General features: G+C 60.0%; 54 protein-coding genes and 1 pseudogene (1 of these 55 running past the window's edge). 20 read left to right on the plus strand and 35 right to left on the minus strand.

The window, feature by feature from the left end; translation table 11 throughout:
• Window positions 1-590: the 3' portion of a hypothetical protein gene (locus AC4IHP_RS07515; protein WP_460121175.1), read on the plus strand. Its footprint begins 319 nt before the window's first position; 590 of the gene's 909 nt are visible here — the last part of the coding sequence; its start codon lies off the left edge, out of view; the stop codon is at window positions 588-590.
• Between the two features lie 18 nt (window positions 591-608).
• Here the strand turns inward: AC4IHP_RS07515 and AC4IHP_RS07520 are convergent, their stop codons facing one another.
• The 11 genes from AC4IHP_RS07520 to AC4IHP_RS07570 form a co-directional block, all read right to left on the minus strand.
• The gene (locus AC4IHP_RS07520; RefSeq protein WP_172834034.1) at window positions 609-938 is read right to left on the minus strand and encodes a GlpM family protein; all 330 of its coding nucleotides are present in this window, start codon (window positions 936-938) and stop codon (window positions 609-611) included.
• Between the two features lie 8 nt (window positions 939-946).
• Entirely contained in the window at window positions 947-2,272 is a 1,326-nt protein-coding gene (gene aauR / locus AC4IHP_RS07525) for a two-component response regulator AauR (protein ID WP_460121173.1), read from the minus strand.
• Window positions 2,269-4,170, minus strand: a complete 1,902-nt coding sequence (gene aauS / locus AC4IHP_RS07530; protein WP_490831344.1) for a two-component sensor histidine kinase AauS — start codon at window positions 4,168-4,170, stop codon at window positions 2,269-2,271. The genes aauR and aauS overlap by 4 nt, the downstream gene beginning before the upstream one ends.
• Window positions 4,171-4,329: 159 nt before the next feature.
• Window positions 4,330-5,064 (minus strand): amino acid ABC transporter ATP-binding protein, encoded by a 735-nt coding sequence (locus AC4IHP_RS07535; protein ID WP_016773390.1) that lies wholly within the window; start codon window positions 5,062-5,064, stop codon window positions 4,330-4,332.
• Window positions 5,061-5,732, minus strand: a complete 672-nt coding sequence (locus tag AC4IHP_RS07540; protein ID WP_016773391.1) for an amino acid ABC transporter permease — start codon at window positions 5,730-5,732, stop codon at window positions 5,061-5,063. The genes AC4IHP_RS07535 and AC4IHP_RS07540 overlap by 4 nt, the downstream gene beginning before the upstream one ends.
• The gene (locus AC4IHP_RS07545; RefSeq protein ID WP_056790046.1) at window positions 5,732-6,478 is read right to left on the minus strand and encodes an amino acid ABC transporter permease; all 747 of its coding nucleotides are present in this window, start codon (window positions 6,476-6,478) and stop codon (window positions 5,732-5,734) included. The genes AC4IHP_RS07540 and AC4IHP_RS07545 overlap by 1 nt, the downstream gene beginning before the upstream one ends.
• A 200-nt stretch (window positions 6,479-6,678) precedes the next feature.
• Window positions 6,679-7,593 carry a glutamate/aspartate ABC transporter substrate-binding protein gene (locus tag AC4IHP_RS07550; protein ID WP_101162128.1) on the minus strand — a complete coding sequence of 305 codons (915 nt, stop codon included), beginning with the start codon at window positions 7,591-7,593 and terminating at the stop codon, window positions 6,679-6,681.
• Between the two features lie 357 nt (window positions 7,594-7,950).
• Window positions 7,951-9,486 (minus strand): glycerol-3-phosphate dehydrogenase, encoded by a 1,536-nt coding sequence (gene glpD / locus AC4IHP_RS07555; protein WP_073473179.1) that lies wholly within the window; start codon window positions 9,484-9,486, stop codon window positions 7,951-7,953.
• 243 nt (window positions 9,487-9,729) lie between these two features.
• Window positions 9,730-10,485, minus strand: a complete 756-nt coding sequence (locus AC4IHP_RS07560) for a DeoR/GlpR family transcriptional regulator (protein WP_007953179.1) — start codon at window positions 10,483-10,485, stop codon at window positions 9,730-9,732.
• Window positions 10,486-10,580: 95 nt separating this feature from the next.
• On the minus strand, window positions 10,581-12,083 hold the full coding sequence (gene glpK / locus AC4IHP_RS07565) for a glycerol kinase GlpK (protein ID WP_024014162.1): 1,503 nt from the start codon (window positions 12,081-12,083) through the stop codon (window positions 10,581-10,583).
• Between the two features lie 77 nt (window positions 12,084-12,160).
• The gene (locus AC4IHP_RS07570) at window positions 12,161-13,012 is read right to left on the minus strand and encodes an MIP/aquaporin family protein (RefSeq protein WP_490831345.1); all 852 of its coding nucleotides are present in this window, start codon (window positions 13,010-13,012) and stop codon (window positions 12,161-12,163) included.
• Window positions 13,013-13,362: 350 nt separating this feature from the next.
• On the opposite strand from AC4IHP_RS07570, the gene ybaK reads away from it, so the two are divergent.
• Window positions 13,363-13,833: a Cys-tRNA(Pro) deacylase gene (gene ybaK / locus AC4IHP_RS07575; RefSeq protein ID WP_460121166.1), complete on the plus strand. Its 471-nt coding sequence runs from the start codon at window positions 13,363-13,365 to the stop codon at window positions 13,831-13,833.
• Window positions 13,834-13,932: 99 nt separating this feature from the next.
• Entirely contained in the window at window positions 13,933-14,715 is a 783-nt protein-coding gene (locus AC4IHP_RS07580; protein ID WP_460121164.1) for a PhzF family phenazine biosynthesis protein, read from the plus strand.
• A 120-nt stretch (window positions 14,716-14,835) separates the two neighbouring features.
• Here AC4IHP_RS07580 and AC4IHP_RS07585 read toward each other — a convergent pair whose 3' ends face one another.
• Window positions 14,836-15,945 (minus strand): ABC transporter ATP-binding protein, encoded by a 1,110-nt coding sequence (locus AC4IHP_RS07585; RefSeq protein ID WP_490831346.1) that lies wholly within the window; start codon window positions 15,943-15,945, stop codon window positions 14,836-14,838.
• Complete coding sequence (argF, locus tag AC4IHP_RS07590) at window positions 15,942-16,862, minus strand: ornithine carbamoyltransferase (RefSeq protein ID WP_490831347.1); 921 nt, start codon at window positions 16,860-16,862, stop codon at window positions 15,942-15,944. The genes AC4IHP_RS07585 and argF overlap by 4 nt, the downstream gene beginning before the upstream one ends.
• A gap of 405 nt (window positions 16,863-17,267) precedes the next feature.
• Between argF and plzR the strand changes: the two genes are divergently transcribed.
• The 3 genes from plzR (at window position 17,268) to grxD (ending at window position 20,238) form a co-directional block, all read left to right on the plus strand.
• Window positions 17,268-17,558 carry a PlzR type 4 pili assembly inhibitor gene (gene plzR / locus AC4IHP_RS07595; RefSeq protein ID WP_041479870.1) on the plus strand — a complete coding sequence of 97 codons (291 nt, stop codon included), beginning with the start codon at window positions 17,268-17,270 and terminating at the stop codon, window positions 17,556-17,558.
• Between the two features lie 135 nt (window positions 17,559-17,693).
• On the plus strand, window positions 17,694-19,799 hold the full coding sequence (locus AC4IHP_RS07600; RefSeq protein WP_490831348.1) for a molybdopterin oxidoreductase family protein: 2,106 nt from the start codon (window positions 17,694-17,696) through the stop codon (window positions 19,797-19,799).
• Window positions 19,800-19,896: 97 nt separating this feature from the next.
• A complete protein-coding gene (gene grxD, locus AC4IHP_RS07605; protein WP_016773402.1) occupies window positions 19,897-20,238 on the plus strand; it encodes a Grx4 family monothiol glutaredoxin in 342 nt (113 codons plus the stop codon).
• A gap of 201 nt (window positions 20,239-20,439) precedes the next feature.
• On the opposite strand, the gene bfr is transcribed toward grxD, so the two are convergent.
• Both bfr and AC4IHP_RS07615 read right to left on the minus strand, forming a co-directional pair.
• Window positions 20,440-20,913: a bacterioferritin gene (gene bfr, locus AC4IHP_RS07610; RefSeq protein ID WP_042607368.1), complete on the minus strand. Its 474-nt coding sequence runs from the start codon at window positions 20,911-20,913 to the stop codon at window positions 20,440-20,442.
• A 200-nt stretch (window positions 20,914-21,113) separates the two neighbouring features.
• Window positions 21,114-21,332, minus strand: a complete 219-nt coding sequence (locus AC4IHP_RS07615; protein ID WP_003227725.1) for a bacterioferritin-associated ferredoxin — start codon at window positions 21,330-21,332, stop codon at window positions 21,114-21,116.
• Window positions 21,333-21,644: 312 nt separating this feature from the next.
• Between AC4IHP_RS07615 and AC4IHP_RS07620 the strand changes: the two genes are divergently transcribed.
• On the plus strand, window positions 21,645-22,247 hold the full coding sequence (locus AC4IHP_RS07620) for a peroxiredoxin (RefSeq protein WP_003227723.1): 603 nt from the start codon (window positions 21,645-21,647) through the stop codon (window positions 22,245-22,247).
• Window positions 22,248-22,321: 74 nt separating this feature from the next.
• On the opposite strand, the gene rnt is transcribed toward AC4IHP_RS07620, so the two are convergent.
• Together rnt and pyrC are read right to left on the minus strand one after the other, a co-directional pair.
• Window positions 22,322-22,999, minus strand: a complete 678-nt coding sequence (gene rnt / locus AC4IHP_RS07625; RefSeq protein WP_252868210.1) for a ribonuclease T — start codon at window positions 22,997-22,999, stop codon at window positions 22,322-22,324.
• Window positions 22,996-24,042: a dihydroorotase gene (gene pyrC / locus AC4IHP_RS07630; RefSeq protein WP_016773405.1), complete on the minus strand. Its 1,047-nt coding sequence runs from the start codon at window positions 24,040-24,042 to the stop codon at window positions 22,996-22,998. Before pyrC ends, rnt begins: the two co-directional genes overlap by 4 nt.
• A 160-nt stretch (window positions 24,043-24,202) precedes the next feature.
• Here pyrC and AC4IHP_RS07635 point away from each other — a divergent pair, with 160 nt between their 5' ends.
• Together AC4IHP_RS07635 and AC4IHP_RS07640 are read left to right on the plus strand one after the other, a co-directional pair.
• A complete protein-coding gene (locus AC4IHP_RS07635) occupies window positions 24,203-25,117 on the plus strand; it encodes a flagellar protein MotY (RefSeq protein WP_460121155.1) in 915 nt (304 codons plus the stop codon).
• A 129-nt stretch (window positions 25,118-25,246) separates the two neighbouring features.
• Window positions 25,247-26,464, plus strand: coding sequence for an argininosuccinate synthase (locus AC4IHP_RS07640; protein WP_007953201.1), 1,218 nt, complete (start codon window positions 25,247-25,249; stop codon window positions 26,462-26,464).
• Between the two features lie 118 nt (window positions 26,465-26,582).
• On the opposite strand, the gene AC4IHP_RS07645 is transcribed toward AC4IHP_RS07640, so the two are convergent.
• Window positions 26,583-27,296, minus strand: a complete 714-nt coding sequence (locus AC4IHP_RS07645; RefSeq protein WP_490831349.1) for a hypothetical protein — start codon at window positions 27,294-27,296, stop codon at window positions 26,583-26,585.
• Between the two features lie 429 nt (window positions 27,297-27,725).
• Between AC4IHP_RS07645 and AC4IHP_RS07650 the strand changes: the two genes are divergently transcribed.
• Window positions 27,726-28,352, plus strand: a complete 627-nt coding sequence (locus tag AC4IHP_RS07650) for a response regulator transcription factor (RefSeq protein ID WP_129997567.1) — start codon at window positions 27,726-27,728, stop codon at window positions 28,350-28,352.
• 88 nt (window positions 28,353-28,440) lie between these two features.
• On the opposite strand, the gene AC4IHP_RS07655 is transcribed toward AC4IHP_RS07650, so the two are convergent.
• The 8 genes from AC4IHP_RS07655 to metG form a co-directional block, all read right to left on the minus strand.
• Window positions 28,441-28,620: a PA3496 family putative envelope integrity protein gene (locus AC4IHP_RS07655; protein ID WP_460121150.1), complete on the minus strand. Its 180-nt coding sequence runs from the start codon at window positions 28,618-28,620 to the stop codon at window positions 28,441-28,443.
• 107 nt (window positions 28,621-28,727) lie between these two features.
• The gene (gene nth, locus AC4IHP_RS07660) at window positions 28,728-29,366 is read right to left on the minus strand and encodes an endonuclease III (RefSeq protein WP_016773410.1); all 639 of its coding nucleotides are present in this window, start codon (window positions 29,364-29,366) and stop codon (window positions 28,728-28,730) included.
• Window positions 29,363-29,935, minus strand: a complete 573-nt coding sequence (locus tag AC4IHP_RS07665) for an Rnf-Nqr domain containing protein (protein WP_460121148.1) — start codon at window positions 29,933-29,935, stop codon at window positions 29,363-29,365. The genes nth and AC4IHP_RS07665 overlap by 4 nt, the downstream gene beginning before the upstream one ends.
• The gene (locus AC4IHP_RS07670; RefSeq protein WP_490831350.1) at window positions 29,932-30,540 is read right to left on the minus strand and encodes an RnfABCDGE type electron transport complex subunit G; all 609 of its coding nucleotides are present in this window, start codon (window positions 30,538-30,540) and stop codon (window positions 29,932-29,934) included. The genes AC4IHP_RS07665 and AC4IHP_RS07670 overlap by 4 nt, the downstream gene beginning before the upstream one ends.
• Complete coding sequence (locus AC4IHP_RS07675) at window positions 30,537-31,520, minus strand: RnfABCDGE type electron transport complex subunit D (RefSeq protein WP_490831351.1); 984 nt, start codon at window positions 31,518-31,520, stop codon at window positions 30,537-30,539. The genes AC4IHP_RS07670 and AC4IHP_RS07675 overlap by 4 nt, the downstream gene beginning before the upstream one ends.
• Window positions 31,507-32,511, minus strand: a complete 1,005-nt coding sequence (gene rsxB / locus AC4IHP_RS07680; protein ID WP_490831352.1) for an electron transport complex subunit RsxB — start codon at window positions 32,509-32,511, stop codon at window positions 31,507-31,509. The genes AC4IHP_RS07675 and rsxB overlap by 14 nt, the downstream gene beginning before the upstream one ends.
• Window positions 32,508-33,077: an Rnf-Nqr domain containing protein gene (locus AC4IHP_RS07685; protein WP_490831353.1), complete on the minus strand. Its 570-nt coding sequence runs from the start codon at window positions 33,075-33,077 to the stop codon at window positions 32,508-32,510. Before AC4IHP_RS07685 ends, rsxB begins: the two co-directional genes overlap by 4 nt.
• 114 nt (window positions 33,078-33,191) lie before the next feature.
• Entirely contained in the window at window positions 33,192-35,243 is a 2,052-nt protein-coding gene (gene metG, locus AC4IHP_RS07690; RefSeq protein WP_460121137.1) for a methionine--tRNA ligase, read from the minus strand.
• Between the two features lie 238 nt (window positions 35,244-35,481).
• Between metG and apbC the strand changes: the two genes are divergently transcribed.
• Entirely contained in the window at window positions 35,482-36,576 is a 1,095-nt protein-coding gene (apbC, locus tag AC4IHP_RS07695; RefSeq protein ID WP_460121135.1) for an iron-sulfur cluster carrier protein ApbC, read from the plus strand.
• A gap of 19 nt (window positions 36,577-36,595) precedes the next feature.
• Here the strand turns inward: apbC and AC4IHP_RS07700 are convergent.
• Window positions 36,596-36,703, minus strand: a pseudogene (locus tag AC4IHP_RS07700) (metal ABC transporter ATP-binding protein); the annotation flags it as partial.
• A 5-nt stretch (window positions 36,704-36,708) separates the two neighbouring features.
• The gene (locus tag AC4IHP_RS07705) at window positions 36,709-37,467 is read right to left on the minus strand and encodes an SDR family oxidoreductase (protein WP_490831354.1); all 759 of its coding nucleotides are present in this window, start codon (window positions 37,465-37,467) and stop codon (window positions 36,709-36,711) included.
• A gap of 163 nt (window positions 37,468-37,630) precedes the next feature.
• Between AC4IHP_RS07705 and AC4IHP_RS07710 the strand changes: the two genes are divergently transcribed.
• From AC4IHP_RS07710 to groL, 4 genes are all read left to right on the plus strand, one after another.
• A complete protein-coding gene (locus tag AC4IHP_RS07710; protein WP_490831355.1) occupies window positions 37,631-38,353 on the plus strand; it encodes a HugZ family pyridoxamine 5'-phosphate oxidase in 723 nt (240 codons plus the stop codon).
• Between the two features lie 71 nt (window positions 38,354-38,424).
• Window positions 38,425-38,901 carry an FxsA family protein gene (locus AC4IHP_RS07715; protein WP_016773418.1) on the plus strand — a complete coding sequence of 159 codons (477 nt, stop codon included), beginning with the start codon at window positions 38,425-38,427 and terminating at the stop codon, window positions 38,899-38,901.
• A 247-nt stretch (window positions 38,902-39,148) separates the two neighbouring features.
• Window positions 39,149-39,442 (plus strand): co-chaperone GroES, encoded by a 294-nt coding sequence (locus AC4IHP_RS07720; protein ID WP_007916610.1) that lies wholly within the window; start codon window positions 39,149-39,151, stop codon window positions 39,440-39,442.
• Window positions 39,443-39,492: 50 nt separating this feature from the next.
• Complete coding sequence (gene groL, locus AC4IHP_RS07725; protein ID WP_064365078.1) at window positions 39,493-41,139, plus strand: chaperonin GroEL; 1,647 nt, start codon at window positions 39,493-39,495, stop codon at window positions 41,137-41,139.
• A 189-nt stretch (window positions 41,140-41,328) separates the two neighbouring features.
• Here the strand turns inward: groL and AC4IHP_RS07730 are convergent, their stop codons facing one another.
• On the minus strand, window positions 41,329-42,072 hold the full coding sequence (locus AC4IHP_RS07730) for a phosphatase PAP2 family protein (protein ID WP_490808358.1): 744 nt from the start codon (window positions 42,070-42,072) through the stop codon (window positions 41,329-41,331).
• A 207-nt stretch (window positions 42,073-42,279) separates the two neighbouring features.
• On the opposite strand from AC4IHP_RS07730, the gene colR reads away from it, so the two are divergent.
• The 5 genes from colR to AC4IHP_RS07755 all read left to right on the plus strand — a co-directional run bounded on the left by colR (window position 42,280) and on the right by AC4IHP_RS07755 (window position 46,004).
• Window positions 42,280-42,963 (plus strand): two-component system response regulator ColR, encoded by a 684-nt coding sequence (gene colR, locus AC4IHP_RS07735; protein WP_016773421.1) that lies wholly within the window; start codon window positions 42,280-42,282, stop codon window positions 42,961-42,963.
• Window positions 42,953-44,236 carry a sensor histidine kinase gene (locus AC4IHP_RS07740; protein WP_460121123.1) on the plus strand — a complete coding sequence of 428 codons (1,284 nt, stop codon included), beginning with the start codon at window positions 42,953-42,955 and terminating at the stop codon, window positions 44,234-44,236. Before colR ends, AC4IHP_RS07740 begins: the two co-directional genes overlap by 11 nt.
• A gap of 149 nt (window positions 44,237-44,385) precedes the next feature.
• The gene (locus tag AC4IHP_RS07745) at window positions 44,386-45,054 is read left to right on the plus strand and encodes a class I SAM-dependent methyltransferase (RefSeq protein ID WP_460121121.1); all 669 of its coding nucleotides are present in this window, start codon (window positions 44,386-44,388) and stop codon (window positions 45,052-45,054) included.
• A gap of 3 nt (window positions 45,055-45,057) precedes the next feature.
• Window positions 45,058-45,774, plus strand: a complete 717-nt coding sequence (locus tag AC4IHP_RS07750) for a lipopolysaccharide kinase InaA family protein (RefSeq protein WP_460121119.1) — start codon at window positions 45,058-45,060, stop codon at window positions 45,772-45,774.
• Window positions 45,775-45,776: 2 nt separating this feature from the next.
• Window positions 45,777-46,004 carry a hypothetical protein gene (locus AC4IHP_RS07755; RefSeq protein ID WP_041479852.1) on the plus strand — a complete coding sequence of 76 codons (228 nt, stop codon included), beginning with the start codon at window positions 45,777-45,779 and terminating at the stop codon, window positions 46,002-46,004.
• 260 nt (window positions 46,005-46,264) lie between these two features.
• Here the strand turns inward: AC4IHP_RS07755 and AC4IHP_RS07760 are convergent, their stop codons facing one another.
• The 6 genes from AC4IHP_RS07760 to AC4IHP_RS07785 all read right to left on the minus strand — a co-directional run bounded on the left by AC4IHP_RS07760 (window position 46,265) and on the right by AC4IHP_RS07785 (window position 55,884).
• Window positions 46,265-49,291, minus strand: a complete 3,027-nt coding sequence (locus AC4IHP_RS07760; RefSeq protein ID WP_490831356.1) for a multidrug efflux RND transporter permease subunit — start codon at window positions 49,289-49,291, stop codon at window positions 46,265-46,267.
• A 13-nt stretch (window positions 49,292-49,304) separates the two neighbouring features.
• Window positions 49,305-50,453: an efflux RND transporter periplasmic adaptor subunit gene (locus tag AC4IHP_RS07765; RefSeq protein WP_460121114.1), complete on the minus strand. Its 1,149-nt coding sequence runs from the start codon at window positions 50,451-50,453 to the stop codon at window positions 49,305-49,307.
• 166 nt (window positions 50,454-50,619) lie between these two features.
• Window positions 50,620-51,720: a DUF1513 domain-containing protein gene (locus AC4IHP_RS07770; RefSeq protein WP_490831357.1), complete on the minus strand. Its 1,101-nt coding sequence runs from the start codon at window positions 51,718-51,720 to the stop codon at window positions 50,620-50,622.
• Between the two features lie 14 nt (window positions 51,721-51,734).
• Window positions 51,735-52,799, minus strand: a complete 1,065-nt coding sequence (locus tag AC4IHP_RS07775) for an imelysin family protein (RefSeq protein WP_024014143.1) — start codon at window positions 52,797-52,799, stop codon at window positions 51,735-51,737.
• Between the two features lie 27 nt (window positions 52,800-52,826).
• Entirely contained in the window at window positions 52,827-54,254 is a 1,428-nt protein-coding gene (locus AC4IHP_RS07780) for a di-heme oxidoreductase family protein (protein WP_490831358.1), read from the minus strand.
• 277 nt (window positions 54,255-54,531) lie between these two features.
• Complete coding sequence (locus AC4IHP_RS07785; protein WP_217865393.1) at window positions 54,532-55,884, minus strand: imelysin family protein; 1,353 nt, start codon at window positions 55,882-55,884, stop codon at window positions 54,532-54,534.
• Between the last annotated feature and the right edge of the window lie 34 nt (window positions 55,885-55,918).

A 55,918-nucleotide genomic window follows, 5' to 3' on the forward strand; every position in this document is an offset into this window, starting at 1 on the left:
CCGAAAAAGCCGCGCTGAACGAATCGCGGCCGCTGGCCGACCTGCTCGCCGGCGTGCCCTTGCAGGAGCGCTTGCAGCAGCGTTTTCAGGCGGCGTCGCAGGTGTCCGGATTCAAGCAGGGGGCAGGTGCGGTGACGGCACGGTTGCTGATCGAACCGAAGCTGATGCTGACGCCTGATCGCGGCAGTTTCGTGCTGGTCAATCAGGTGCAGTTGCAGGATATCGCCGGCTCGCCGCTGTATCGCATGCGCATCGAAGTGGCCAGTCAGCCGATCCGTCGTTGCGGCAAGCAATGCATCGATGACGGCGCCCTTGACCTGGCCAAGGTCACCGCCGTGCTGGATGAATGCATTGATGAATCCATGCGCGTATTGAGCGCCGACCTGATGCAACCGACGCCACCGCCCGCCGCGCAGGAAACCCTGCGTTACGTGCTCGACGGCCAGCGCGTGGTCGAGCGCGGTTATCAACTGGCGCAGAACGGCAGCTACTGGCGCTACCGCAATCTCTATGGTGCGGTGAAGTCAGTGCCGGTGCCGTTCGAGGATGCCTTGTCGTCCGCGCAACTGGCCCGAGTCTACGGTCGCTAGAGGCTGATGCACGTGGGTTCAGGCATGCAGCCGGACCCACACGCTGACCAGCACCGTCGCCGCTATCAACCACGCCACAGCCGCCACCGCCAGCGACGCTTCCAGGCGCATGCGGTCGACCATCACATACAACGTCGCCAGATACACAAAGTAGGGAATGATCGACCACATGCCGAAGACGATCGTGGTCTTCAGATCGTCGACCGAACGGCCCTTGCCGACGATGTAGTGCGCGATCAGGGCAAAGGTCGGGAACAGCGGCACCAGGCCGGCGATGTAATAGTTCCTGGTCTTGGACAGTGCCGCGAGGATCAGCACCACTGCGGCGCCGATGGCGGCTTTCAGAATCAGATCCATCAGTGGCTCAGCCCGTACTTTTTGACTTTGTCGAACAACGTGGTCTTGGCCATGCCCAATTCCTGGCTGGCCTGGGTCAGGTTGCCGCCGCTGCGTTGCAAGGCGTCGACCAGCAGGTTGCGCTCGAAGGCTTCCACCGCTTCGGCAAACGCCAGACCCTGGCCGGCGCTGGCCCCGGATTTCTTGAACGCCGGCAGACCGAGGGCGAAGCGTTCGGCGACGTTGCGCAGTTCGCGCACGTTGCCCGGCCAATCGTGGCTCATCAGGTTCGACAGAGTCTGGTTGTCCAGCTCCGGCAGTGCGCGATCAAAGCGTAGCGCCGACTGCTGGGTGAAGTGTTCGAACAGTTGCAGGATGTCTTCGCGGCGTTCGCGCAGCGGTGGCAATTCCAGGGTCACGACGTTGAGGCGGTAGTACAAGTCGCTGCGAAACTCGCCGGCCTTGCTCGACTCATCAAGGTCGGATTTGGTCGCCGCGATCACCCGGCAATCCACGGCCACACTCTGGTTCGAGCCGAGGCGTTCAAGGGTGCGTTCCTGCAATACGCGCAGCAACTTGATCTGCAACGGCAGCGGCATGCTTTCCACTTCGTCGAGGAACAGCGTGCCGCCGTCGGCGTGCTCGATCTTGCCGATGCGGCGTTTGCCGGCGCCGGTGAAGGCATTGGCTTCGTGGCCGAAGATCTCGCTTTCGAAAAGGTTTTCGGGCAGGCCGCCGCAGTTCAGCGCGACGAACTGTTTGCTGTGGCGCCGACTGAAATCGTGCAGGCAACGGGCAACCAGTTCCTTGCCGGTGCCGGTCTCGCCTTCGATCAAGACGTTGGCCGAAGTGTCGGCGACGTTGGCAATCAGTTCGCGCAGGTTCTGCATCGCCGGCGAGCGGCCGATGATCCGGCCTTCAAGGGAGTCGCGTTCAGCCAGTTGCCGACGCAGCGATGACACTTCACGGGCGAGGCTGCGTTGCTCCAGCGCCCGTCGCGCGACATCGACCAAGCGTTCCGGGGAGAACGGTTTCTCCATGAAATCGTAGGCGCCTTTCTGCATCGCGCCGACGGCCATGGAAATGTCGCCGTGGCCGGTGATCAGCACTACCGGCAGGCTGCGATCACGCTGCTTGAGGCGGGTGAGCAATTCCAGGCCATCGATGCCCGGCAGGCGGATGTCGCTGATGACGATGCCGGCAAAGTTGTCGCCGACCTGCGCCAGTGCTTCTTCGGCACTGCCGACGCCGATGCACGGAATGTCCTCGAGGGTCAGCGCCTGTTGGCAGCCGAGCAGCACATGGGGGTCGTCTTCGACAATCAGCACAATGAGTTCGGGGTTCATATTGGCTCGGCAGAAAGAGGGCTTACCAACGGTAAACTGAGGACGAAAGTGGTGCCACCGCCGGCCGGGTGTTCGACACCCAAGTGCCCGCCGGTGGCGGCGGCGAGGCTGGCGGACAGGGTCAGGCCCAGGCCCAGGCCTTGCTCGCCGGGTTTGGTGGTGAAGAACGGTTCGAACAGATGCTTGCGCGCTTCGGCGTCGATGCCGTGGCCGTTGTCACGCACCCGCAAGCGATATTTGCCGTTGAATTCTTCCCCCTCCAGCCACAGCTGCGGCTGCGGTTGCGCGTGCATGGCGTCGAGGGCGTTGCCGATCAGGTTGACGAGAATCTGTTCGAGACGGGTCTGATCGATCAGCAACTGCACATCGGCAAACTGCCGGTGAATCTGCAGCGCGGTGTTTTCCACACGCGCGCCGAGCACTTGCAACGCGGCGTCGACGGCTTTGCCGAGACTGGCCTGACCCTTGTTATCGCCACGCCGGGCAAACGAACGCAGGCTGGCGGTGATCCGGCCCATGCGGTCGATCAGGTCGTTGATGGTCTTGAGGTTGGTGCTGGCGACGTCGAGCTGGCCGCGCTCGAGAAAGCGCACGGTGTTGCCCGACAGCGTGCGCATCGCCGCCAGCGGCTGGTTCAATTCATGGGCGATGCTGGTCGACATCTGGCCGATGGCCGCGAGTTTTCCCGCCTGTACCAGTTCATCCTGGGCGCGGCGCAAAGTCTCCTCGGCCTGACGGCGCTCGCGGATCTGACTCTTCAGCCGTTCGTTGCTGGCGCGCAGATCGGCGGTGCGTTCGGTAATCCGACGCTCCAGTTGGCTGTTGGCTTCCTGCAACGCTTCGCGGGCGGCGAGGCGGGTGGCGAGGACTTTGCGCCGCTCGTTCCAGGCAATCAGCAGGAAGGCGAACAGGGCAAACGCAACGGCCACCAGAATGCCTTGGTTGATCGCTTCGCGGCGCAGGTCCTGCAATGGCGTGAGCAGGGTGAAATTCCACGGCGTGTCGCTCAGCAGTCGGGTTTGCGCCAGATAACTGATGTCGTCTTCGTCGGGCTGCAATTCGCTGTTGGCCGGGAAGGTCAGTTTCTCCACGCCTTCGGCCAGTGTCTCGCGAGCCAGCGGTTGCAGTTCGTTGAGCGGGAACCAGTAGTACTGCAGGCTGCGGGCAAGTTTTTCCTTGACCTCGTCGCTCAGTGGGATCACCGATTTCAGCCGCCTGGCCGGATCGCTGGAGAGAATGATGATGCCGTTCTCGTCGCTGACAAACGCTTCCAGACGCGCCCGCTGCCAGCGCTCTTCCATGGCTTCCAGACGCACTTTGACCACCGCGACACCGATGATCTTGCCGTGCTCTTCGAGGCCGTGGGCGAGGTAGTAACCGGGTTCGCCATTGGTGCTGCCGATGCCATAAAAGCGCCCGGGCTGGCCGCGCACGGCGTCTTTGAAATAGGCGCGGAAAGACAGGTCTTCACCCAGATAACTGTCGACATCACGCCAGTTGCTGGTGGCCATGACCCGGCCGGTGGTGTCCATCACGTAAATGGCGCGGCTGCGGCTGCGGCGGTTCAGGCCTTCGAGGTAATCGTTGACCGTCTGCCGGTGCTCCGGGGTCGGGTCGGCCAGCAACTGCGGCACATTCGTTTCGAGTTCCAGCAGGCTGGGCAGGTAGGTGTATTTGCTGATCTCGCTTTCGACCGCGCGGGCGTGCAGTTCCAGCTGACGCTGGCCGTTCTCGCCGAGGCTGCGGATGCCAAAGTGTTCACTGGTCCAGAAGCCGATGAAACCCAGTCCGACCATCAGGGCGATGATCAGTGGCGGCAGGAACAGATGACGGATCAGACGGGGCTTCACGGCAAGTGATGGCTCTGCAGCGCGATAAAGAGTGGGGTCGCATTTCATCACAGATGCCTTGGGTCAACCACAACACTTGTTTCAAGGGCGCTGACGGCCCTTTGTGGGAGCGAGCCTGCTCGCGAAAGCGCTGTGTCATTCACATCGTTGTCGACTGAAAGATTGCATTCGCGAGCGGGCTCGCTCCCACAGTTGGGGAGCGGTTTTTTAGTGCTGCAGGATTTTCTCGAGGAAGTGCTGCGCGCGTTCGGAGCGGGCGCTGATGTCGCCGAAGAATTCCTCTTTCGGGCAGTCCTCGATGATCTTGCCCTGATCCATGAAGATCACCCGGTCCGCCACTTTACGGGCGAAGCCCATTTCGTGGGTCACGCACATCATGGTCATGCCTTCGTGGGCCAGTTGCACCATGACGTCGAGCACTTCGTTGACCATTTCCGGGTCGAGCGCCGAGGTCGGTTCGTCGAACAGCATGACGATCGGGTCCATCGCCAGCGCACGGGCAATCGCCACACGCTGTTGCTGACCACCGGACAATTGCCCCGGATGCTTGTGGGCGTGCGCCGACAGGCCGACGCGCTCGAGCAGTTGCAGACCCTTCTTGGTCGCCTCTTCCTTGCTGCGGCCTAGCACCTTGATCTGCGCGATGGTCAGGTTCTCGGTGATGGTCAGGTGCGGGAACAGCTCGAAATGCTGGAACACCATGCCCACGCGCGAACGCAGTTTCGGCAGGTTGGTTTTCGGGTCGGCGATCGACGTGCCGTCAACCACAACGTCACCTTTCTGGAACGGTTCCAGGGCGTTGACGCACTTGATCAGCGTCGACTTGCCGGAACCCGACGGGCCGCAGACCACGATCACTTCGCCTTTCTTGACCTCGGTGCTGCAATCAGTCAGCACCTGGAAGTCCCCATACCACTTGTTGATGTTTTTGATAGAGATCATACGGCGAACCTTTTTTGCAGACGCTTGACCAACCGCGAGGCGGCGAAGCTGATGATGAAGTACACGAGACCGGCGAAAATCAGGAACTCATTGGAGCGGCCGATGATGTCGCCGCTGGCGCGCGAGGCGTTGAGGAAATCTACCAGACCCACGGTGTAGACCAGCGAGGTGTCCTGGAACAGGATGATGCTCTGCTGCAGCAGCAGCGGGGTCATCTTGCGGAACGCCTGCGGCAGGATGATCAGGCGCATCATTTGCCCGTAGTTCATGCCCAGTGCTTGTGCGGCACCCATCTGGCCCTTGGAAATCGACTGCACACCGGCCCGGACGATTTCGCAGAAGTACGCCGCTTCGAACATCATGAAAGCCACGACGCACGAGGTGAACGCGCCGATCGGCGTGTCTTCACCGGTGATCCAGCGCAGCACGAACGGTACCGCCAGGTAGAACCAGGTGATCACCAGCAGCAGCGGAATCGAACGGAAATAGTTGACGTAGGCGCCGGCAATGCTCGACAGCAGCTTGTTGTGCGACAGACGGCACAGCGCGAGGATCGTGCCGAGAATCATCCCGCCGATCACGCCCATGGCCATCAGTTTGAGGGTCATCACCATGCCATTCCACAAGCCGGGAATGGCCGGGACGATGCCACTGAAATCGAATTCCATTATTTACCCCCCACGGAGATCAGGCCGGGCACCGCGACTTTCTTCTCGACCAGGCGCATCAGCAGCATCAGGCTCATGTTGAGGGTGAAATAGATCAGGGTTGCCAGGGTGAAGGCTTCGAACAGGTTGGCCGAGAACTCGGCGGTCTGTTTGGTCTGGGCCAGCAATTCCATCAAACCGATCAGGGACGCCACGGAGGAGTTCTTGAACACGTTGAGGAATTCCGAGGTGAGCGGCGGAATGATGATCCGGTAGGCCTGGGGCAGCAGCACGTTCCAGTAGATCTGCGGCAGTTTGAAACCCATCGCGCGGGCGGCGGATTCCTGGCCACGCGGCAGCGCCTGGATACCGGTGCGCACTTGCTCGCAGACACGGGCGGCGGTGAACAGACCGAGGCAGACGACAACGCTCAGGTACGCCGAGGTGGTCGGGTTGAGGTCCTGCTTGTACCACTCCTGCAGATCCGGCGGCAGCAGATCGGGCACCAGGAAGTACCAGATGAACAGCTGCACCAGCAACGGCACGTTGCGGAACAGCTCGACGTAGCAGGTCGCAATGCCCGATACGATGCGGTTCGGCACGGTACGCATGATGCCCAGCAGCGAGCCGAGCAGCAGGGCGATGATCCACGCCACGACGGCGATGGCGATGGTCCAGCCCAGGCCGGAGATGAACCAGTCGAGATAGGTCTCGCTGCCCACACCGGTGGACTTGAAGAACACGCCCCAGTCCCAGTTGTAATTCATTAGGGTCTCCCCTCGATTCGATCGATGTACAAGTGCCCGCCTGGGGAACTCCGTTCCCTCCCCAGTCTTTTTTCAAAGACCGGGCACACGCGATCGGCTCGACAGCCACCGGTTCGAGTGTTTCCAGAAAAATGCCAGCAGGGAGTGACCATCCCCTGAAAAGGCAGGCGCCTCCTCAGGGGATAAGGTTAGTCAGAAAATCAGGACTTCTTGTCGTCAGCCGCTTTGTCGGTCGGATTGGCGATCAGATTCTTGAGCTCGTCGCTCATCGGGAAGTTCAGGTTCAGGCCTTTTGGCGGAATCGGCTGCATGAACCACTTCTCGTAGATCTTGTTGATCGCGCCCGAAGCGTAGGTGGCCTTGATCGCGTCATCCACAGCCTTTTTGAACGGCTCGTCGCCTTTGCGCATCATGCAGCCGTAGATTTCGTACGACTGTGGCGTGCCGGTCACTTCCCAATCGGCAGCTTTCTTGGCCTTGGCGGCTTCGCCGGCCAGCAGCGCGTCGTCCATCATGAAGGCAACGGCGCGGCCCGATTCCAGCATCTGGAAGGATTCGCCGTGGTCTTTGGCGGAGATGACGTTCATGCCCATCTGCTTGTCGGCATTCATCGCCTTGAGGATGCGCTCGGAGGTGGTACCGGCGGTGGTTACGACGTTCTTGCCTTTCAGATCGTCGAAATCCTTGTACTTGGAGTCTTTCTTGGACAGCAGACGGGTACCGATTTCGAAAATACCAACGGAGAAGTCGACCTGCTGCTGACGCTCGACGTTGTTGGTGGTCGAACCGCACTCGACGTCCACGGTGCCGTTCTGCACCAGCGGGATGCGGGTCTGCGAGGTAACGAGGTTGTATTTGACTTGCAGGTTCGGCAGGTCGAGGTCTTTCTTGATCGCTTCGACGATGGCCAGCTGGATATCGTGCGAGTAGCCGACCGGCTTGCCGGACGCATCAGCGATGTAGGAGAACGGAATGGAGGCGTCACGGTGGCCCAGGGTGATGACACCGGACTCTTTGATCTTCTTCAGGGTGCCGGTGAGCTCGGCGGCGAAAACTGGCGTGCTGATCAGAGCGGCAGCAATGGCTGCGCCCAGGATATGGGGAACGATGCGCATCAAATTTTCCTCGACATTGTTTTTTTTATGGAGCCAGTTTGTCGGCCCTTTTTGTGCTTCGAATGCCTGACGGCTCCTGAAGTGTCGGCACAGCAGGCATTCGTCGAGAGAGTGTAGAGCATGAGTCGTGCCAGACCAGTGGCAGTAAGTTAACTGGTTGTTTTATAACGTTATTAAAGTTTTTTGGCGGTAATTCGTCGAGGATGTGATCCGGTTAACCGAATCGACCGTGGAGTCGCGTTCGGAAAACCGAATGAATTCCTTGCTGGTTCACTCTCACAATGGACAGGCTATTGCCGGAGGTACAAAAAAGCCCCTGAATCTCTCGATTCAGGGGCTTTCATTTGCACGGTGAGATCAAGCGGCCTCGATCTTCCGGTTTTGTTCAACCTTGCCCAAGTACGTCGCGAGCTTCTGTTGCTCCTCCGCCGTGGTGAACAAACCAAGCTTGGTGCGGCGCCACAGGATGTCGTGCGCCGTAGTGGCCCACTCTTCGCTGCACAGGTAATCGACTTCGCGGGTGTAGAGCCCGCCGCCGATGTGCTCTCCCATGTCGGCCAGGGATTCCACACCTTCGAGCATGCGCCAGGTGCGGCTGCCGTAGGTGACGGCCCAGCGCCGGGCGATTTCAGTCGGCACGAAGTCGAATTTGTCGCGGATTCGCGCGCTTAGCGCCTCTGGCGTGGTCATGTCTTCACCGCCGGGCAGGGTGGCGGTCGCGGTCCAGCTCGGGCGCATCTGGGTGAAGAACGGCATCAGCTGCGCCATCGCTGACTCGGCGAGTTTGCGGTAAGTGGTCAGCTTGCCACCGAACACCGACAGCAACGGCGCTTCTTCAGCACTGCCCGACAGCGCCAGGGTGTAATCGCGGGTGACCGCAGACGGGTTGTCGGATTCGTCGTTGCACAGCGGGCGAACGCCGGAGTAGCTGTGCAGGATGTCTTCGCGGCTAAGCTGCTTCTTGAAGTGGGCGTTGACCACTTTCAGCACGTAATCGGTTTCGCCTTCGGTGATCGCTACTTTCGCCGGGTCGCCGGTGTACTCGCGGTCGGTGGTGCCGATCAGGGTGAAGTGGTTCAGGTACGGAATGGTGAAGACGATGCGCTGATCTTCGTTTTGCAGAATGTGCGCGTGCTCGCCTTCGTACAGTTTCGGCACGATGATGTGGCTGCCCTGAATCAGGCGAATGCCGTAAGGCGATTCCATCTTCAGGTCGTCACGGATGAACTTGGCGACCCACGGGCCGGCGGCGTTGACCAGGGCTTTGGCGGTGATCGAAAACAGGCTGCCGTCGGCGCGCTCCAGGTGCAGATGCCACAAGCCTTTGGTGCGGCGGGCACTGACACAGCGGGTCTGGGTGTGCACATGCGCGCCTTTTTCGCGGGCGGCCATGGCGTTCAAGACCACGAGGCGCGCGTCATCGACCCAGCAGTCGGAGTATTCGAAGCCTTTCTTGATTTCGCTTTTCAGCGCGCTGTCGGCACCGAACTTCAGGCTTTTCGAACCCGGCAGTTTTTCGCGCTTGCCGAGGTTGTCGTAAAGGAACAGGCCGGCACGAATCATCCACGCCGGACGCAGATGCGGGCGGTGCGGCAGGACGAAACGCATCGGTTTGACAATGTGCGGCGCCTTGGCCAGCAGCACTTCGCGCTCGGCCAGCGCTTCACGCACCAGACGGAATTCGTAATGTTCCAGGTAGCGCAGGCCACCGTGGATCAGCTTGCTGCTGGCCGACGAGGTGTGGCTGGCGAGGTCGTCTTTTTCGCAAAGGAACACCGAAAGACCGCGACCGGCGGCATCCGCTGCGATCCCGACGCCGTTGATCCCGCCGCCAATCACGGCAACGTCATAGATCTCGGAGAGAGGGGGCGTACGCAAGGTAGAGGTGGACATCGGCTGGCCTCGGTTCTTTTGATTTTATGTCTTGGAAATCGAACATTAATGTTCATTTGCGAAAATGGTAGCCCATAAACACGCGCGCAGCCAGTCGCGTTCGATTGAAAAAACTCATCGAAGGGCGATTAAAAGAAAATTTTCGAACATTAAAAACAAAGATCGCAGCCTTCGGCAGCTCCCACAGGTTGAGTGAACCCATTGTAGGAGCTGCCGAAGGCTGCGATCTTTTGATCTTGCGGGTTAAACGACTTCCAGACGAATCTTGTGCTGACTCAACAACTGCGCCAGCGCCGGTACCGGCTGCTGATCGGTGACCAGGCAATCGATCAGGCTGATCGGCCCCAGTCGAATCATCGCGTTACGCCCGAACTTGCTCGAGTCCGCCGCGAGAATCACCTGCCGTGCGTTGGCAATGATCGCCTGGCTCACTCGTACTTCCTGATAATCGAAGTCGAGCAGGCTGCCGTCCTCATCGATCCCGCTGATCCCGACCAAGGCGAAATCGACCTTGAACTGGTTGATGAAGTCCACACTCGCCTGACCGACCACACCGCCGTCGCGGCGCACGTTGCCGCCGGTCAGCAGCACATCGAAATCATCCTTGGCACTGAGCATCGAGGCGACGTGCAGGTTGTTGGTGATGATTTTCAGGTGACTGTGATTGAGCAGGGCGCGGGCGATCGATTCGGTGGTGGTACCGATATTGATGAACAGCGAGGCGTGATCGGGGATCTGTGCGGCAATGGCTTCACCGATGCGTTGCTTTTCGTCGCGCATTTGATCGGCGCGCATCGCATACGCGGTATTTTCGACACTGGAATCGTACGCGGCGCCGCCATGGTAGCGACGCAGCAGATTGGCTTCCGCGAGCTGATTGATGTCGCGGCGAATGGTTTGCGGGGTGACAACGAACAGCGTGGCCATTTCCTCGATGCTCACATAGCCGCGTTCGCGAACCAGCTCGAGGATTTGCTGCTGACGGGGAGGCAGATTCATGGGGCTTCCTTTGGGCTGCCGTGCAAAATTTGCCCATGATGCCGCAGGAATCTGCTCCCGACCAGTTTCCAGCTTTAGTCAGTCCTCAGCCTGGCTCATTCAGCGTCCTCACGCGCCCAGTCACGGGTGCGGCTGACGGCTTTTTTCCAGCCTTTGTACAGTTTCTCTTTCTCGGTTTCGTCAAGGCTCGGTTCGAATTCGCGCTCGATCACAGCTTTGCCGCGCAGTTCTTCCAGGCTGCCCCAGAAACCGCAGGCCAGACCGGCCAGATAAGCCGCGCCCAGTGCAGTGGTTTCGCGCATTTGCGGACGTTCGACCTGGGTGCCGAGAATGTCGGCCTGGAACTGCATGAGGAAGTTGTTCGCCACTGCGCCGCCGTCCACACGCAGAGCTTTGAGGCGTTCGCCGGAGTCCTGCTGCATGGCGTCAAGCACGTCGCGGGTCTGGTAGGCGATCGACTCCAGCGCGGCGCGGATGATGTGATCGACGCGCACGCCGCGCGTCAGGCCGAACAGCGCACCACGGGCGTACGGATCCCAGTACGGTGCGCCGAGACCGGTGAACGCCGGCACCAGGTACACGCCGTTGCTGTCCTTGACCTTGTTGGCAAAGTATTCGGTGTCGTGGGCGTCGTTGACGATTTTCAGTTCATCGCGCAGCCATTGCACGGTCGAGCCGCCGTTGAACACTGCACCTTCGAGTGCATAGGCAACTTCGCCGCGTGGGCCGCAAGCGATGGTGGTAAGCATGCCGTGCTGGGATTTCACCGCTTTGTCGCCGGTGTTCATCAGCAGGAAGCAACCGGTGCCGTAAGTGTTTTTCGCCTGGCCCGGCTCGACGCACATCTGGCCGAACAGCGCCGCTTGCTGGTCACCGGCGATACCGCCGATGGCGATGCCGCTCTTGGTGCGACCGTAGATCTCCGAGGAGGCTTTGACTTCCGGGAGCATCTCGCGCGGGATATCGAGGATCTCCAGCATCTTCGAATCCCACTCCAGCGAATGGATATTGAAGAGCATGGTGCGCGAGGCGTTGGTGTAGTCGGTGACATGCACCTTGCCGCCGGTGAATTTCCAGATCAGCCAGCTATCGACGGTGCCGAACAGCAGCTCGCCGTTGCGCGCACGCTCGCGGCTGCCTTCGACGTTGTCGAGGATCCACTTGAGTTTGGTGCCGGAGAAGTACGGGTCGGTGACCAGGCCGGTGGTGTCGCGGATGTAGTCTTCGTGGCCATCGCGCTTGAGCTGCTGGCAGATCTCGGTGCTGCGGCGGCACTGCCAGACGATCGCGTTATACACCGGGCGGCCAGTGGTCTTGTCCCAGACCACGGTAGTCTCACGTTGGTTGGTGATACCGATGGCGGCGACCTGGTCATGATGCAGGCCGGCCTGTGCCAGCGCTTCAACCATCACCGCGCTCTGGGTGGCGAAAATTTCCATCGGGTCATGCTCGACCCAACCGGCCTGCGGATAGTGCTGAACGAATTCGCGCTGCGCGGTGCAGACCACGTTCGCATCGCGGTCGAAGATGATCGCGCGCGAGCTGGTCGTACCCTGATCAAGGGCAATGATGTAGTTCTTGTTCTGAATGTCGGTCATGTCGATTGCCTTGGACGAAATAAGGGAGAGTGGGCCGTGGCGCAGGCTCGGATGGGCAGGAGCCGGCGCCGACTGTTTCAAGAAGTTCTTGGTTTGCCGTCAATGGCCGGTTCTGCATCCTTTGTAGCAGGTGTGACGCCGGTCAGGTGACGGGCAATCAGCCCGCGATACCCGGCGGCGCCGAGGCAGGCACCGACAATCGGTGCAAAAATCGGAATCAGGAAATACGGAATATCACGACCACCGGTGAAGGAAATTTCACCCCAACCGGTAAAGAAAGTCATCAGTTTCGGACCGAAGTCACGCGCCGGGTTCATCGCGAATCCGGTCAGCGGACCCATCGCGCTGCCGATCACGGCAATCAGCAGACCGATCAGCAGCGGCGCCATCGGGCCGCGTGGCAGGCCGTTGTTGTCATCGGTCAGGGCCATGATCACGCCCATCAGGATTGCGGTGATGATCATCTCGACGAGGAAAGCCTGGGCCGTCGACAGCACTGGGTTCGGGTAGGTGGAGAACACCGAGGCCAATTCCAGGCTGGCGGCCGAGCCACGAACCATCTGGTGGGTTTGTTCGTAATCGAAGAACAGATTGCTGTAGAGCGTGTAGACCAGCAACGCGCCGCAGAAGGCGCCGGCGATCTGCGAAAGGATGTAGAACGGCAGTTTGCGCTTTTCGAAGTCAGCGAAGATTGCCAGAGCGATGCTCACGGCCGGGTTCAGGTGCGCGCCGGAAACCCCGGCGGTGAGGTAGATCGCCATGCTCACGCCGACGCCCCAGATGATGCTGATTTCCCACAGGCCGAAGCTGGCGCCCGCGACTTTGAGCGCGGCGACACAACCGGTGCCGAAGAAAATCAGAAGGGCAGTGCCCAGGAATTCGGCCATGCATTGGCCGGAAAGCGATGGTTGCGGTAGAGCAGCTGTCATTGAAAACCTCGGTTCTTTTTCTTGTGTAGCGCCTTGCCAACGGAGCAGGGCGCGATCTTCACCGGGTCGGAATCCCCATTCGGTTCCCGGGTTACTGCTGGGTACTGCGCGGAGCATGATTCTTACATTATTCAGATTCGAAAAAATATAGACAAGAAACAAACCTGTCAAAGGTCGAAAGTGAACCGTCGGTCACAATAAAACTATTCGCCGTGTGAATGATCAGCGCGGCGATCAGCTTGAATGCAGCGCGAACCCCCGGGATTCGCGGCTTGGAATAGAGCCTTTTGCCCAGCGATGACCTAGAATCGGCCGCAGGTTTTTCAAAGATTGCCGAACCCGGAGCTGCCATGACCCCAGCGTTGGACTTGTTGAAAAAAGTTCGTGCCGAACATCGCGTGCACAGTTACGAACATGATCCGAAGGCCGCGTCCTACGGGTTGGAGGCAGCGGAGAAGCTCGCGCTCGAACCGGCGCAGGTGTTCAAAACCTTGCTGGCCGCCAGTGAAAAAGGCGAACTGCTGGTGGCCGTCGTGCCGGTCGTCGGAACGCTCGATCTCAAGGGACTGGCACACGCCGCCGGAGTGAAGAAAGCCGAAATGGCTGACCCGGCTGCCGCGCAACGTTCTACCGGCTACCTGTTGGGCGGCATCAGCCCGCTCGGGCAGAAGAAACGCCTGCGCACCTTCATCGACAATTCCGCTCAGGGGTTCGCCACTATTTATGTGAGTGCCGGGCGGCGAGGACTTGAAGTGGAATTGGCGCCGGCGGTGCTGGCCGAGCACACTCAGGCGAAGTTTGCCGATATCGGCCGCGCGTAGTTTCACCATCGGCTGTATGAAGAAAAAAATGCACTTCTGTCACTGGTAGAGATCGGGGCCGCCACTGCATGCTCGGCCGACCAACTCAGGGAGAAAATCATGCAACTTGCGTTTCATCAGGTTGACGCGTTCAGTGATCGGCCATTCAGTGGCAACCCGGCGATGGTCTATCGGCTCGACAGTTGGCTGGCCGATGACTTGATGCAGAAAATCGCCGCCGAGCACAATCTGGCGGAAACCGCGTTTCTGGTGCGCGAAGGCCAGGCCTGGCATATCCGCTGGTTCACCCCGACCACTGAAGTGCCGCTGTGCGGGCATGCGACCCTGGCCAGCGCGTTCGTACTGTTCGAAATCTATAAGGAAAGTGCTGAGCGCATCGACTTCATCTGCAAATCCGGCCCGCTGAGTGTCAGCCGTGAAGGCGACCGCTTGTGGCTGGATTTTCCGACCATCGTGCCGTCGGAAATCGGCGTGACGCTGGATGTCGAGCGGGCGCTCGGCGTTGAAGCTGTCGACGTGCTCGGCTCCAACGAACTGTTCGTCGTGCTGGATTCGGAACAGGCGGTGCTCGACTGTAAACCGGACATGGCAGCGCTGGCGAAATTGCCGTGGCTGGGCGCCATTGTCACTGCGCGTGGCAACCGGCATGACTTCGTCTCGCGCTATTTCGCCCCGGCCATCGGCATCGATGAAGACCCGGTGACCGGTTCGACGCATTGCAGTCTGATTCCGTACTGGGCCAAACGTCTGGGCAAGTCGAACCTGAGCGCGTGCCAGCGCTCGGCGCGGGGCGGGGAGTTGTTCTGTCGGCTGGAAGGGGAGCGGGTGAAGATTGGCGGCCATGCGACGCTGGTGGCCAGCGGCACCCTGTTTTTAGGCTGACGCAAAACCAACTGTGGGAGCGAGCCTGCTCGCGAAAGCGGTCTTTCAGTCAACATCTTCGGCGACTGAAACACCGCATTCGCGAGCAGGCTCGCTCCCACAATTTTGATCCCGTGTCGATCAGAGGCTGGTGCTGAACCGGCGGACGCCGTTTTCCACAGTCGGTATCTGCGCCGCCGTGCTGCCCGAAGCCTGGAACAGCACCAGGTGATCCGCTGCTACGCGAATCCCGACTTGCGCCCCGATCAGATGATCGGCATGGCTGGGGAAGATCGATTCCAGCTGCGCGCCGGTCGGCAGTTGCAGGCGATACAAGGTCGCCGCGCCGAGGAATGTCTTGCCAACAATCTGCGCCTGCAATGCGCTGTCCGGCGCGTAAACAATGTCATCCGGACGCAGCAGCACATCCACCGCGCCGCCGATTGGCCAGGTGTAGGCGCGATTACCGCGCAGCTCACCCAGCTCGGTCTGCACCGACTCCGGACTGACGAGCTGGCCGCGAATGAAATAACCCTGACCGATGAAACTGGCGACATAAGGCGTCGCCGGTTCGTGATAGAGGTTGTAGGGCGTGTCCCACTGTTCCAGCCGACCTTCCTTGAAGACGCCGACATGATCACTGACGGCGAAGGCTTCTTCCTGATCGTGGGTGACCAGAATCGCACTGGTGCCACGGGCCTTGAGGATGTCGCGTACCTCATGGCTGAGCTTGCGGCGCAACTCGCCATCGAGGTTGGAGAATGGCTCGTCGAGCAGCAGCAGCTGCGGTTCCGGCGCCAAGGCACGGGCGAGGGCGACCCGCTGTTGTTGGCCGCCGGACAGCTCGTGGGGGAAGCGCTTGCCGAGGTTTTTCAGGTTGACCAATTCCAGCAGTTCTTCGACCACGCGCACCTTGTTCGGGTGCTTGCGGATGCCGAAGGCGATGTTGTCGGCCACGCTCAGGTGCGGAAACAGCGCGTAGTCCTGAAACACCATGCCGATCCGGCGTTTCTCCGGCGCCAGGGTGAAACCGGCACTGGAAAGGGTTTCGCCACCGAGGGTGATTTCGCCTTCGTGCACCGGTTCGAAACCGGCGATGGCGCGCAGGGTGGTGGTCTTGCCGCAGCCCGACGAGCCGAGCAGGCAGCCGATGTCGCCGGCGTTGAGGTGCAGATTGAGGTTCTGCACCACGCGTTGGTCTTGATAGCCGCAAGCGAGGTTGCGCAGGTTCAGCAGTAATTCATGGCTCATGCGTGGTGATATGCCGGTTCGACGAGGAACTCGAGCAGGGCCTTCTGTGCGTGGAGACGGTTTTCTGCCTGATCCCAGGCGACGGAGCGCGGGTCATCGAGCAGGTCGAGACTGATTTCTTCGCCACGGTGCGCCGGCAGGCAGTGCATGAACAGCACGTCCTCGGCAGCGAGGTCGAGCAAGGCACGGTTGACCTGAAACGGCGCGAACAGCTTGAGGCGCTTGGCAGTTTCCTCTTCCTGACCCATCGAAGTCCAGACGTCGGTGCTGACCAGATGCGCGCCACGCACGGCGTCCTGCGGATCGCGGACAATCGTCACGCGACCGCCAGCTTGGGCGACGAATTCCGGGTTCGGCTCGTAGCCTTCCGGGCAGGCAACGCGCAATTGGAAGTCGAACTGGATCGCCGCTTCTATATAGCTGTTGCACATGTTGTTGCCGTCGCCGATCCAGGCCACGGTCTTGCCCTGGATCGAGCCACGGTGTTCGAGGAAGGTCTGCATGTCGGCGAGCAACTGGCACGGGTGCAGATCATCGGACAGGCCGTTGATCACCGGCACGCGCGAGTTGGCGGCGAATTCGGTGAGGGTGCTGTGGGCGAAAGTGCGGATCATCACCGCATCGAGCATGCTCGACATGACGATGGCGCAATCGCTGATCGGCTCGCCACGGCCCAGTTGGGTGTCGCGCGGGGACAGGAAGATTGCCTGGCCGCCGAGCTGGATCATGCCGGCCTCGAATGAGATCCGGGTACGGGTCGAGGATTTCTCGAAGATCATCCCCAGCACGCGGTTTTTCAGAGGCTCGAAGAGTACGCCGCGGTTACGCAGGTCCTTGAGCTCAACGCCTCGACGGATCACGCTGACCAGCTCTTCGGGCGTGCAATCCATCAGGGAGAGAAAGTGCCTTGCGCTCATCATTGACTACCTTTTTGCTACAGACCGCAGATGCTCAAAGCCTTGTTTAACGGAACAACGGGCGAGACCTGCGGCGTAAGCCGCACGGGGCGACGAAATAGGGGGAGGCGCGATATTGACACTAAATGTCGCGTTTTTCCAATAGGCTACGGTTTCAGCGGGATTCGGAGCGCGGACCGAGCATTTCGATCACGCATGTTGAAGCCGGATTCATTGCAGCAGCGAGCCTCTTTGTACACTGGCCCCGCCGCGCTTGGCAATGCGCCGCGACGGCAACGCAGCGGTCCTGGTCGGTTTACGAACGCTGCGCCGCTGATTCGCTTGGTCGGATGTTCAGACTGAAATATTTGCTAAAGCAAAGTGCTGGGTTATAAATAAGTTTCGAGCGACGCAGGAAGCCTCCGCATGGAATCGAAAGAACAACTGTTAATGGAACTGCTGGGCCACACGGCTCGCTCCCTGACCCATCTCACCGCGTCAGTTACGTCGATGTCTTTCGAGTTGCTGCGCAGTGATGACGAAGTGGTCAAATCCGCCGGTCGACACATGATCGATCGCATGGCCACCATCAGCGCCGGGCTCGATGAGCATTGGCGTCTGATCGGCGAACTTACCGGCGTGCACGTCGCCCACGAGCAGATCGAAACCATCCAGGAAATCCAGCTGGCTGCGCCGCCGCAGTTGCCGTCGAATTGATCGCGGCGGTTTATCGGCTGCTCTGATAACCGTCGATTCACAAGACGAACGTCGCTGGCGCCGCTTCTGTGCACGGGCCATAGTTTTGTTCCCGCAGGCGTGATTGCCTGCTCCCGAACAAGACAGAGACTGGCCATGACCAAGACTCTTCACCACCGTGCGTGCCACCTGTGCGAAGCCATTTGCGGCCTGACTATCGAAACCACTGAAACCGATGGCCAGGTTGCGATCACCTCGATCAAGGGTGATGCCCTCGATACCTTCAGTCGTGGTCATATCTGCCCGAAAGCCGTGGCCCTGCAAGATATTCAGAACGATCCTGACCGCCTGCGTCAGCCAATGCGCCGGGTCGGCAGCGAATGGCTGCCGATCGAATGGGGCGAGGCGTTTGCGCTGGTGGCCGAGAAACTGGCGGCGATTCAGGAACGTCACGGGCAGAACGCCGTTGCGGTGTATCAGGGCAATCCGAGCGTGCACAACTACGGCCTGATGACCCACAGCAATTACTTCCTTGGTTTGTTGAAAACCCGCAATCGCTACTCGGCAACATCGGTCGATCAACTGCCGCACCACCTCAGCAGTTATCTGATGTATGGCCACGGTTTGCTGTTGCCGATTCCGGACATCGATCACACCGATTTCATGCTGATCCTCGGCGGCAATCCGCTGGCGTCCAATGGCAGCATCATGACCGTGCCGGATGTCGAGAAGCGATTGAAGGCGATTCAGGCGCGCGGCGGCAAAGTGGTGGTGGTCGATCCGCGGCGCAGCGAAACCGCAGCGATGGCTGATCAGCACGTGTTCGTCCGCCCGGGCGGCGATGCGGCGTTGTTGTTCGGCATGCTCAATACGCTGTTCAGCGAAGGCCTGACCCGCGACAGCCATTTGCCGGTCGATGGCCTCGACGAGGTGCGCAACGCTGTGGCTGCGTTTAGCGCCGAAGCCATGAGCCCGATTTGCGCGGTGCCGGCCGAACAGATTCGCCAACTGGCGCGCGACTTCGCTGCGGCACCGAGTGCGGTCTGCTACGGGCGCATGGGCGTTTCGACCCAGGCCTTCGGCACCCTCTGTCATTGGGTGGTGCAGTTGATCAATCTGGTCACCGGCAATCTCGACCGCGTTGGTGGTGCACTGTGCACCGAGCCAGCCGTGGACCTGGTGGCGTCAACCTCGGGCGGGCATTTCAACAAATGGCAGAGCCGGGTTTCCGGGCGTCCTGAATACGGTGGCGAGTTGCCGGTTTCAGCGCTCGCTGAAGAAATGCTCACGGAAGGCGAGGGGCAGATCCGCGCGCTGATCACCGTGGCCGGCAATCCGGTGTTGTCGACACCCAACGGCCGGCAGTTGGAGCAGGCGCTGGACGGCCTCGACTTCATGCTCAGCATCGACCTGTACATCAACGAAACCACGCGTTATGCCGACCTGATCCTGCCGTCGACCTCGGCGCTGGAGAACGATCACTACGACACCACTTTCAACCTGTTTGCGGTGCGTAACGTCACCCGCTTCAATCGCGCGATTCTCGCCAAACCCGAGGGGGCCTTGCATGACTGGGAAATCTTTGTCGGGCTGGCCAAGGCCTTTGCCGAGAAAACCGCCAAGGAACTGAAACCGACGATGCCGCCGGCGAAGATGATCGACATGGGCCTGCGCATGGGCCGCTACGGCGATGCGTCCGAGCACAAGTTGTCGCTGGCGACGCTGTTCGATCATCCGCACGGCGTGGATCTGGGTGCGCTGAAGCCTAATCTGGCGTCACGCCTGAAAACGCCGAATCAGCGTATCCAGGCCGCACCGCCGGAAATTCTCGCCGACCTCGCACGCTTCGCCGCATTGCAGGCGCCGGCTGCCGATGAACTATTGATGATCGGCCGCCGCCATGTGCGCAGCAACAATTCATGGATGCACAACTTTCATCGGCTGGTGAAGGGCAAGCCACGGCATCAGTTGCTGATGCATCCGGATGACCTGGCCAGTCGTGGTCTGGCTGACGGGCAACGGGTTCGCGTGAGTTCGCGGGTCGGGCAGATAGAGGTGGAAGTGCTCGCCAGTCTCGACATGATGAAAGGCGTGGTCAGCCTGCCCCACGGTTGGGGCCATGCGCGCCCGGGCGTGCAGATGGCGATTGCCAGCGGCCAGCCGGGGTCGAGCGCCAACGACCTGACCGACGAGTGCCAGCTCGACGAATTATCGGGCAATGCGGCGTTGAACGGAGTGCCGGTGACGGTGGCGGCGGCTTGAGCAGGTCTGTCGGGGAGACCGAGCATGGCGCTCGGGATTCCGTTACAATGCGCCACCGTGCCGACCTCTGAGTCGGAAAGTTCAGCCGAGGTGCTCCATGGATATCATCGAAACGATTAAAGAGCAGATTGCCAACAACACCATTCTGCTTTACATGAAAGGCTCGCCGAATGCCCCGCAGTGCGGCTTCTCCGCAAAGGCTGCGCAGGCTGTGATGGCCTGTGGTGAAAAGTTCGCGTACGTGGACATCCTGCAGAACCCGGAAATCCGCGCCAACCTGCCAAAATACGCCAACTGGCCGACTTTCCCGCAACTGTGGGTTGGCGGTGAACTGGTCGGCGGCAGCGACATCATGACCGAGATGGCTGCAGACGGTTCGCTGCAAAGCACCATCAAGGCGGCTGTCGAAGCGGCAGCAGCGAACAAGTCCGAAGCCTGATTTTATGTTCATAGAGTTTCGCTCGACGACGCGTCTCCTGTAGGAGCTGTCGAGTGAAACGAGGCTGCGATCTTCTGATCTTCAGCCAATAAAAAGCCCCGCATCTCGAAAGAGGGCGGGGCTTTTTGTTGGTTATACGAGTTGACTGAGTATCAAGGCTGAAATCGATAAAGATCGCAGCCTCGTTTCACTCGACAGCTCCTACTCTTCGCCCATCTGCGATTGCAGATAGTTTTCCAGGCCGATCTTGTCGATCAGGCCGAGCTGGGTTTCCAGCCAGTCGATGTGTTCTTCTTCCGACTCGAGAATGTCTTCGAGCAGTTCACGGCTGCCGAAGTCGCCAACGGTCTCGCAATGAGCGATGGCGGCTTTCAGATCGGCATGGCCGGTCTTTTCGATGCGCAGGTCGCACTCGAGCATTTCGCGGGTGTGTTCGCCGATGTGCAGCTTGCCCAGATCCTGCACGTTCGGCAGGCCTTCAAGGAACAGGATGCGCTTGATCAGCTTGTCCGCGTGTTTCATCTCGTCGATGGATTCTTTGTATTCATGCTTGCCGAGCTTGTTCAGACCCCAATCTTCGTACATGCGCGCATGCAGAAAGTACTGATTGATCGCGACCAGCTCATTGGCGAGGATCTTGTTGAGATGCTGGATGACTGTAATGTCGCCTTTCATGATCGGAGTCCTGCCCTGTATTAACCGTATATAAGGCGGAGTTTGAGCTTGGCAGTTATAAGTGTCAAACCTAAGTTATTGAATAATAAATGAAAATTAATCGGAATAAGAATGTTTGTGTTCCGCGTCTGGACGCTAAGCAATTGATTTTCAGGCATAAAAAAACCGGACATCTAGTCCGGTTCTTTGAAATGGGGGCATTAAGCGGCAGTAAATTCTACCGGGTAGGGGATCGCAGCCTGGGCGGTTTGCAGCTTGGTCAGGGTTTCGCGGACCACTTCCTTGGCAAGGCAGGCGCATTTGCCGCACTGGCTGGCGACGCCGGTGGCCTGGCGAACTTCTTTATAGCTGCAGCAACCTTCATAGATCGCTTCGCGGATCTGTCCGTCGGTGACGCCAGTGCAGAGGCAAACATACATAAGTAAGAACCGTCGCTGGTTGTGACTCAATTGCGATGGATCTTAATGTTAACGAGAATGATTGTCAAAGTGGTTTCTGAACGCTTCGCAGCCAATTTCCCAGCGACTGACGAACGGTATTTTCCAAACGCTTGTCTGACCCCATGAATACGCAGTGGACAAACGAACAGGGAAAATCCGTTACGGACAGGCCAAACACGCAGTGTATGATGGTCGTCCCTTGCGAAGAGGGTTCGTGTCACAGGGCTGTCGCCTGAGGGTGACAGGCTGGCCCGGACCCTGAACTTCAAGTTTTTACACCAGGAGATATCAATGAGCGTACTCGTAGGCAAACAAGCCCCAGACTTCACCGTCCCGGCCGTACTCGGCAATGGCGAGATCGTTGACAGCTTCACCCTGTCCTCGGCCATCAAAGGCAAATACGGCCTGGTGTTCTTCTACCCGCTGGACTTCACCTTCGTCTGCCCGTCCGAGCTGATCGCTCTGGACAACCGCATGGCTGACTTCAAGGCGCGCAACGTTGAAGTGATCGCTGTGTCGATCGACTCGCACTTCACCCACAACGCCTGGCGCAACACCCCGGTCAACAATGGCGGTATCGGCCAGGTGAAATACACCATGGCTGCCGACATGAAGCACGACATCGCCAAAGCGTACGACGTTGAATCCGAAGGCGGCGTGGCTTTCCGTGGCGCGTTCCTGATCGACGACAAAGGCGTGGTTCGCTCGCAGATCATCAACGACCTGCCGCTGGGCCGTAACATGGAAGAGCTGATCCGTCTGGTCGACGCGCTGCAATTCCACGAAGAGCACGGCGAAGTCTGCCCGGCCAACTGGAAGAAAGGCGACAAAGGCATGAACGCTTCGCCAGAAGGCGTTGCTGCATACCTGACCGAGAACGCTGCGGCCCTGTAAGGCGCAACGTCGAGGTACAAAAAAACCGGCCCACGTGGCCGGTTTTTTCATGCGCGGGATTTGCTCGACGAGGATCAGTCGTCGAAGTCTTCCCAGCCGCCCATCTGCTTCCAGCGATTGACGATGCCGCAGAACAGCTCAGCGGTCTTTTCGGTGTCGTAACGCGCCGAGTGCGCTTCACGACCGTCGAAATCGATGCCGGCCGCCTGACAGGCTTTCGCCAGCACGGTCTGACCGTACGCCAGACCCGCCAGGGTCGCGGTGTCGAAGCTGGAGAAAGGGTGGAACGGGTTGCGCTTCATGTCCAGGCGCGCAACGGCTGCGTTGAGAAAGCCCAGATCGAAACTGCTGTTGTGCCCGACCAGAATTGCCCGCTTGCAGCCGTTGGCTTTCAGCGCCTTGCGGATGCCACGGAAGATGTCGGTCAGCGCGGTTTCTTCGCTGACGGCCATGCGCAGCGGGTGATCGAGCTTGATCCCGGTGAACTCCAGCGCTGCCGCTTCGACGTTGGCGCCTTCAAATGGCTCGACGCGGAAGAAGTAGGTGTGATCCGGGTAGACGAAACCCTTTTCATCCATGGCGATGGTGGTCGCGGCAATCTCCAGCAAGGCATCGGTGGCTGCGTTGAAGCCACCGGTTTCTACGTCGACGACAACCGGCAGGTAGCCGCGAAAACGCGCTGCCATGGGGTGACGGGAACCGCCGCCGCCACCTTGACCGTCCAGCTCATCGTCGAAATGCTCTTCACTCACGCGTGTTCCTCCAGCAGGCGCCAGCGCAGTTTTTCACCAGCGCGCAGCGGGATAACGGTCAGCTCGCCAAATGGCAGACTGGTCGGGGCGGTCCATTCTTCGCGAACCAGGGTGATGCGATCGGTGTTTGCCGGCAGGCCGTAGAAGCGCGGGCCGTTGAGGCTGGCGAAGGCTTCGAGTTTGTCCAGCGCGTTACGCTGCTCGAACGCTTCGGCATACATCTCGATGGCGGCGTAAGCGGTGTAGCAACCGGCGCAACCGCAGGCCGCTTCCTTGGCATGCTGGGCGTGGGGCGCCGAGTCGGTGCCGAGGAAGAACTTGGCGCTGCCGCTGGTGGCGGCGTCGAGCAAGGCTTCCTGATGCGTATTGCGCTTGAGGATCGGCAGGCAGTAGAAGTGCGGCCGAATCCCGCCCACCAGCATGTGGTTGCGGTTGTACAGCAGGTGATGCGCGGTGATGGTCGCGCCAACGTTGGCCGAGGCCTCGTTGACGAACTGCACGGCGTCGCCGGTGGTGATGTGTTCGAATACCACTTTCAGCGTCGGGAAACGCTCCACCACGCGGCGCATGTGCTCGTCGATGAAAATCTTTTCGCGGTCGAACACATCGACGTCGCCACGGGTGACCTCACCGTGGATCAACAGCGGCATGCCGACTTCGGCCATGGCTTCCAGCGCCGGGAAGATCTTGTCGATGCTGGTCACGCCGGAATCGGAGTTGGTGGTCGCGCCGGCCGGATACAGCTTGGCGGCGTAGACGAAACCGCTGGCCTTGGCCTGACGAATTTCTTCCGGTTGAGTGCGGTCGGTGAGGTACAGCACCATCAACGGTTCGAACTGACTGCCGGCCGGGCGGGCAGCGAGAATGCGCTGACGATAGCCGTCGGCTTCAGCGGCGTTGCGCACCGGCGGTACCAGGTTCGGCATGATGATCGCGCGCCCGAAGGTGCGGGCCACATCGGCAACGGTATTGGTCAACACGGCACCATCGCGAAGATGAATGTGCCAGTCGTCGGGACGCAGCAGGGTCAGGCGGTCGGACATGAGGGGATTCCAGGCGGGTCAAACTGAGGCGAATGCTACCGGAAAAGACTCTTGCAGGCACCCGCTATCAAGTTTTGCCACAAGCGTCCGATATCCCGAAGGTATGCCGTAAACATTGTGTGAATCGGTGTTTGTGTTTCACAAGCCAATGGAGCCTCCCGTGCGCCAGCGTTATTTAGCCCTGCTCAGTGTGTTTGCCAGCCTTCCCGCGATGGCGCTGACTTACCAGACCCGTCTGGAGAACATTGAGTGGACGGTCGCCGGCGACCAGTTCGAGTGCCGCCTGACGCAACCGATCACCGATTTCGGCTCGGGCGAGTTCGTGCGCAAGGCCGGAGAGCAGGCGATCTTTCGCCTGAATGCCTACAACGCCATGCTCGGCGGCGGTTCGGCGACTTTGCTTGCCGCCGCTGCACCGTGGCAGCCGGGGCGCGGCGACATCAATCTGGGCTCTGTGCGTCTGGGCAGCGGCAATGTGTTGTTCAACAGCTCGCAATCCCAGGCTGGTGGATTGATCAGCGGCCTGCTGGATGGTCGCAGTCCGGTAGTACGCCGTGCTTCTGGCGATGGCCGAGTCTCGGAAGTGCGTCTGTTGCCGGTCAAGTTCAGCAAAGCGTTCAATGACTATCAAACCTGTGTGGCAAAATTGCTGCCGCAGAATTTCGACCAGATCAAGCAATCGCAGATCGGCTTTCCCGGTGAAGGCATTGATCTGGACCCGGCTGCCAAGGCCAAACTGCAGGTCATGCTCGACTATATGAAGGCCGATCCGACGGTGAACCACATCGAGCTCGATGGCCATTCCGACAACAGCGGCAATCGTCTGACCAACCGCGAACTGTCGCGGCGTCGGGCGCTGGCGGTAGTCGATTTCTTCAAGGCCAACGGCATCCAGGAATCGCAGATCACTGTGCGTTTCCACGGCGAGCAGTATCCGATCGTGCCTAACACCAGCAAGGCCAATCGTGCGAAGAATCGCCGGGTCAACGTGAAACTGTCACGTGTGGCACCGACCGCCGCCCCTGCGCCAGCACCGCAGGCGAGCACGCCAGCCGCCGCCGCAGCGACTTCCTGACCCGCCGGTCATCGTCGCGCTCTCGACAGGTTCTGTCGCTTTGTCGTCTTAAGCTGTCGCGCCTCTGTAAATTATCGCGTTGGAGCGGTAGACTCCCCGGCTTTCCGTAGAACCCCGTGGAGTGATGGCATGGCGGACGTAAACAAGGTCGTTCTGGCGTATTCCGGCGGCCTGGACACTTCGGTGATCCTCAAGTGGCTGCAGGATACTTATAACTGTGAAGTGGTGACCTTCACCGCCGATCTCGGTCAAGGCGAAGAGGTCGAGCCGGCCCGCGCCAAGGCTCAGGCCATGGGCGTCAAAGAAATCTACATCGACGACCTGCGCGAAGAGTTCGTGCGTGATTTCGTATTCCCGATGTTCCGCGCCAATACCGTTTACGAAGGCGAGTACCTGCTGGGTACTTCCATCGCCCGTCCGCTGATCGCCAAGCGCCTGATCGAAATCGCCAACGAAACCGGCGCCGACGCCATTTCCCATGGCGCCACCGGCAAGGGCAACGACCAGGTGCGTTTCGAACTGGGCGCCTACGCGCTCAAGCCGGGTGTGAAAGTGATCGCCCCTTGGCGCGAGTGGGACCTGTTGTCCCGCGAGAAGCTGATGGACTACGCCGAGAAGCACGCGATCCCGATCGAACGCCACGGCAAGAAAAAATCCCCGTACTCGATGGACGCCAACCTGCTGCACATCTCCTATGAAGGCGGCGTGCTGGAAGACACCTGGACCGAGCACGAAGAAGACATGTGGCGCTGGACAGTCTCCCCGGAGAAGGCTCCCGATACCCCGCAATACCTGGAACTGACTTACCGCAACGGCGACATCGTCGCGCTGGACGGCGTCGAAATGACTCCGGCCACCGTACTGGCGACGCTGAACAAGATCGGCGGCGAGCACGGCATCGGTCGTCTCGATATCGTCGAAAACCGTTATGTCGGCATGAAGTCCCGTGGCTGCTACGAAACCCCCGGCGGCACCATCATGCTGCGCGCTCACCGCGCCATCGAGTCGATCACTCTGGACCGCGAAGTCGCTCACCTCAAAGACGAGCTGATGCCCAAGTACGCCAGCCTGATCTACACCGGTTACTGGTGGAGCCCGGAGCGCCTGATGCTGCAACAGATGATCGACGCTTCGCAGGTCAACGTGAACGGTGTTGTGCGTCTCAAGCTGTACAAGGGCAATGTGATCGTTACCGGGCGCAAGTCCGACGATTCGTTGTTCGACGCCAATATCGCGACCTTCGAAGAAGACGGCGGCGCTTACAACCAGGCGGACGCAGCGGGCTTTATCAAGCTCAACGCGCTGCGCATGCGCATTGCTGCCAACAAGGGCCGCAAGTTGTTCTGAGCGGTTCGGAGCGACGCGCAATGAAAAAGGCGGCCTGTTCAGGGCCGCCTTTTTTTTCGGAATTTTTGTGTGGTTCATCAAACCGTTTCTCTTGTCTGCCTGTTTGCGGGTCGCCCCGTCAGCTTGTGCGCCCCAGTAAGGTGACTGTCTGAGTGCACAGGTTGTAAACGACACACAACGTTGTACCTGAGCTTTTCTTCGCCTGTTTGAGCTGTTGCAGCGCGGTATGTGCCGCAGAGTCCGAAACATGATTCGACAGGAAGACCAGAACACGCGGGTTTTTTTTCCCACCGCTGCGCAGAATGTCGAGAATCGCATCGAATTCTCTGGACGCGTCAACATCTCTGGCGTCGATGATGTTCAGTTCGCTGATCAGTGGTGACAGCTTGATCGTCTGCACCACCGGGCTGGCCTGGCTCGCCAGGTCGGGCGGTGGGTCGGGCGCGTTGTGGATCCTGCATGGACGCTGAAATCCGCCGCCCGCGATGTTGCTGGATACAACGCAGCTGGTTATCTCGAAAGCGCACGGTTCATCGGTTTTGCGCAACGGTACTTTTCGTTCGCTCTCGCGTTCCGGATGTTCAGTCGCCTTGAGGAAGTTTTTGTCTTTGCCAAAATCCGAGGGTGAGTAGAGGGAGCGGTGATTGAAGTTGAGCGTGATGAAAAAAAGAAATAACAAATAAAAGGGAAAGCTGATCAGAAACCACACATAGATTTCCCGATCTTTATTATCAAGAAACGGCAGCGAGACCGCCGCTGATGTTTCAGAAAGAATGGCAAATATGGCAATAACTGTCATTGGGTTGGTTATCTTGTTCTTTATCTTGAGCATGATTAAGTTCTATGTTGTTTGTTTGATGTTGACTGTTTCTATATATAGCAAAAGCGGTCATTAAAGTTTTCGACTGTTGTTTCAAGTTTTATAGGCTGGATGAGAATGTGTCGAATGCGTGGTGCTGCCGCTTCGTTACGTCATATGTCTAATCGGCAATCAGCACGAGCAATCCGGGGAAGTTCACGTTGCTGATGACTTCGGCGCGGAGCAGGGCACGTAAGCATTTAAGAGGGAAATCGATGCGGTCTTGAAGCAAGCAATGCTATTACGGTAGGTGTGGCGGGGTCTATTTGTGGGAATTATCCTCAATACCTGTAGGGAATGTCTCTCGATGCAAGGGCGTGTAAAAGTTGCTATGCGCTACAGCAAGTGACTGGGATATCGTGCGTGTTCTAAAAATTCGAACAGCGAAAACTGGACTTGCCCATGAATAAAGTGCTGATCGTGGATGACCACCCCGTCATTCGACTTGCGGTACGTATGCTGATGGAACGGCATGGCTACGAAGTCATTGCAGAAACGGATAATGGCGTTGATGCACTACAAATTGCTCGCGAACAAATGCCGGATCTTGTCATTCTGGATATCGGAATACCCAAACTCGACGGGCTGGAAGTTATTGCGCGCCTGACGTCAACCGCCATGCCGGTTAAAGTTCTGGTCCTGACGTCCCAGGCTCCTGGACATTTCTCGATGCGTTGCATGCAATCGGGCGCAGCGGGTTATGTGTGCAAGCAGCAGGATCTCACCGAGCTGCTGAGTGCGATCAAGGCAGTTTTGTCGGGCTACAGCTATTTCCCCAACCAGGCCCTGCATACAGTGCGGACCAGTCTGGGCAATGCGAGTGAGGCGGACATGGTTGATCGTCTGTCCGGGCGGGAAATGATGGTGTTGCAACAGTTGGCTCGCGGCAAGACCAACAAGGAAATCGCCGACGGCATGTTCTTGAGCAACAAGACCGTGAGCACTTACAAGACTCGCCTGTTGTTGAAACTCAATGCGCGCTCTCTGGTTGATTTGATCGAGCTGGCGCAGCGCAATGGTCTGGTTTGAGTGATTGGACAGCTGAGAACGTCATGGGCCGATCAAACTCAGTTGCCGCAGAAAATGAAAAGCCTCCGTATCGGGAGGCCTTCAGGTATCACAGGTCATAGTCATAATCGGCCAATTGCCGTTGCAGTCGGCGCTCCTCCAGCAGGTTGTCGATGGTACGACGCTTGCTGAGGTTGGTTTTGGCCACCTCAACCACCGGCTCGACCTCATCGGCTTCGGCAGCAATAAAATCTTCCTCTACATCCAGTTGCTCTTTGTCGGTACTCATGAAGTCAACTCCCGGCTAAGACTGCCTTTGGCGCTCCTTATATCGACATTAATGCGGCGGGTAAAAAAGATTTTTTCAATCGATGGATGCAAAAAACCGATGATGGCTCAATCGTCAGAAGTTTTATGTTTGTATTCGCACAGGTCTTCGATGCGGCAGCTGCCGCAGCGCGGTTTGCGGGCCAGGCAAACATAGCGGCCATGCAAAATCAGCCAGTGATGTGAGTCGAGCAGGAATTCTTTCGGTACAAACTTCATCAGTTTCATTTCAACTTCCACCACGTTTTTCCCCGGTGCGATGCCGGTGCGATTGCTGACGCGGAAAATGTGCGTGTCGACTGCCATGGTCAATTGACGGAAAGCGGTATTGAGCACCACGTTGGCGGTCTTGCGTCCGACGCCGGGCAGGGCTTCCAGCTCTTCCCGAGTCTGCGGAACTTCGCCGCCGTGGCGTTCAACCAGCAAACGGCAGGTTTCGATTACGTTTTTCGCCTTGCTGTTGTACAAACCGATGGTCTTGATGTACTCGGACAGCCCCTCGACACCCAGCGCATGAATGGCGGCGGGTGTATTGGCCACGGGGAAAAGTTTAGCGGTCGCCTTGTTGACTCCGACATCGGTGGACTGCGCCGAAAGAATCACCGCAATCAGCAACTCGAACGGCGAAGAGTAGGCCAGTTCGGTTTTCGGCTCGGGATTGTCTTCGTGCAGTCGGCGAAATATCTCAAGACGTTTTGCAGCATTCATGGGCGATGCGTTTCCTTGATGACAGAGTGGCGGCGTGTCCACGCCTGACCGGCGGCGAGAAGCAAACCCGATAAAACCAAAGCGCCGGGAACCAGCGTAAGCAGATGCAGGCCCTCGGGGAATAAAACCAGACCTTGCCAATGTGTCGACAACCCTCGGCCAAGGGTGCCATGGCCGATGATTTCGCGCAGCCCGCCGAGCACCAGCATGAGCGCGCCGAACATGGCGCAGCGTTTGAAACTGACAGCGACGGGCTCGCGGAAGACACCGTGGTATTCAAGCACCACGCAGTGCAAGGCGATCAGCCCTGTGTAGAGCTCAGACGTCTGCTGCCATGGCAAAAACCAGCGTTGCGCGACAATATCCGCGCAACTGGTCAGCGTCGCGGCAAGTATCAGGCTGGCGAGCAGCGCACGGGTGCCCGTCAGGCGCTCGCGCAGCGGCGACATGCAGACGGCAAAGACGCCGAGCACCGCGCCGAGCATCAAGGTTATCCCCAGTGCGGCGCTAAATGTTGGTGTGGCGCCCAGTAGGGGAACCAGCATCAATAAACTCATCGTGCGTTTCATGAGCCAGTCCCCAACAGCAGCAGCGCCCGATGCTCATCGAAGTAACGCAGTGCGTCATGAATCGCGTTGATGGCGGCACGGGAGGTTATGGTCGCGCCAGCGATTTGATCGAACTGTCCCTGATCCTTTTTCAGCGCCCAATCTGCGTCTGTCGGCTCAGTACGGGATTTGCCGATAAAGGCCTGAAGCCAGGCATTCGGCCATTCACCGATGTAACCACCCAATCCTGGCGTTTCGCGCTGCTCCAGGGTTTTCACGCCCAGAAGTTTGCCATTTGCATCAATGGCAATCAGCAGTTCCAGAGTACCTGCGTAACCTTCGCTGCGACTGCGCAACAGCACCGCGACTGTCTGTCCGTCGCGGGTCGCGCGATAGCCGCCTGACAGCGTGCTATGGCGCAGAGCAGGCTCGGCGAGCGTCAGCGGTTGCTCCAGCGGCTGATTGTCGTAGAGCGCGGCAGGCATGACATCGAGCAATTTGCGGCTGTCGAGCATGCGCTGCTCGCTGGCAATCCGCGGCGCATTGCTGCGCTGCAGCAGGTATGTCGCGCTCGCGCCAACGAGTGCCAGCAGCACCAGCGTGGCGACACTCGCTGAGCGGTTCACGCATTCACCTTCGACCGGCGGCTGGCGGCGAAGCGCTCCAGTGCCGGCACCATAAGATTCATCAGCAGTACCGCAAATGCAACGCCGTCCGGGTAGCCGCCCCATGTGCGGATCAAGTACGTGAGCAGACCGACGCCAACGCCGAACAACAGGCGGGCGAGGGCGCTTTTCGCGCCGGACACCGGTTCGGTGACGATAAAAAAAGCACCGAGCATGGTCGCGCCGCTGAGCAGGTGAAACAACGGCGAGCCATGGGAGTCCGAGCCCGAGCCGTTCCAGCCCAACAGACTGATGACGAACAGGCTGGCGAGCATGCCCACCGGCGCGTGCCAGGAGAAGATTCGCTGCTGCAACAGCAACAGACCGCCGAGCAGAAATGCCAGGTTCACCCATTCCACACCGCGCCCGCCGAAACGGCCGAAGGCCGGGTTGCTGGCGAACAACTCGTCCACAGTCAGGCTTTTATTGATGCGCAGACTGTCCAGCGCCGTGGCCTGCACCCAGGCGTCCGGCGCCTGAGCCGGATTGAAAACCTGTTGCAGCGCCGAAAGGAAATCAAGCCCGTGACCTGGCCAGTGGGTCATCGCTTGGGGGAACAGCAGCATGCTCAGGACAAAGCCAAGCATCGCCGGATTGAAAGGGTTTTTGCCGACGCCGCCATACAGGTGCTTGCCGAACAACAAGCCCGAGGCAGTCGCGATCACCGTCAGCCACCAAGGGCAATAAGCCGGTAGCGCAACGGCCAGCAACATCGCACTGACCAGCGCACTGCCATCGCGCAAGGCCGGTTGCACGCCTTGCCGACGCAGACAGGCAACGCCAGCTTCGACGAGCAAAGCGCTGGCAACCGCCAGCAACAGGTTGATCAATACGCCCCAGCCAAAAAACCAGAACATTGCCAGCAGCCCCGGCAGTGCCGCGAGCAGCACGGTATTCATCGCCTGTTGCAGGCGATCGTCCGCTGCGTCAGGGGCCGACATGATCTTGCACCTGGCGCTCGGCGTCAGTCACGGCTTGCTCCAGTGCTGCGATCTGCTCCGGTGCAGCCTCTGCCGCCTGAGCCTTTTTCAGCTCGGCGCGGCGCATGGCCAGTTGGATCTTCGCCCGTTTCAGCTCTGCGTCGTTGCTCGGGGCAGGGGTGACGGGCATAACCGGTTGGCTGTTCTCCAGATTGGCCAACGCTTGCTCGGCGGCTTCGAATTGTTGCTGCAGGACGATCAATTGCGATTGCTGTTCGAACGTCGGCGGATGACCGAAGGCTTTCAGTGATTTGTGCAGTTGCGCACGACTCATCGCCACATCAACCTTGGCCTTCTTCAGCGCCGCATCGGCGTTCGCGGCTTTTTGCGCACGCACCCGCTCCAGCGCAGCCTGCACCGGGTCGGCGGTCGAGACTTGCGGCTGTGCCGCACGCGCGGCTCGCGCTTCACGTTCAGCCTGCTTTTGCTGTTCTTCACGCAGCAAGCGCTGGTTGCGGCGCTCGAAACGCTGGCGCGCGTGGTCACGCTTTTCGGCACAAGCGCGCTGCTCTTCAGGATCGAACGCAAGGCCGCCAACCACAGCAACAGTGTTCGCCGGCAAAGGATGCATTTCAATGCAGTCGACCGGGCACGGCGCGACGCATAGATCACAACCGGTGCATTCGTCGATCAGCACGGTGTGCATGAGCTTTGCAGCGCCGACGATGGCATCGACCGGGCAGGCCTGGATGCACTTGGTGCAACCGATGCATTCGGCCTCGCGGATGAAGGCGACCTGCGGTGGTGCCGGGCCACGGCTGATGTCCAGTTCCAGCAGCGGTATTTTCAACAGCTCGGCCAGGGCCGCGATGGTTTCCTCGCCGCCCGGCGGGCACTGGTTGATGGGCTCGCCGTCAACAATGCCTTGCGCATACGGTTTGCATCCGGGATGGCCACACTTGCCGCATTGGGTCTGCGGCAGCAGGGCATCGATGCGTTGAAGCAGACTCATGTTTTGATCAATCCACTGAATCCGAGAAAAATCACTGCGATCAGTCCGGCGCTGATCAGATCGATCGGCAGGCCGCGAAAGGGCAGAGGAATATCGTTGTCGGCCGTGCGCTCGCGCAGATCGCAGAATACGCTCAGTACCAGCCAGAAACCCAACCCTGCGCCGACGCTCAAGGCTGTCGCCTGCAACAGGCCTTGAGCGTTTTGCGCGTTGATCAACGCCAGTCCGAGTACGCCGGCATTGCCGAGCAACAGCGGCCACAATCCATCGAATGGCCAGTCTGGCAACCGGCGCGCCAGCAGTTTCAGCAGCGGCGTGATCAGCAACACACTCAGCGGCAAAAACGCAAACAGGCGCAGCGCTTCAAGCTGCAACGGCACCAGCAACCAATGCCAGATCGCCTGACCGATGACGCCAACAATCAGCATCAGGCACAGCGTCGCCAATCCCAGCGCATGCACCTGGCGTCGGCTGCCCGCCAGCAGCGGAGCGACCCCCAGCGGCCAGTGCAACACGAAGTTGTTGAGCAGCGCAGCACTGATCAGCGTTAACACGAGTTCGGTCATGGTTCTGCCAGCGAAACGGGCGGGTGTCTCTCAAGGTTAGGCACTATCGGGCCAGATATGAAAAATCCCACCGGCATGCACAGCACGTCGGTGGGATCGTTTTACGGCAATGTCTTACTTGATGCGCTGACCCGGCTTGGCGCCGCTGTCCGGGCTCAGCAGGTAGATCTCTTCACCGCCTGGGCCTGCTGCCATCACCATGCCTTCGGAGATACCGAACTTCATTTTCCGAGGCTTGAGGTTGGCGATCATCATGGTCAGGCGACCGTCGAGCTTGGACGGGTCCGGATACGCGCTCTTGATCCCGGAGAACACGTTGCGTTGCTCGTCACCGATGTCGAGCGTCAGGCGCAACAGCTTGTCCGCGCCTTCGACGTGTTCGGCCTTGACGATCAAAGCGACGCGCAAATCGATGGCGGCAAAGGCGTCGAAATCGATTTCCGGTGACAGCGGATCCTTGGCCAGTTCGCCGTTGCCCGCAGGGGCGGCTGCGCCAGTGTCGGTCTGGCTGGCTGTCAGGTCTTCCTTGGAGGCGTCGGTCATGGCTTGCACTTTTACCGGGTCGATGCGGGTCATCAACGGTTTGAATTCGTTGAGCTGGTGGTTGGCCAGCAGCGTGGTGTGGTCATTCCAGGTCAGCGGCGCGACGTTGAGGAATGCCTCGGCATCGGCGGCCAGCAACGGCAGCACCGGTTTGAGGAAGATCACCAACTGGCGGAACAGGTTGATACCGGTGGCGCAGATCGCCTGGACTTCATCCTGCTTGCCTTCCTGCTTGTTCAGCGACCACGGGGCCTTGTCGGCGATCCACGCGTTGGCGCGGTCAGCCAGAGCCATGGTTTCACGCATGGCGCGGGCGAAGTCGCGGGCTTCATAAGCGTCGGCAATGCTTGGCGCAGCGGCGAGGAAGGCCTCGGTCAGCTCCGGCGCGGCATTGTTGTCGACCAGCAGACCGCCGTTGCCCTTGTGGATAAATCCGGCGCAACGACTGGCGATGTTGACCACTTTGCCGACCAGGTCGGAGTTGACCTTCTGCACGAAGTCTTCGAGGTTCAGGTCGAGGTCATCGACGCCACGGCCGAGCTTGGCCGCGTAGTAATAGCGCAGGTATTCCGGCGACAGGTGATCGAGATAAGTGCGGGCCTTGATGAAGGTGCCGCGCGACTTGGACATTTTCTGACCGTTAACCGTCAGGTAACCGTGCACGTTGATGGCGGTCGGCTTGCGGAAGCCCGCGCCTTCAAGCATCGCTGGCCAGAACAGCGCGTGAAAATTGACGATGTCCTTGCCGATGAAGTGATACAGCTCGGCAGTGGAGTCCTTGCCCCAGAACGCGTCGAAGTCCAGCTCCGGCGTGCGGTTGCAGAGGTTCTTGAAGCTGGCCATGTAGCCGATTGGCGCATCCAGCCACACGTAGAAGTATTTGCCCGGCTCGCCGGGAATCTCGAAGCCGAAGTACGGCGCATCGCGAGAGATGTCCCACTGTTGCAGGCCGGCGTCCAGCCATTCAGCGATCTTGTTGGCGACGGCGTCCTGCAGCGTGCCGCTGCGGGTCCAGGTCTGCAGCATCTGCTGGAAGTCTGGCAGTTTGAAGAAGAAGTGCTGGGAATCCTTGAGCACCGGAGTGGCGCCGGAGATCGCCGACTTCGGATCCTTCAGGTCGGTCGGTGCGTAGGTCGCGCCGCATTTTTCGCAGTTGTCGCCGTACTGGTCTTCGGTGCCGCATTTCGGGCAGGTGCCCTTGATGAAGCGGTCGGCCAGGAACATTTTCTTTTCCGGGTCGAAATACTGGGTGATCGAGCGCTGGGCGATGTGCCCGGCGTCGCGCAGCTTGAGGTAGATCTGGCTCGACAGCTCACGGTTTTCTTCGGCGTGAGTGGAGTGGAAATTGTCGAAGTCGACGAGGAAATCGGCAAAGTCGGCGCTGTGTTCAGCCTGCACGTTGGCGATCAGTTGTTCCGGGGTGATGCCTTCCTTTTCCGCGCGCAGCATGATCGCCGAACCGTGGGCGTCGTCGGCGCAGACATAGATGCATTGGTTGCCGCGATGCTTTTGGAAGCGCACCCACATATCGGTCTGGATGTATTCCAGCATATGGCCAAGGTGGATCGAACCATTGGCGTAGGGCAGGGCGCTGGTGACGAGGATCTTGCGTGGCTCGGACATGTGGGGCTTCGCTACTTGATGAAACGGAGGTCGGCCACTATAAAGCGCTGGCGCATATTTTTCACCCTGCGCACCTCTTTCAGTGGATGAGTAACAGCAAAGATCAAATATCGTCCGAACGCGGCCCGAGCCTTCGGCAGCGCCTACACATAATCCCCTGTAGGAGCTGCCGAAGGCTGCGATCTTTTTCAGGTACGATACCCGCCATCTTTTCCCAGTCTTGTTATCGGAGTTGCCCATGAGCGCCGTCACTCGCGCAGCGGTGGAAGCCGTCCTCAGCCAATACACCGACCCTTACCTGAACCAGGACCCGGTCAGCGCCGGTTGCGTGAAAAACATCGAGATCATCGGTGACCGCGTCAATGTGCAGCTGGAAATCGGCTACGCCGCCGGCCTGTTCAAGAGCGGCTGGGCGCAACTGTTGCAACTGGCCATCGAAAACCTCGACGGCGTGGTGATTGCCCGCGTCGAGGTCACCAGCGTGATCGCCGCGCACAAGGCCCAGGCGCAGATTCCGGGGCTGGCCAACGTCAAGAACGTCGTCGCCGTCGCTTCCGGCAAGGGCGGCGTGGGCAAATCCACTACCGCTGCCAACCTCGCACTGGCGCTGGCCCGCGAAGGCGCCAGGGTCGGCATTCTCGACGCCGACATCTATGGCCCGAGCCAGGGCATCATGTTCGGCATCCCCGAGCGCACCCGCCCCGAGGTCAAGGATCAGAAATGGTTCGTCCCGCTCAAGGCCCACGGTGTGGAAGTCATGTCGATGGCGTTCCTGACCGACGACAACACGCCGATGGTCTGGCGCGGGCCGATGGTTTCCGGGGCGCTGCTGCAACTGGTCACGCAAACTGCCTGGGGCGATCTGGATTATCTGGTCATCGACATGCCGCCGGGCACCGGCGACATCCAGCTGACCCTGGCACAGAAGGTCCCGGTGGCAGGCGCAGTGATCGTCACTACGCCGCAGGATCTGGCATTGCTCGACGCACGCAAAGGCGTGGAAATGTTCCGCAAGGTCAACATTCCGGTGCTGGGCGTGGTGGAAAACATGGCCGTGCACATCTGCTCGAACTGCGGGCATGCCGAACATCTGTTCGGTGAAGGCGGCGGCGAAAAGCTGGCCACCCAGTACGGCGTCGAACTGCTGGCCTCGCTGCCGCTGTCGATGCTGATCCGCGAACAGGCCGATGGCGGCAAGCCAACCGTAATCGCCGAGCCGGACAGCCAGATCGCCATGGTCTATCAGGAACTGGCCCGCCACGTCGGCGCGCGGATCGTGTTGCAGGAAGCCGCCACGCCGGCGATGCCGAATATCACCATCAGCGACGATTGATCCATCAGCAGCGCTGAAAAACCTGTGGGAGCGAGCCTGCTCGCGAAAGCGGTGTGTCATTCAACTCATCAGTTGCCTGATACGACGCCTTCGCGAGCAGGCTCGCTCCCACATTGGCTTGTGTAATTGGGCTTAGATCCGCAACCCGCCATCCATCTCCAGAATCCGCCCGGTGTAGTAGTCGTTCTCGAAGATATACGCCGCCGAATGGGCAATCTCTTCCGGCTTGCCCATGCGCTTGAGCGGTATCCCCGAGGTCATCTTCTCCAGCGCTTCCGGCTTCATGCCCAAAGTCATTTCGGTTTCGATGAAACCCGGGGCAATGCCTGCGACGCGAATGCTGTAACGCGCCAGCTCCTTCGCCCAGGTCACGGTCGCGGCTGCGACGCCAGCCTTGGCTGCGGAATAGTTGGTCTGGCCGACGTTGCCCGCGCGGGAGATCGACGAAATGTTGATGATCGCGCCGCTGTTCTTCAACTCGACCATCTTCGCTGCGACTTCACGGGTGCAAAGAAACACGCCGGTCAGATTGACGTCGATCACCGCCTGCCACTGGGCCAGGCTCATCTTGGTCGTTTCGCCGTCCTTGACCTTCAGCAGCAGACCATCGCGCAGGATCCCGGCGTTGTTGATCAGGCCGTGGATGGCACCGAAGTCTTCGGCCACTTGCGCGACCATGTGCTCGACCTGTTCTTCATTGGCGACGTTGCACAGGTAGCTGCGCGCTTCGACACCTTTGGCTTTGCAGGCGGCTACGGCGTCGTCGAGTTTTTCCTGATTCAGATCGACCAGGGCCAGCTTCGCGCCCTTGCCGGCGAAATACTCCGCCATGGAACGGCCCAAACCCTGGCAACCGCCGGTGATAATGATTACTTTGTCGTTGAGTTGCATTCGCATGTCCCGCTGGCAGGTCTGAGTTGTTTTTGTTGTCGGCAACGCTCGATCGGCACTGGTCCGGCCTGGTAGCACACGAACATTTGCCCGATGCGCGCCGGTTACTTTTCGCTGCGCGCCTGTCCGTTTTCTAGACGGAACCCATTTAAGGAGTCATAAATTGAGCGCTGAAGTGGCGAAGAATGCCCGAGAATTGCTTCTCAAGGAATACCGTGGAGTACTGTCGACCCACTCCAAATCGATGCCGGGTTTTCCCTTTGGCTCGGTTGTGCCGTATTGCCTGGACGAGCAGGGCCGGCCGCTGATCCTGATCAGCCGTATCGCCCAGCACACCCATAACCTGCTGAAAGATCCGAAGTGTTCGATGCTGGTGGGCGAGCGCGAGGCCGACGATGTGCAGGCGGTCGGGCGGCTGACTTGTCTGGCCGAAGCGCAGAAGCTCGAAGACCCGGCAGCCATTGAGGCTGCCGCCGAGCGTTATTACCGCTACTTCCCCGACTCGCAGAATTATCAGGCCCACGATTTCGATTTCTGGGTGCTCAATCCGGTGCGTCATCGCTACATCGGCGGTTTTGGCGCGATTCACTGGATCGACCATCTGACCCTGGCCAACCCTTTCGCCGGCAAGGCGGAAGTCAGCATGGTCGAGCACATGAACAGCGACCACGCCAAGGCCATCGCCCATTACGTCGAACTCGCCGGGCTGCCGAACAGCGTGCCGGCGCAACTGGCCGGGATCGACAGCGAAGGCATGCACCTGCGCATCGGTCAGGCGGTCTATTGGCTTCCCTTTGCAGCGCCATGTAATACGCCGACACAAGTGCGCGAGGCCTTGGTTTCTCTGGCTCACGCCCAGTCCTGGCCGAAAAAAGCGCAAAGTTAAGCTTGAATTCACGCAAGGGCGACGTCATCTAAGGCTTACTGCAAGGCATTTCTTGCGTTGAGGAAACTTTGATGCGCCCTTTTCTGTTGCTCTTTCTGCTGTTTCCAGTGCTGGAGCTGTTCGTATTCGTCAAAGTGGCAGGCTCTATCGGGTTCTTCCCGGCCCTGCTGCTGATCATTCTCGGCTCGATGTTCGGTGTGTTCGTGCTGCGCGTCGCCGGTCTGGCCACCGCGCTGCGTGCCCGGGAAAGCCTGAACCGCGGCGAACTGCCCGCGCAGACCATGCTCGAAGGCCTGATGCTGGCGCTGGCCGGTGGCCTGTTGATCATTCCCGGCTTCATCAGTGACGTGGTCGGTCTGGTGATGCTGTTGCCGGTCACCCGTCGCTTGCTGGCGAACAAGATGCGCCAGCGCGCCGAAGACCAGGCCATGCGTCAGCGCGCCTTTGCCGACGACCTGCAACCCCGTGGCGGCCCGGCCCCGCGCGAGCCGCTGGGTCGAGAGCCGAATGTGATCGAAGGCGAGTTCGAACACCGCGACAACAAGTGACACGGCACCTGCGGGTGCCGTGCTCGTTTATGGCTGTTATTTACTGTGTCTTGATGAAAAATTTTTTCCGCCAGCCCTTGTAATCGGCTTGTACGCCCCTATGTATCGGTCACCGAAAGGTTTCCGGTATTCAAACCGGACAGACTTGCGCGGTTCGCTCGACGGACCGCAACCGGCGCAGGCCGGATTCGTTAAACCCGCCGGGACTACACCGGCCGATGAAAACCACAATTAGGAGAGATCGACAATGAAGCTTCGTCCTCTGCATGACCGCGTCGTCATCCGTCGCAGCGAAGAAGAAAAGAAAACCGCTGGCGGTATCGTCCTGCCAGGTTCGGCTGCTGAAAAAGCCAACCACGGTGTGATTCTCGCTGTAGGCCCGGGCAAAGCTCTGGAAAACGGTGAAGTGCGTGCACTGTCCGTGAAGGAAGGCGACAAGGTTGTGTTCGGTCCTTACTCCGGCAGCAACACTGTGAAAGTCGATGGCGAAGACCTGCTGGTAATGAGCGAGAACGAAATTCTCGCGGTTATCGAAGGCTGATATCCCCGTTCATTTTCCCGTTACTACAAAGTATTTAAGGAATATCGATCATGGCTGCTAAAGAAGTTAAGTTCGGCGATGCCGCCCGCTCCAAGATGCTCAAAGGCGTCAACGTTCTGGCTGACGCGGTAAAAGCGACCCTGGGCCCGAAAGGCCGTAACGTGATCCTCGAGAAGAGCTTCGGCGCTCCGACCATCACCAAGGACGGCGTTTCCGTCGCCAAAGAAATCGAACTCGAAGATCGTTTCGAAAACATGGGCGCGCAGCTGGTCAAAGACGTTGCCTCCCGTGCCAACGATGACGCTGGTGACGGTACTACCACCGCTACCGTTCTGGCTCAGTCGATCGTCAACGAAGGCCTGAAAGCCGTCGCTGCCGGCATGAACCCGATGGACCTCAAGCGCGGCATCGACAAGGCGACCATCGCCATTGTCAAAGAGCTCAAAGCCCTGTCCAAGCCATGCGCTGACTTCAAAGCCATCGCTCAGGTCGGCACCATCTCGGCCAACTCCGACAACTCCATCGGCGACATCATTGCCGAAGCCATGGAAAAAGTCGGCAAAGAAGGCGTGATCACCGTTGAAGAAGGCTCGGGCCTGGAAAACGAACTGTCGGTTGTAGAAGGCATGCAGTTCGACCGTGGCTACCTGTCGCCATACTTCGTCAACAAGCCGGACACCATGGTTGCCGAGCTCGACGGCCCGCTGATCCTGCTGGTCGACAAGAAAATCTCGAACATCCGCGAAATGCTGCCAGTGCTGGAAGCCGTTGCCAAAGCCGGCCGCCCACTGCTGATCGTGGCCGAAGACGTTGAAGGCGAAGCCCTGGCGACTCTGGTTGTGAACAACATGCGTGGCATCGTCAAAGTCGCTGCCGTCAAGGCACCGGGCTTCGGCGACCGTCGCAAGGCCATGCTGCAGGACATCGCTGTTCTGACCGGCGGTACCGTTATCTCCGAAGAGATCGGTCTGAGCCTGGAAAGCACCACCCTGGAGCACCTCGGTAACGCCAAGCGCGTGACCCTGTCCAAGGAAAACACCATCATCGTTGACGGTGCTGGCGTACAGGCAGACATCGAAGGCCGTATCGCTCAGATCCGTGCCCAGGTTGCCGAAACTTCCTCGGACTACGACCGTGAAAAACTGCAAGAGCGTCTGGCCAAGCTGTCCGGCGGCGTTGCGGTGATCAAGGTTGGCGCTGGTTCCGAAGTTGAAATGAAAGAGAAGAAAGCCCGCGTTGAAGACGCCCTGCACGCAACCCGCGCAGCCGTTGAAGAAGGCGTGGTACCTGGCGGTGGCGTGGCGCTGATCCGTGCTCTGGAAGCACTGACCGAGCTGACCGGCGACAACGCTGACCAGAACGTCGGTATCGCTGTGCTGCGTCGCGCTGTTGAAGCGCCGCTGCGTCAGATCGCTGCCAACTCCGGTGACGAGCCAAGCGTCGTCGTCAACGAAGTGAAGAACGGCAAAGGTAACTTCGGTTACAACGCTGCTTCCGGCGAATACGGCGACATGATCGAAATGGGCATCCTGGATCCAACCAAGGTAACCCGTTCGGCTCTGCAAGCTGCAGCCTCCATCGGTGGTCTGATCCTGACCACCGAAGCAGCGGTTGCCGACGCACCGAAGAAAGAAGGTGCAGCTGGCGGCGGTATGCCAGACATGGGCGGCATGGGTGGCATGGGCGGCATGATGTAAGCCAACCCTGGCCCTGTAACGCAAAACCCCGCTGGCGAAAGTCAGCGGGGTTTTTTATTGCCCGGATTCCGAAGCCCACTGATAGCCCCTGCGGGAGCGAGCCTGCTCGCGAAAGCGGTCTGTCATCCGACATGCAAGCCAGTTGAGCCGACAATTCGCGAGCAGGCTCGCTCCCACAGGTTGTTTATTTCAGGCGTTGATCGGCTGTGTGTTCATCGCCGTCGAAGTCTTGCCTGCCGGGCGATAAAGCACCCAGTAATAAGCTCCCAGACAAATCAGCCAGCAGAAAATCGCCGTCCACACGTTGTGCGAAAAGAAGTGCGCGCCCTGCATCATGCGGCTGATCGAGAACACCGAACCCAGCGCAAAGGCGAACACAAACGCCTGCCGCGCCAGTCGTGGACGGCGGTCACGCAGCACGAAGAACAATGCAAACAGGGTAAAACCGGTCGCTGCATGGCCACCCGGCCAGCAACGTCCCGGCTTGTCCGTGGCGGGGCGATGTTCCATGAGTTTGCTGTAGGTCTCATGGCCGCCGAATTGCTCCAGGCTCCACGGGCATTGCACGGCGGTGACTGCTTTGACCGGAGTGACAAAAGAAGTCGCCAGCCCCAGCGACAGCACCAGACAGCCCAGCTCGCGCTTGAACGGTTTCAGTCGTTCAATGAAAAAGGCACCGATGAAACCGAGAATGGCGAACACCGAAAAACCGATGACCACCTGTTTCGCCCGGTCATGCAGGATGTCTTCAAGGAAATAGCTGTGCCGCCCGATGAAATCGCCGGCGACCGGGTCGTAGAACATTTGCGCCAGAACCATGTCCAGATCGGTCAGTTCCAGCAACAGCAGAATGATCGCCGCCACCGCTGGAATGCCCAGACACAGCCACCAGTTGAGCGGTCTTGAAGCGGGGAGGGCAGAGGTCGACACCATGGCAGATTCCTTGGTCGATGAACGGAGGAGAGAGCGTAATCGCGCGGAGTCTGCACGCGCTGGCGTCGGCGATTTGTTAACCGAAAGTGAAAAAAACGTCGCAGCGCGCAGCGCAGGTTTATCGCAAAACGCCCCTAGCCCTGAGCCACACTTGGCCGTAAGCTGCGCGGGCCAAGACGGCCGTTACCCCGTTCGGAGGAGGTGCCCATGCGAATTCTGCTGGTCGAAGACAACCGCGACATCCTGGCCAATCTGGCCGATTACCTGGGCATGAAAGGCTATACCGTCGATTGCGCCCAGGATGGTCTGTCCGGTCTGCATCTGGCGGCGACCGAGCATTACGACCTGATCGTGCTCGACATCATGCTGCCCGGCATCGACGGCTACACCTTGTGCAAACGCCTGCGCGAAGACGCCCGGCGTGACACGCCGGTGATCATGCTCACCGCCCGCGACCAACTCGACGACCGTCTGCAGGGCTTCAAGTCCGGCGCCGACGATTACCTGATCAAACCGTTTGCGCTGTCCGAGCTGGCCGCGCGCGTCGAAGCGGTCATGCGCCGTGCGCAGGGCGGCGGCCGCCGGGCGTTGCAGGTCGGAGACTTGAGCTACGACCTCGACACTCTGGAAGTGACCCGCGAAGGCAAGCTGCTCAAGCTCAACCCGGTCGGTCTCAAGCTGCTCGCGGTGTTGATGCAGAAGAGCCCGCACGTGCTGCGTCGGGAGATTCTCGAGGAAGCGCTGTGGGGCGATGACTGCCCCGACAGCGACAGCCTGCGCAGCCATGTTCACCAGTTGCGCCAAGTGATCGACAAGCCATTCGCCAAGCCACTGCTGCACACCGTGCACGGTGTCGGTTATCGCTTGGCCGAGGGGCGAGATGGAGTTTAAGCAGAGTCTTTCGCAGCGGATCATCATCGCCTTTGCGCTGATGAGCGCACTGGTCGCCGGCGCTTTCGCCATGGGTATCGTTGCGACGGTGCACCTGGTGGAAGAGAAGCTGATTTCCGCAGGGCTGGGTGGCGACCTGCAACGTTTGCTGCTGATGGACAACGTCTCCGACTGGAGCCATCGCCCCGAGCCGGATCAGTTGTTCTACTTCAGTGGCGGGCCGGGGGATTTCGACCTGCCCAAGGATCTGCGTCATCTCGATGCCGGTTTCCATGAAGTGTTTCGTGAGCAGCTGTCCTATCACGCCATGGTCGAAGTGGTGGATGGTCGACGTTATGTTTTGCTGCAGGACCAGAGCGATTTCGAAGAGCGCGAGCGCGTGCTGTTTGCCGTGGTGCTGGTGGGCTTCGTGCTCAGCCTGGCATTGGCGGTTTTTCTCGGCTGGGTGCTCGCGCGCAAGGTGATGGCGCCGGTGGTGCGGCTGGCGCGGCAGGTCCGTCATCGCGACCAGTTGCTCGGGCTGGCGCCACCCCTGGCGCCGGACTACGCGGCGGATGAAGTCGGTGAACTGGCGGTGGCATTCGATGCCACGCTGGGACGCTTGCGTCAGGCGTTGAACCGCGAGCGTTTGTTCACCAGCGACGTCAGCCATGAATTGCGCACGCCGCTGATGGTCCTGGCCAGTTCCTGCGAATTGCTGCTGGAAAACCCCGGTATCGATCAGCGCGGTCGCGCCCAGGTCGAGCGTATTGCCCGGGCCAGCGAGGAGATGCGCGAGCTGGTGCAGACCTTCCTGATGCTGGCACGCGCACAGAACGAAGAGGCCGGCGCCGCGCCGCAGCAGAACCTCACGCAAGTAGCCGAAAGCCTGCTGTGCCTGTGGCGCGATCCGATCGAGCGCAAGGGCCTGACGCTGATGTTCGAGCCGGGCGATCCACCGGACACTCGTTACAACGCGACCTTGCTCAATGCGGTGATGGGCAACTTGCTGCGTAACGCACTGCATTACACCGAAGAGGGCTTCATTCGCCTTACCCTTACCGCCAGCGGCTTCATCGTCGAGGACTCGGGGGTGGGTATTCCCGAGGAAAAACGTGAGGCGATGTTTGAACCATTCGTGCGTGGCAGTGAAAAACGTGGCGAAGGCCTCGGCCTCGGCCTATCACTGGTTCAGCGCATTTGCGAAAACCAGGGCTGGACGGTCAGCCTGAGCACGATGGAGCCCAATGGCTGCCGATTCGAGGTAGATCTTGGCGTGAATAGCGGCAAATAGTGGCTCGAGGCTACTCCCGCCCACCTGTCTAAATCCTGTATAACGTTGTAATACTTTACAGATTTACCTGACAGAATTTTCACAATTGGATGACCTGACGCTGACACGCCGCTGCTTAAGGTGGCGTCATCAGAACAGGAGTCCAGATGATGGCCGACCCGATCAAACTCGATTTTTCCGAAAAGTACGACGACCAACACGCACAACGTTACCTGCGCAAGCACAAGGAAAGCCTGGGCCGCCGCCTGTCGCACTGGCGCGACGAGCAATTGGGTCGCAAGGCCCTGGCGCTTGCGGGGGATCCCGGTCTGGTGCTGGATCTGCCCTGCGGTGCCGGACGCTTCTGGCCAATGCTCGCGGAAAAGCCCAACCGGGTGATCATCGGTGCGGACAATTCCGAGTCGATGATCAAGACCGCGCTGCAAGGGCAGCCAGCCGATGTGGTCAAGCGTGTACAACCGCTGCACACCTCGGCGTTCGATATTGCGCTGCCGGACAACGCGGTCGACAGCATCTTCTGCATGCGCCTTCTTCACCATATCGGTGAAGCCGAGCACCGCAAGGTGATCCTGCGCGAATTCGAGCGCGTAACCCGTGACAGCGTGATTGTTTCATTGTGGGTCGACGGCAACTTCAAGGCCTGGAAGCGCAAACGCGCCGAGCTCGACCGGCCGAATCGTGATTACCAGAATCGCTTTTTGATTCCGGCGGTGACGATCGAAAAAGAATTCGAACAAGCGGGTTTCCGCATTCAGGAACAACTGGACTTTATACCGCTCTATGCGATGTGGCGGGTTTACGTATTACGCAAGAGGTAGAGGATGGCAGTGCAAGCAGCAGTTGAAGCGAATGTCGCTCCACAGGATGGTTTCGATTACTACTGGGCCCAGCGTGGCGAATGGGTGGAAGAACCCAACGTACGTCGCGGTGGCGAAAGCGGGGTACAGCGCATCGTCGGCCGTGACGGCCAGTTGCTGTACGCCAAGCGCCAGACCGGGCACATCTATCGCAGCTGGTTGCACCCCTTCGGTCGCCCGACCGTATTGCGTGAACTCGATGCGCTGACCGGCGTGAGCAAACTTGGCGTGCGCGTTCCGCAGATCGTCTTCTGCGGTGCTCAGCCCGACCCGCAACACAAGTGGCGCGCACTGCTCGTCACCAAATCCCTCGACGGTTTCCAGGAATTGGAACACTGGCTGGCCGCCGCCGGTGGTCGCGATCAATGCGGCGACGTGGTTTACGAGCGCGTGCTCAAAGACCTCGCCGAAAACCTGGCGCGCATGCACAAGGGCCGCTGGCAGCACAGCTGCATCTACATCAAACACGTTTTCGTTCGCGTCACCGGCGAAGGCGAAGCGGCGAAAGTTGAAGTGGCGTTGATCGATCTGGAGAAGTGCCGCCAGCGTCTGACCCCCTATCGCGCCGCGCAGCATGACATGAAGCAACTGCGTCGCCATTCGTCGTTCCGCGATGCCGACTGGAAAAAACTCGTCTACTTTTATGAGACGGCGTTTGGCAGCGCTATCAAAGGTTTATAGCGATGAAACTAGAAATTGCACGAGGTTTGTTCCTGATTGGGGCCTTGGCAGTTGCTTCACTGGCGGTGGCTGCCTGGGAGCAGCCGCGCATGCAGGTCATAGGGGCGTCCGGGAACGACGCTCATTGTTCGGTTCCACGGGTGGCGAAAGCCTCCGTGGCGACCCAGCCCGATCATGATTTGTTGTTGTTCATGTTCGGACTGTCCCAAGGGATGAGGCCAGCCAGTTGACACGATTCAAGCCCAAATAAAAGGCCTCGCAGTTGCGAGGCCTTTTATTTTGGAATACGGATTTTGTAGGAGCTGCCGAAGGCTGCGATCTTTTGATCTTGCTTGATCGTTCCCACGCTCTGCGTGGGAACGCCTCAAAGCACGCTGCGCGTTCCAATGGGACGCGGAGCGTCCCGAGCTGCATTCCCACGCAGAGCGTGGGAACGATCAACTGAACTGCCGCATTCGCGAGCAGGCTCGCTCCCACAGGGTGATGCCTGTTATTTGCGATCCGGTTTCGCCAGGAAGGTGTAGACACACGGCAGCACGAACAGCGTAAACAACGTGCCAATCGACATTCCCGTGGCAATCACCATGCCGATATCAAAGCGGCTCACCGCACCCGCACCGGTCGCCAGAATCAGCGGCACCATGCCGAACACCATTGCTGCGGTGGTCATCAACACTGGGCGCAAGCGAATCGCCGCTGCTTCCTCGACGGCTTCACGGGCGCTCAGGCCCTTGTCCTTGCGCAACTGGTTGGCGAACTCGACGATCAGGATGCCGTGCTTGCTGATCAGGCCGATCAGCGTTACCAGCCCGACCTGGGTGTAGATGTTCATGCTCGACCAGCCGAGAAACAACGGAATCAGCGCACCGCAGATCGACAGCGGCACCGTCACCAGAATCACCAGCGGATCGCGGAAGCTCTCGAACTGCGCGGCCAGCACCAGAAAGATGATCGCCAGTGCCAGGGCAAACGTGACCCACAAGGCACTGCCTTCCTGCACGTACTGCCGTGAGGCGCCGCCGTAATCGAAGGCAAACCCGGCCGGTGCTTCTTCGCGGGCAATCTGCAGCACGGTGTCGATGGCTTCGCCCATGCTCACCAGCGGGAAACCGGAAATCTTCGCCGCGTTGAGTTGCTGGAACTGATTGAGCTGGCGCGGTCGGGCGCGGTCACTGACCTTGATCAAGGTCGACAGCGGCAGCAATTCGCCCTGAGTGTTTTTCACGTAGTAATTGTTCAGCCAGTCAGGATTGTCGCGGTAGGCCCGTTCGACCTGGGCGATGACCTTGTAGCTGCGGCCGTCGATGGTAAAGCGGTTGATCTCAGCCTCGCCCAGCAAGGTCGCCAGCGTGCCGCCGAGGTCGAGCATCGACACGCCCATCTGTGCGGCCTTGTCGCGGTCGATATCCACCACCACTTCCGGTTTGTCGAACGCCAGATCGAGGTCGACGAAGGCGAACTTGCCCGACTCCATGGCGCGTTTCTCGATGCGCTCGGCGACTTGCAGCAGCAACTCGTAGTCATTGGCGGTGTTGACTACGAATTCGAAGGGCAGGCCTTCACCGGTGCCGGGCAGGGAGGGCAGGTTGAAACCAAAGATCTGCAGGCCGGGAATACTCTCCAGCTTGCTCTGCACCTCGGGGAGGATTTCCATCTGCGTGCGGCTGCGCTCGTTCCATGGCTTGAGCAGGAAACCACCGATACCGGCCTGCACGCCGTTATAGCCATTGATCTGGAACGAAGAGTAGTACTCCGGGAACTCTTTGAAGATGGTGATGAATTCGTCGGTGTAGGTGCTCAGGTAGTCGAGGTTGGTTGGCTGCGGCGCGCTGGCCATCATGAAAATGATGCCCTGGTCTTCGTCCGGCGCCAGTTCCGACTTGGTGAATTTGAGGAAGACAGGAATCAGGCACAGCACGATCACCGCGAACACCAGTACCACCGGCCGGGTATTCAGCGTGCCGTGCAACATCCTTTGATAGCGGCGCTTGAGCCCGTCGAAAATCCGGTCGAGACGATGGGCCAGGCCGCTGGGATTCTCTTCGTGGCGCAGCAGAAACGCGCACATCATCGGCGACAGCGTCAGGGCCACGACGCCAGAAATCACCACTGCGCCGGCCAGGGTCAGCGCAAATTCCTTGAACAACGCCCCGGTCAGCCCGGTGAGGAAACCGATCGGCGCATACACCGCCGCCAGGGTGATGGTCATCGACACCACTGGCATGGCGATTTCCCGGGCGCCTTCCAGCGCTGCGTCGAACGGCGTCTTGCCTTCCTCGATGTGCCGGTGAATGTTTTCCACCACGACGATCGCATCGTCCACCACCAGACCGATGGCCAGCACCATCGCCAGCAGCGTCAGCAGGTTCATCGAGTAGCCCATCATCTGCATGAAGAACATCACGCCGATCATCGACAGTGGAATGGTCACCACCGGGATCACTACCGAACGCAGCGCGCCGAGGAACAGGAATACCACGACGATGACGATCAGCACCGCTTCGAACAGGGTTTTCACCACCTCATCAATCGAGGCCTGAATGAACAGCGTCGCGTCGTAGGCGATCTCACTTTTCAGGTTCGGTGGCAGCTGCGCTTCCAGCTCGGGCATCAGCTTGCGCACTTCCTTGATCACGTCCAGCGGGTTGGCGCCGGGGGTGGCCTTGATGCCGATGTACACTGACGGCGTGCCGCCGAACGAGCTGATCGAATCATAGTTTTCCGCGCCCATTTCCACCCGCGCGACATCACGCAGCAATACCCGGCTGTCGCCATCGACCTTCAGCGGAATCGCCGCGAAGGCTTCGGCGGACTTCAGTTCGGTGTTGGCGTTGATGCTGGTGACGGTGTACTCGCCTTTCACTTCGCCGGCGGCGGAGAGGAAGTTGTACTGGCGCACCGCCGCAGTCACGTCGGCGGCGCTGAGGCCGAAGCCGGCGAGTTTCACCGGGTCGAGCCACAGGCGCATGGCGAACACCTGGTTGCCGAGGATCTCCGCTTCGGCCATGCCCGGCAGCGTCGCCAGTTTCGGCTGGATGACCCGCGACAGGTAATCGGTGATCTGCGGGTTGCTCAGGTCCTTGCTGAAGAAGCTGATGTACATCAGCGCCGAAGCATCGGCGGATTCCTTGCTCAGCACCGGGTCTTCGGCGTCCTGCGGCAGCTTGTTCTTCACCTCATTGGCCTTGGCCAGGAGCTCGGTGAACAAGCGGTCGGTGTTGGCGCCGATGCGCGCGTAAATCGAGATCACCGAGAAGTTCTGCCGGCTGACCGAAGTCATGTAGTCGATACCCTCGGCACTGGCCAGGCTTTGTTGCATCGGCTGGGTGATGTAGCCCTGAATGGTTTCGGCGTTGGCCCCGGGGTACGCCGTGGTCACCGTGATCAAGGCGTTTTCCATTTGCGGGTACTGGCGCAGCGGCAGCTTGCTCCAGGCCTGGAAGCCCAGCAGCACAATCAGCAGGCTGACCACGGTGGCGAGCACCGGGCGGCGGATGAACGGATCGGTAAAAGCCATGAGGATTCCTTGATCAGTCGGCGCGCGGCGGACTGTTCTGCTGGCCGAGGGTCTTGTCGTCGCTGATGGCGATGTGGGCACCGTTGTCCAGTTTGATCTGGCCCGCCGTCACCACCTGTTCGCCGCTCTGCACGCCCTTGTTGAGCATCACCAGGCCATCGCGGCGTTCCCCGGTCTCGACGAACCGGCGTTCGGCGATCAGCAGCGGTTGGCCGTTGTCATCCTTGGCGACGCTGCCGTCTTCAGCCTTCTTTTGCCCGACCACGTACACCGAGTTGCCGTACAGGGTGTAAGTGATCGCACTCTCCGGTACCACGATGTGTTTCTGCGGATCGGGCAGCAGCACCTCAAGGCTGGCGAACATCCCCGGTAACAGCTTGCCGTCGGGGTTGGCCAGCGTGGCGCGGACGAGGATGTTGCGCGTGGTGCTTTCAACGATCGGGTTGATCGCGCTGATCTTGCCGGCAAAGTTCTGTCCGGGATACGCGGCGACGGTGAACTGTACGGGCTGACCGATAGCGAGTTTCGGCACCGATTGCTCCGGCACGTAGAAGTCGGCGTAGAGGCTGCTCAAGTCCTGCAGCGTGGCGATTTTGGTACCGCTGGCGAGGTAGTCGCCGACGTCGACCTGACGGATGCCGATGGTGCCGCTGAACGGCGCAAGGATGCGCTTTTTCGCCAGCGACGCGTTGAGCTGATTGACCGTGGCCTTGTTCTTTTGCAGCACGGCGGAGAGGCGGTCGTATTCGCCTTTGGAGATCGCGCGGCTGTCGACCAGTTGCGCGCCACGGCCGAAATCAAGCTGCGCCAGGCCGAGATCGGCGCGAGCAGTTTCCAGCAGAGCGGATTCGACGGCGCTGTCGAGTTGCAGCAGCGGTTGTCCGGCCTTGACCTTCTGCCCGGATTCGAATTTGAGTTCAGTGACGGTGCCGGCGACTTCCAGACTCAGGTCAACGCCTTGCAGCGCCTTGAGCGTGCCGACGGTGGGCAGGCGCATCTGCCACGGCTGTTCGCCGGCAGTGGCCACGGCGACGCTGATCGGCGGCTTGGGTTTGGAAAAGCCCTGGATCATCGTGTAGATCGAAAAGGCTTTGTATCCGCCCAGCACCAGGACGAGCAGCAAAACAACACCCAACATGATCAGCATGCGGCGACGCAGCATAAGTCCAGTTCCTTGGATAAATCATGAGACAGGCGGGCACATTACTCCGAGAGTGGCAGGGAATCCAACTGCCAACACAGCAAAAGATCGCAGCCTTCGGCAGCTCCTACAGGGGATTGCATTCTAAAGTAGGAGCTGCCGAAGGCTGCGACTTTTTGAGGGTGTTTTACGCCATCAGGTGCAGATGGTTGTCCCAGAGGCCCGCCGGCAATTCCAGCGGCTTGGCCAGCAACTGTTCCTGACGGCAATCGTAGTAACGGCAACGGCCCTGACCCGAGGTCACGACAAAGCCATCCTTCACTGCTCCGACGCCGGCACAATCCGGCAGCGGCGCATCGAGGCGCAGTTCGCCGCTGTCCAGATCCCAGATAAAGAAACGGTTACCGCGCGGTGCCGTCAATGCGACCAGACGCAGATCGCTGTGCACCGCGACGCTGGCGGTGTAGTGCCCCATCGCCTGCAATTGATCCTCTGCCACCGGGAATGCCACGAACGCTTGTCCCGGCCGCTTGATCGCCAACAGCTCGGAGCGCTCGTGAGACGGGCCCATGAATTGCTGGCCGGCGACGATGGTGCCGTCACTGGCGATGCCCAGGTGGCGCACGCTGTTCATCTGCTGGGCGAGGGTTTCCTTGCTCAGCAATGTGCCGTCGCGCTGCATCAGCACCAGGCTCGGTTCCATGGCGTTAAGGTTCATGTCGACGCGGCTTTCCGCTTCGGTACGAATCCCGCCGTTGGCCACCACCAGCGTCTCGCCGTCGGGCATCCACGACACCTGATGCGGGCCGAGGCCGTGGGTAGAAATCTCGCCCGTGTGCACCAGCCGTTCGCCCTCGAACTTGTACACGCCGAGCAGGCCACGGCCGGGATCGCTCGTGTCGTTCTCGGTGGCGTACAGGTATTCGCCGTCCTTGTGCACCACGGCATGGCCGTAGAAGTGCCGGTTCGGCTGCGAGGTCACGGTCTGCAGCAACGTGCCGTCGCGCAGGTCGATCAGGTAACTCTCGGTACCCGGACGCCGTGCAACGAACAGCGCCAGCGGCTGCGTGGGGTGGTTGATGATGTCGTGGCAGCGCTGGCCGACATGGGTGGCGAATACCCGCGTACCGTCGAGCCGATAGCCGACGGCGTAATGCTTGCCGTCAGTATCGTCGCGCGCCGACAGCAACAGCGGGCTCTGATCCTTGCGTTTGAACAGCGTCCAGCCGCCCAGCGACACTGCTCCCAGCAGTGCACAACCTAAAGTCAGAACCTGACGTCGCAGCATGGCACTCGCCCTCATCAGTCACCGTCGTTGGCATTGAAGCCCAGTTGGATGCCCAGCGCCTTGGCCAGCTCGCCTTCATGCAGGCGATGGACGACGTTGAGGCTGTCGTAGATATCGTTGAGTTGCTGGCGACCGGCGTCGTCTTCGAGCATTTCGCCCAGCGAGCGCTGGGTGCTGTCGAACAGCTTGAGCGAAGCGGCATAGGCGGCATCGATCTTGTCCGCCAACGGTTTCTGCTCCGCCGGCAGCAGACCGCGCAGGCCTTTGTTGTCGACGCCTTCCCAGACGGTTTTCGCCGCTGCGAGGCTGGCTTCCAGCGCTGTCAGCGACGACTGGCTGCGCCATGCGTCGGCTTGGAACGGCTGCGGCACGCCTTTGCTCTGACGGCCCATCGGCGTGCCGAGTTTTTTCTTCAGAGTATCCAGTGCCGTCACTTGGACGCGCAGCAGATCGGCGATCGCTTCGTGGGAGTCGGCATAGCGCTGGTTGGGGAACTTGCTCATCTGCGCGAGCATGCCGTCGGTGTTGTTCCAGCCCTGCAGGATTTCCTCGGCCAGTTGCTTCTGACGTTCGCCGATGGCGATCAGCAGCGGGCAGTATTTGGCTTTTTGCGCGTCGTTGGCGACGTCAGGCTTGGCATCGAAGAGGATGTATTCGTAAGCCGACAGGCCTTGCACCACGACGCTGGATTTGGCCAGGGCGGCGGCGTCGATCTGCGGCTGGGCGACGACCAGTTGCTCGACCTGACGGCCGACGAGGTTTTTCTTGTCCGGCCAGAATTGCACTTGCCACGAACGATTGCCCTCGGCCAGCGGACCGATCAGCAGCGGTTGCAGTTCGGCCCAGGCTTTCTGCGCGTGGAGGAAATCGGCACGGGCAGTTTCCAGGCTTTCCTTGCCCTGGCAATAGGCGAGGGCGCTGACCGCCAGTTGCCGGTCGGCTTCGACCCAGCGAGTGTAGGTCGGCAGGATCACCGATTTGGCGATCGCCGCCGAGGTGACCGCTTGCGGGTCCTGCGGCGAGCAGGCGCCGAGGGCGAGCGCGGCAAGGCTGGTGAACAGTAACTTGGGACGGAACATGTCGGGCTCCCGATGCTTTTTCAGTATTTAAAGTGAGTTCAGAAACGCCAGCAACGCAGCGCGCTGCTCGGCATTGAAAGACAAAACCTGTTGCTGTGCAGCCGTCGCTTCGCCGCCATGCCAGAGCACCGCTTCGAGCAGGTTGCGAGCGCGGCCGTCGTGCAAAAACTGCGTGTGACCGCTGACCGCTTGCGTCAGACCAATCCCCCACAACGGCGGGGTGCGCCAGTCGCGGCCGGAGGCCTGAAATTCCGTACGGTTGTCCGCCAGGCCTTCGCCCATGTCATGCAGCAGCAAGTCGCTGTACGGACGAATCACCTGATTGGCCAATTCCGGTTCGGCGGCATCGGCGGCGGTGGTGTATGTAGGCGTGTGGCACGACTGGCAACCGGCCTGGAAAAACAGATTCTTGCCGGCCAGCACCTGTGGATCGTTGACGCCACGGCGCGCCGGCACTGCGAGATTGCGGCTGTAGAACAGCACCAGACGCAGAATGTTGTCGCTGACTTCCGGCTCACCGTCCGGGCCATTGCCGTTCGGCGCCTGTTTGCAGGCGGTTTGTGCCTCGGTGCAATCGTCGAATGGCCGCAGACTGGTGGTCAGGCCCATGTCACCCGAGAACGCGTGAACGTTCTGTTGATTGAGATTCGGCTGCCCGGCTTTCCAGCCGAACCGGCCGATAACGGTTTTCTGCAACTGGTCATCCCAGACACGGTTGGGCCGGCCGTTGATGCCGTTGTTCTCCTTGGCTTGCGCGGCAGCGTTGGCGAGGATCGCTTGCTCAGGGATGGCTTCGAGCAGGCCCAGACCAATCATCGGCGGCGCCACCCGCGCGGAAAAACGCGTGTCCGGGTGCATCGGGCCGTAACCGAGTTGAGTGATCTGCAGGGTCGGTTTGCGCAACTCGACCTCGGTGCCGTCCTTGAACCGTACGGGCACTGGTGTGTAGTCGACGCGCACCTTGCCTTCCGGGGCGACGCCGGGCACGGCCATGTCCTGGAACTGCCCGCCATACACCGGCTCCGGCACCACGCCGAGCTGTTCGATGACTTTGGCGTAGGGCGGCGCGTCGGGAATCGACAGGCGCACCAGCATCGACACCGCATTGCTTGCGTCAGGTGCCGGCGGATGACCGCGACCGTCCTTGATGTGGCAGTTCTGGCAGGCGTTGGTATTGAACAACGGTCCGAGGCCGTCACGCGCCGTGGTGGTCGATGGCGCGATCACCCACGGGCTGCGAAAGAAGCTGTTGCCGACACTGAAATCCACGCGCCGCGAGGGCGGCAGGTTGGCCGATGGCAGGGAAAAGGCGTTCTGATCGCTCTTGCGCACAGTCGCCGCACCGCCCGAACGCGCTTCACCCGGCTCGGCCTTGGTGAAACGCGGGGCGTCATCGCAGGCACTCAGGCCCAGGGCCAGCAACAGTGCGGACAAGCGAAGCGGCAACGACGGCATCAGACATCCTGCAAACGGGCGAAAACAAAGGCGCAAAGTCTAACAGGGCGGGGGAGTTTGAATAAGAGGAATTATCGTTTGCTTGATGTCGCGCAAGTCTTAAAGCGCATGCCAACCCTGTGGGAGCGAGCCTGCTCGCGAAAGCGGCGCCCGACGCGCTGAAAATGCTGCGCCGGATCAAGCCTTCGCGAGCAGGCTCGCTCCCACAGGGATAGTGATGTGCCGGGAATGAAAAAGGCGACCCGAAGGTCGCCTCTTTTTGACGCGGACGCTGTGATCAGAATTCGTGATCGGCGTTGTCCGGGTTCAGGTCGCTGATGCCCAGTTTGCCCGCAGCGGCTTCGATCGAACCGGTCTGCTTGACCAGCGCGGCGATGGCGTCGCGAACGACCTGATTGCCAGCGGTGTTGCCGGCAGCGATCAACTGGTCGTAGTGCTCACCCTTGTTGGCGTGATCGACCATGACCTGGATCTTCGCTTCGGTCGCGGCCAGATCGGCTTTGAGCGCGGTGTCGGCAGCCGGGTCGGCCTTGGCTACCAGCGACGACAGGCTGGCACCGGTCAGCTTGGTGCCGTCGACGCGGGTGTACTCGCCCAGGTAAACGTTACGCACGCCTTTGGCATCGTAGAAGTGCGAGTAGTGGGTGTTGTCGCTGAAGCAATCCTGCTCGTCTTCAGGGGAGTTGGCTTCCAGGGAAACCTTCATGCGTTCGCCCGCCAGTTCACCCAGGGACAGACTGCCCATGCCGAAGAGCATTTTGCGCAGGCCGGTTTCGCCTGGCTCGGCTTCCAGCGTGGCGCGGTAGTTGTCGGCCACGTTCGGCTTCCAGTTGCCGACCATTTCTTCCAGATCGCTGACCAGCAGTTGGGTCACAGCTTTCAGGTAGGCACGACGACGCTCGTTGTGACCACCGGTGGCGCCGGCGCCTTCCAGGTAGTCCGAGGCCGGACGGTTGCCAGCACCCGGGCCGGTGCCGTTCAGATCCTGGCCCCAGAGCAGGAATTCGATCGCGTGGTAGCCGGTGGCAACGTTCGCCTCGGAACCGCCCAGCTCGTTGAGGCTGGCGAGTTTTTCCGGGGTGATCTCTTTCACGTCGACCTTGTCTTCGCCGACCTGCACTTCGGTGTTGGCGATGATGTTGGCGGTGGCGCCCGGGTTACCCAGCGCGTGCTCGTAGGATTTGTCGACGTAGTCGATCAGGCCTTCGTCCAATGGCCAGGCGTTAACCTGACCTTCCCAGTCGTCGATGATGGTGTTGCCGAAGCGGAATACTTCGCTCTGCAGGTACGGCACGCGCGCGGCGACCCAGGCAGCCTTGGCGGCTTTGAGGGTGTCGGCGTTCGGCTTGGCGAGGAACGCGTCGACGGCGGTTTGCAGGGTTTTCGCGGTGGATTCGGCATCGCTGTAAACGGCGAAGACCATGTCGGCGTAGTGCGCGACCACAGCCTTGGCGGCGGCATCGTCAACTTTACCGGCGGCAGGAGCAGGTGCAGCGGCAGGGGCTGGAGCAGCACTGCTGGAAGCCGGAGTCATTTCGGAGGCTTTTTCTTTGTCCTTGCCTTCGCCGCAACCGGCGAGGGAAATAGCGATGGCCAGCAGACTGGCGGTAGCCAGAGGCATACGAATCATGGCGAACATCCTGCTTCGGTAGTTGAGTGGACTG

It is taken from the genome of Pseudomonas sp. UF-293, from assembly GCF_058245595.1.

Bases quoted from the DNA above. Each gene is read 5' to 3' on its own strand.
- AC4IHP_RS07645 (WP_490831349.1), bottom strand. From the start codon at position 27,296: ATGCTCAAGATAAAGAACAAGATAACCAACCCAATGACAGTTATTGCC.
- AC4IHP_RS07720 (WP_007916610.1), top strand. From the start codon at position 39,149: ATGAAGCTTCGTCCTCTGCATGACCGCGTCGTCATCCGTCGCAGCGAA.
- AC4IHP_RS07745 (WP_460121121.1), top strand. From the start codon at position 44,386: ATGGCCGACCCGATCAAACTCGATTTTTCCGAAAAGTACGACGACCAA.
- AC4IHP_RS07615 (WP_003227725.1), bottom strand. From the start codon at position 21,332: ATGTATGTTTGCCTCTGCACTGGCGTCACCGACGGACAGATCCGCGAA.
- apbC (WP_460121135.1), top strand. From the start codon at position 35,482: ATGAGCGCCGTCACTCGCGCAGCGGTGGAAGCCGTCCTCAGCCAATAC.
- AC4IHP_RS07780 (WP_490831358.1), bottom strand. From the start codon at position 54,254: ATGCCGTCGTTGCCGCTTCGCTTGTCCGCACTGTTGCTGGCCCTGGGC.
- AC4IHP_RS07730 (WP_490808358.1), bottom strand. From the start codon at position 42,072: ATGGTGTCGACCTCTGCCCTCCCCGCTTCAAGACCGCTCAACTGGTGG.
- AC4IHP_RS07755 (WP_041479852.1), top strand. From the start codon at position 45,777: ATGAAACTAGAAATTGCACGAGGTTTGTTCCTGATTGGGGCCTTGGCA.
- AC4IHP_RS07760 (WP_490831356.1), bottom strand. From the start codon at position 49,291: ATGGCTTTTACCGATCCGTTCATCCGCCGCCCGGTGCTCGCCACCGTG.
- AC4IHP_RS07585 (WP_490831346.1), bottom strand. From the start codon at position 15,945: ATGAGCCATGAATTACTGCTGAACCTGCGCAACCTCGCTTGCGGCTAT.
- AC4IHP_RS07535 (WP_016773390.1), bottom strand. From the start codon at position 5,064: ATGATCTCTATCAAAAACATCAACAAGTGGTATGGGGACTTCCAGGTG.
- AC4IHP_RS07560 (WP_007953179.1), bottom strand. From the start codon at position 10,485: ATGAATCTGCCTCCCCGTCAGCAGCAAATCCTCGAGCTGGTTCGCGAA.
- argF (WP_490831347.1), bottom strand. From the start codon at position 16,862: ATGAGCGCAAGGCACTTTCTCTCCCTGATGGATTGCACGCCCGAAGAG.
- pyrC (WP_016773405.1), bottom strand. From the start codon at position 24,042: ATGTCCGACCGCCTGACCCTGCTGCGTCCCGACGACTGGCACATTCAT.
- glpK (WP_024014162.1), bottom strand. From the start codon at position 12,083: ATGACCGACATTCAGAACAAGAACTACATCATTGCCCTTGATCAGGGT.
- AC4IHP_RS07770 (WP_490831357.1), bottom strand. From the start codon at position 51,720: ATGCTGCGACGTCAGGTTCTGACTTTAGGTTGTGCACTGCTGGGAGCA.
- AC4IHP_RS07540 (WP_016773391.1), bottom strand. From the start codon at position 5,732: ATGGAATTCGATTTCAGTGGCATCGTCCCGGCCATTCCCGGCTTGTGG.
- AC4IHP_RS07570 (WP_490831345.1), bottom strand. From the start codon at position 13,012: ATGACAGCTGCTCTACCGCAACCATCGCTTTCCGGCCAATGCATGGCC.
- colR (WP_016773421.1), top strand. From the start codon at position 42,280: ATGCGAATTCTGCTGGTCGAAGACAACCGCGACATCCTGGCCAATCTG.
- bfr (WP_042607368.1), bottom strand. From the start codon at position 20,913: ATGAAAGGCGACATTACAGTCATCCAGCATCTCAACAAGATCCTCGCC.
- rsxB (WP_490831352.1), bottom strand. From the start codon at position 32,511: ATGAGTCTGCTTCAACGCATCGATGCCCTGCTGCCGCAGACCCAATGC.
- AC4IHP_RS07715 (WP_016773418.1), top strand. From the start codon at position 38,425: ATGCGCCCTTTTCTGTTGCTCTTTCTGCTGTTTCCAGTGCTGGAGCTG.
- AC4IHP_RS07655 (WP_460121150.1), bottom strand. From the start codon at position 28,620: ATGAGTACCGACAAAGAGCAACTGGATGTAGAGGAAGATTTTATTGCT.
- AC4IHP_RS07685 (WP_490831353.1), bottom strand. From the start codon at position 33,077: ATGACCGAACTCGTGTTAACGCTGATCAGTGCTGCGCTGCTCAACAAC.
- AC4IHP_RS07665 (WP_460121148.1), bottom strand. From the start codon at position 29,935: ATGAAACGCACGATGAGTTTATTGATGCTGGTTCCCCTACTGGGCGCC.
- AC4IHP_RS07550 (WP_101162128.1), bottom strand. From the start codon at position 7,593: ATGCGCATCGTTCCCCATATCCTGGGCGCAGCCATTGCTGCCGCTCTG.
- metG (WP_460121137.1), bottom strand. From the start codon at position 35,243: ATGTCCGAGCCACGCAAGATCCTCGTCACCAGCGCCCTGCCCTACGCC.
- AC4IHP_RS07675 (WP_490831351.1), bottom strand. From the start codon at position 31,520: ATGTCGGCCCCTGACGCAGCGGACGATCGCCTGCAACAGGCGATGAAT.
- AC4IHP_RS07580 (WP_460121164.1), top strand. From the start codon at position 13,933: ATGCAACTTGCGTTTCATCAGGTTGACGCGTTCAGTGATCGGCCATTC.
- AC4IHP_RS07775 (WP_024014143.1), bottom strand. From the start codon at position 52,799: ATGTTCCGTCCCAAGTTACTGTTCACCAGCCTTGCCGCGCTCGCCCTC.
- nth (WP_016773410.1), bottom strand. From the start codon at position 29,366: ATGAATGCTGCAAAACGTCTTGAGATATTTCGCCGACTGCACGAAGAC.
- grxD (WP_016773402.1), top strand. From the start codon at position 19,897: ATGGATATCATCGAAACGATTAAAGAGCAGATTGCCAACAACACCATT.
- glpD (WP_073473179.1), bottom strand. From the start codon at position 9,486: ATGTCCACCTCTACCTTGCGTACGCCCCCTCTCTCCGAGATCTATGAC.
- AC4IHP_RS07705 (WP_490831354.1), bottom strand. From the start codon at position 37,467: ATGCAACTCAACGACAAAGTAATCATTATCACCGGCGGTTGCCAGGGT.
- AC4IHP_RS07765 (WP_460121114.1), bottom strand. From the start codon at position 50,453: ATGCTGCGTCGCCGCATGCTGATCATGTTGGGTGTTGTTTTGCTGCTC.
- AC4IHP_RS07785 (WP_217865393.1), bottom strand. From the start codon at position 55,884: ATGATTCGTATGCCTCTGGCTACCGCCAGTCTGCTGGCCATCGCTATT.
- AC4IHP_RS07650 (WP_129997567.1), top strand. From the start codon at position 27,726: ATGAATAAAGTGCTGATCGTGGATGACCACCCCGTCATTCGACTTGCG.
- aauR (WP_460121173.1), bottom strand. From the start codon at position 2,272: ATGAACCCCGAACTCATTGTGCTGATTGTCGAAGACGACCCCCATGTG.
- plzR (WP_041479870.1), top strand. From the start codon at position 17,268: ATGGAATCGAAAGAACAACTGTTAATGGAACTGCTGGGCCACACGGCT.
- AC4IHP_RS07740 (WP_460121123.1), top strand. From the start codon at position 42,953: ATGGAGTTTAAGCAGAGTCTTTCGCAGCGGATCATCATCGCCTTTGCG.
- AC4IHP_RS07600 (WP_490831348.1), top strand. From the start codon at position 17,694: ATGACCAAGACTCTTCACCACCGTGCGTGCCACCTGTGCGAAGCCATT.
- AC4IHP_RS07545 (WP_056790046.1), bottom strand. From the start codon at position 6,478: ATGAATTACAACTGGGACTGGGGCGTGTTCTTCAAGTCCACCGGTGTG.
- AC4IHP_RS07640 (WP_007953201.1), top strand. From the start codon at position 25,247: ATGGCGGACGTAAACAAGGTCGTTCTGGCGTATTCCGGCGGCCTGGAC.
- ybaK (WP_460121166.1), top strand. From the start codon at position 13,363: ATGACCCCAGCGTTGGACTTGTTGAAAAAAGTTCGTGCCGAACATCGC.
- aauS (WP_490831344.1), bottom strand. From the start codon at position 4,170: ATGAAATGCGACCCCACTCTTTATCGCGCTGCAGAGCCATCACTTGCC.
- groL (WP_064365078.1), top strand. From the start codon at position 39,493: ATGGCTGCTAAAGAAGTTAAGTTCGGCGATGCCGCCCGCTCCAAGATG.
- AC4IHP_RS07750 (WP_460121119.1), top strand. From the start codon at position 45,058: ATGGCAGTGCAAGCAGCAGTTGAAGCGAATGTCGCTCCACAGGATGGT.
- AC4IHP_RS07620 (WP_003227723.1), top strand. From the start codon at position 21,645: ATGAGCGTACTCGTAGGCAAACAAGCCCCAGACTTCACCGTCCCGGCC.